The sequence below is a fragment of the Caballeronia temeraria genome (genome assembly GCF_001544795.2).
Lineage (GTDB): Bacteria > Pseudomonadota > Gammaproteobacteria > Burkholderiales > Burkholderiaceae > Caballeronia > Caballeronia temeraria.
The window spans coordinates 113,721-169,630 of the sequence record NZ_FCOI02000015.1; the positions used below are offsets into that span (position 1 = coordinate 113,721).

The following is a 55,910-nucleotide window of genomic DNA, read 5'->3' on the forward strand; positions in this document are numbered from 1 at the left end:
CGCGGGTTGATCGACGACACGTGCCAAGAAGCAAAAAAGGCGGCAAACCTTCACCGGTTGCCGCCTTTCTTCTGTTCGCACGTTGCTGGCTCTAATGCTCCCGCTGCGAACTGCGCGCCGGATTCTGTCTGCCGCGAACCGCGAGATAGCCCCACCAGATATAGCCCGAAAAGCCGTACAGCACGAACAGGCAGAACAGCATGACCGGCGGATCCGACGACACCAGCACGAACGCCATCACAACCAGCAGCACGCCCGCGAACGGCACGCGATATCTCACGTCGAGCGCCTTGCCGCTGTAGAACGGCGCGTTCGACACCATCGTCACGCCCGCGTAGATGGTGAGCGCGAACGCGACCCACGGCAACCACACGAGCTTGAGCGGCACGCGGTTATCGGTCGCGAGCCACACGAAGCCGGCGATCAGCGCCGCCGCAGCCGGCGACGGCAAGCCCTGGAAGTACCGCTTGTCGACTACGCCGACATTCGTATTGAAGCGCGCGAGCCTCAACGCCGCGCCCGAGCAATACACGAACGCCGCGAGCCAGCCCCAGCGCCCGAGGTCCTTCAACACCCATTCGTACATCACGAGCGCCGGCGCCACGCCGAACGACACCATGTCCGAGAGGCTGTCGAACTGCTCGCCGAACGCGCTCTGCGTATGCGTCATGCGCGCGACGCGGCCATCCATGCCGTCGAGCACCATCGCGACGAAAATAGCGATCGCCGCGATCTCGAAGCGCACGTTCATCGCCTGAACGACGGCGAAGAAGCCGCAGAAAAGCGCGGCCGTGGTGAACGCGTTGGGCAACAGATAAATGCCGCGCTTTCTCAGGAATTGCTGCCGCTTCGCGCGCCGCGTCTCCACGGCGCCGACGTCCTGCGCGGCCTTGTTGCGGCGGAACGCGCGCGGAGGCGACGCGTTCGCGCGATTACGGCGCGGTTTGAATGCCGCCATCGGGTCCTCCGCGTTATTCCGCGAATTCGGCGAGGATCGTCGACGAAGCCGAAACCTTCTCGCCGATCGACACACGCGGGCGGCTGCCCACCGGCAAATATACGTCGACGCGCGATCCGAAGCGGATGAAACCATAGCGCTGGCCGCGCGTGAGCGGCTCGCCCACATGCACGTAGCAGAGAATGCGTCGCGCGATGAGACCGGCGATCTGCACCGACGTCACCGTATGCCCGCCCGCCGTCTGCAGCACGACCGCGTTGCGCTCGTTCTCGGTCGACGCTTTATCGACGGCTGCGTTCAGGTACGCGCCCGGAAAGTACTGCACCTTCGTGATGGCGCCGTCCACCGGCGAGCGCTGCGAGTGCACGTTGAACACGTTCATGAACACGCTGATCTTGAGCGCTTCGCGGCCCGCGTACGGATCGTGCGCGGTTTCCACCGCGACAATGCGGCCATCCGCCGGACACAGCACCGCATTGGGCTGAGTCGGAATGGGGCGCGCCGGATCGCGGAAGAACTGGACGACGAAAATCACGATCAGCCAGAAGATCCAGGCGAAGCCGAAGCCGCCCACCGCCTGCACGAGGATGGCGAGAACGGCCGCGATGGCGATGAACGGCCAGCCTTCGCGGGCAATGATCGGATGAGGATAGTTCATGAACGGGTTGTGTGTTTATAAAAACCGTAGGATAGCAAAAGCCGCCCGGCGCACAGGGCATCCGGGCGGCTTTCAATGCAGCAAAAAGCGTGACTAGCGAAAGATTTAGTTCTTCGACTGGTCGACGAGCTTGTTCTTCGCAATCCACGGCATCATCGCGCGCAGCTTCTCGCCGACCTGCTCGATCTGATGCTCGGACGTCAGACGGCGGCGCGATTGCAGCGTCGGCGCACCGGCGCGGTTCTCGATGATGAAGCTCTTCGCGTATTCGCCGGTCTGGATGTCCTTCAGCACGGCCTTCATCGCCTTCTTCGTCTCTTCCGTGACGATGCGCGGACCCGTCACGTACTCGCCATATTCGGCGTTGTTCGAGATCGAGTAGTTCATGTTGGCGATGCCGCCTTCATAGATCAGGTCGACGATCAGCTTCAGCTCGTGCAGGCACTCGAAGTACGCCATTTCCGGCGCGTAGCCCGCTTCCACCAGCGTTTCGAAACCGGCCTTGATCAGGTCGACCGTGCCGCCGCACAAGACGGCTTGCTCGCCGAACAGGTCGGTTTCGGTTTCTTCACGGAAGTTCGTTTCGATGATGCCAGCACGGCCGCCGCCGTTCGCCACGGCATACGACAGCGCCACGTCGCGCGCGGAGCCCGACTTGTCTTGCGCCACGGCGACCAGGTGCGGCACGCCGCCACCCTGAGCGTACGTGTTGCGCACGGTGTGGCCCGGCGCCTTCGGCGCGATCATGATGACGTCCAGATCCGCACGCGGGATCACCTGGCCGTAGTGCACGTTGAAGCCGTGCGCGAAGGCCAGCGCCGCGCCCTGCTTGGCGTTGTCGTGCACTTCGTTCTTGTAGACTTCGGCGATCTGCTCGTCGGGCAGCAGCATCATGACCACATCTGCGCCCTTCACGGCTTCGGCCACTTCCTTCACCTTGAGGCCGGCGTTCTCGGCCTTGCTCCACGATGCGCCGCCCTTACGCAGACCCACCGTCACGTTCACGCCGCTGTCCTTCAGGTTGAGCGCGTGCGCATGGCCTTGCGAGCCATAACCGATGATGGTGACTTGCTTGCCCTTGATGAGGGAGAGGTCGGCGTCCTTGTCGTAGAAAACTTTCATGGTGGTTCCTTGTCCTGATGCGTTGAATTGGTGTGCTACTTGCGCTGCTAGCTTGGTGGTCCGGCGGTGCTCAGACCTTGAGAATCCGCTCGCCCCGGCCGATGCCGGAGCTGCCCGTGCGAACCGTTTCGAGGATCGCGGTGGCGTCGAGCGCCTGGATGAACGCGTCGAGCTTGTCGGAGGCGCCCGTCAGTTCCATCGTGTAGGTTTTCTCGGTCACGTCGATGATGCGGCCGCGGAAAATGTCCGCCATGCGCTTCATCTCTTCGCGTTCCTTGCCGACCGCCCTTACCTTGATGAGCATCAGCTCGCGCTCGATGTGGGCGCCCTCTGTCAGGTCGACCACTTTCACCACCTCGATCAGGCGGTTCAGGTGCTTCGTGATCTGTTCGATCACGTCGTCCGAGCCAATGGAGACGATGGTCAGCCGCGACAGCGAACTGTCTTCGGTCGGCGCCACCGTCAGCGTTTCGATGTTATAGCCGCGTGCCGAAAAGAGCCCGACGACGCGCGATAACGCGCCCGGTTCGTTTTCCAGCAAAACGGAGATGATGTGTTTCATTGTCGTGATTCCCGAATGTGTCCAGAAGAGGCGTTCGTCCGTAAAACCCGCGCGCGTCGCATGTCCTTTGTGAAGACAGGCGCGCGCGAGCCTCGCGTTTTCGAAGCCGTTATAGATCCTCAGACCCGAGCAGCATTTCCGTGATGCCTTTGCCCGCCTGCACCATCGGGAATACGTTTTCGGTCGGATCGGTCTGGAAGTCGAGAAATACGGTGCGGTCCTTCAGACGCAGCGCTTCCTTCAGCGCCGGTTCGACGTCCGCGGTCTTTTCGACACGAATGCCGACATGGCCATACGCTTCAGCCAGCTTCACGAAGTCGGGCAGCGCGTCCATATAGGAACTGGAATAGCGCTTCTTGTATTCGATTTGCTGCCACTGGCGCACCATGCCGAGATAGCGGTTGTTCAGCGAGATGATCTTGACGGGCGTGTTGTACTGCTTGCACGTCGAGAGCTCCTGAATGCACATCTGGATGGAGCCTTCGCCCGTGATGCAGACCACTTCCTCGTCCGGATAGGCCATCTTCACGCCCATCGCCGCGGGCAGGCCGAAGCCCATCGTGCCGAGGCCGCCCGAGTTGATCCAGCGGCGCGGCTTGTTGAACGGATAGAACTGCGCCGCCCACATCTGATGCTGGCCGACGTCCGAGCACACGAAGGCGTTGCCGTCGGTCAGTTCCCAGAGCTTTTCGACCACATACTGCGGCTTGATGATCTCGCTCTTGCGGTCGTAGGACAGGCAGTCCTTCGAGCGCCAGCCTTCGATCTCGTCCCACCACTTCGCGAGCGCCTGCGTGTCGGGGCCGTGCTCGGCGTGCTGAAGCTGCTCGATGAGTTCTTTCAGCACTTCCTTCACGTCGCCGACGATGGGAATATCCACCTTCACGCGCTTGGAAATGGACGAAGGATCGACGTCGATATGGATGATCTTGCGCGGCGACGACGCGAAGTGCTTCGGGTCGCCGATCACGCGGTCGTCGAAGCGCGCGCCGATGGCGATCAGCACGTCGCAGTTCTGCATCGCCATATTGGCTTCGTACGTGCCGTGCATGCCGAGCATGCCGAGGAACTTCTTGTCCGACGCGCGATAGCCGCCGAGGCCCATCAACGTATTGGTGACGGGATAGCCGAGCAGATCGGCGAACTGGTTCAGCTCGCGCGACGCGTCCGCCAGAATGATGCCGCCGCCGGTATAGATATACGGGCGCTTGGCCGACAACAGCAGTTGCACCGCCTTGCGGATCTGGCCCGAATGGCCTTTCGTGACCGGGTTGTACGAACGCAGCGACACGCTCTTGACCGGTTCGTACTTGCACGGCGCCTTCGACACGTCCTTCGGAATGTCGATCAGCACCGGACCGGGACGGCCGGTACGCGCAATGTAGAAAGCCTTCTTGACGGTTTCGGCCAGATCGCGCACGTCCTTCACGAGGAAGTTGTGCTTCACGCACGGACGCGTGATGCCGACGGTGTCGCACTCCTGGAATGCGTCGAGGCCGATGGCCGCGGTGGGCACTTGGCCGCTGATGACGACGAGCGGAATCGAATCCATGTAGGCCGTGGCGATGCCGGTGACGGCATTGGTGACGCCCGGGCCCGAAGTCACGAGACACACGCCCACGTTGCCGGTCGAGCGCGAATACGCGTCGGCGGCGTGCACGGCGGCCTGCTCGTGGCGCACGAGAATGTGCTGAATCTGGTCCTGCTTGTACAGCTCGTCGTAGATGTAGAGTACCGAGCCGCCGGGATAGCCCCAGATGAACTCGACGTTCTCATCGGCCAATGCGCGCATGAGCACGGTGGCGCCGATGGAGTCAGCTTCTGGAGGGGGAGTCGTATCCGACGTGGAGAATTCCGCGCTGGGCATGTTCATTCATCACCTTTCGAATTTTCGGCAAAAAATTGATCGGGTGCTCTCTGCCGGGCTTATGGCTCGGGTTCAAGCGGCGCGTCTAGGTTTGACAGGCGTGCTTCTTGGGCTCGCCTCAAAACAGACATTTCACTGGATGATGCGAGTCAGAAAATGTAACAGCGCCGCGAGCGGACGGTCAAGCAAAAAGTTTCCGAATGCTCCGATGCCGTCATTTTTGCCGCACTTTCGCGCCGGAACGGCCGCAAACCCGCTTGCAGGCACGCGCCGCCGGAAGCGCGCTGATTTGTCTAATGATGTAGCAAGTGGCAACAAACCGCTCATTTCCTCCCGATGCGGCGAAACTTTGCTAGGATTCGCAGGTTTTCCTAGAAACTCCACGATCCCTTTCGACGCAAGTTCGTTGCGCCGGGTCCCCAACGGATGGCATCAGACAAGGAACTCGCCGATTTCCTGGCGGGCGTCGAAAGACGCGCGTTCAAGCAAACCGTGTATACCGTTCGCGACGACGACGCGGCGCTCGACATCGTGCAGGACGCGATGATCAAGCTGGCGGAAAAGTACGGCGACCGGCCCGCGTCCGAGCTACCGCTTTTATTCCAGCGTATCCTCCAGAATGCGACGCACGACTATTTCCGTCGCCAGAAGGTGCGCAACACCTGGGTCAGCCTCTTTTCGTCCTTCGGCAACGCCGACGACGACGAATTCGACCCGCTCGAAACCTTCGAATCCGAGGACGGCGCGGTCGGCAGCGAGAGCAGCGAGAACCGCCTGGAGCGCGAGCAGGTGCTGAACCTGATCGACGCCGAAATCCAGAAACTGCCTGCGCGTCAACGAGAAGCGTTTCTCATGCGTTACTGGGAGGATATGGATGTCGCTGAGACGGCCGCCGCGATGGGATGCTCCGAGGGTAGCGTGAAGACGCATTGTTCACGCGCTACGCACACTCTCGCACAAGCCCTGAAAGCCAAAGGGATCACGCTATGAGTTCCGCTCTTGAAACGAAGGAAAACGAGTTCGCGCTGAAAGTCGTGCGCGCGCTCGATGAAAATACATCGAACATTCCGGCTGCCGCCGTCGACCGGCTGCGCGAGGCGCGCCGTGCCGCGATCGCGCGCAAGAAGCCGGAGAAGGTGGCCGTCGCCATGACGGCCCCCGCGTTCACGCCCGCATTCGCCGGCGCCGCCGGCACGGTCAATACCGGCGACGCCGGCAATGGCCACGGCGCGAAAGGGCTGCTCGCGCGGCTCGGCGGGCTGGGCCTCGCATGGCCGCTCGCGGCGCTCATCATCGGGATTGCGGGCATCGCCTATTGGGAAGATCAGCAGCGCAAGGCGGAACTGGCCGACATCGACGCGGCCATGATGAGCGACAGCCTGCCGATCGACGCCTATCTGGATCACGGTTTCAACGCGTACCTGACGCGCAATCACTAGGCACTGAATACAGCGGGGGAATTTTCGGGTGAGTTACAAGCGCGGTCTCGCGATTGTCTTTGGTTGCGCGATTGCGGGTCTGGTTGCGTTCGCCGCCACCTATCCGCGCTTCTATTCCACCGCCGCCGCGCCTTCGGCCGCCGCCGCGCCGAGCGGCGGTTCGGGCACGAGCGCCGATTCGGGCGCCTCGCCGCTGTCGGCGCTGTCGCCCGAAGGCCCGCTGTCCTGGAGCCATCTCACCGAGGCGCAACACGCTGCGCTCGCGCCCTTCGCCACGCAATGGGATTCGTTCTCCGACGAGCGCAAGCAAAAGTGGCTGAAAATCGCGTCGCGGTTCCATCGGATGTCGCCTGAGGCGCAAAAGCATCTGCATCAGCGCATGGAAGAATGGGTGCGGCTCACGCCCGACCAGCGCAAGGTCGCGCGCGAAAACTATCAGGTTTCGAAATCCGTGCCGCTGGAAAAGCGCGAGAAGGCGTGGGACGCCTATCAGAAGCTCTCAGAAGAGCAAAAGAAGAAGCTCGCCGCGAGCGAGCACGGGCGCCGTCCGACGGTCGTCTCCGCGCCGCCCACCGGCAAGACCGAAGTGAAGGACATCAACCGCCTCGTCGCGGCGCGCGAGCAGGGGCACGTGCCGGGGCACGCGGAAGGCGGATCGGGCGCGGCGGCCGCGCCGGCTGCATCCGTCTCCGGCGCGCCGGCGCAGCCCGCCATCCCGAACGCGGCGAGCATCGTGCCCGCCACGCCGATTCCCGTGTCGCCGCAGCAGGCGCCTTCGATGTACAACGGCTCGTGAGCGCGCAGCCGGCCGTCGTCACCGTCGATCCGATGCGCGCGCCCACGCTGCGCCGCCGCCTCGCGACGATGCTTTACGAAGGCGTCATTCTCTTCGGCGTCGTGTTCATCGCCGGTTATCTGTTCAGCACGCTCACGCAGCAACGCAACGGCCTCACGCATCACAACTGGCTGATGTCGTGGATCGGCATCGTGCTCGCGGCCTACTTCGTCTATTTCTGGACGCACGGCGGCCAGACCCTGCCGATGAAAACCTGGCGCCTCAAGGTCGTCGACATACACGGGCACGCCATCAAACCCGCGCGCGCGCTCGCGCGCTACGCGCTCGCGTGGCTCTGGTTCCTGCCACCGCTCGCGCTGCATCCGCTCTTCTCTCTTGCCGTGCCGCAGACGCTCGCCGTCTTCGCGGCATGGGTCGCGCTGTGGGCCGCCGCCGTGTGGCTCGATCCGGCGCGTCAATTCCTTCACGATCGCCTCGCCGGCACACGCATCGTTGCCGCGCAACCTGCTGTCAAGTAATAAGAACTTCTCGTGACTGTCACGGCTCGGTCACAGCCGCACGGCGTAATGCGCATACCGAAACCCGATGCGCGAGCCAATGGCCTTCACCTCGTCCGCCCGACCGGCAATCGACCCGCCCTCTCCCTTCCGCTTCAGCAATAGCGAACTACGCACCGGTCCTTTCGCACTGCGATCGGAGTCGACCGAATCAACCGAGTCCGCCTCCGCAGGCGTGCCGGGCTTCCCCGATACACGCATCGACACGCCCGGCCATCACGACGACATCGCCGATTCGGCCGATCAGCCGCATCGCTATCGCACGATCTGGCTGTCGGACATCCACCTGGGCTCGGGCGGTTGCCAGGCGCCGTATCTGCTCGATTTCCTGCGGCATCACGAGTCGGAATATCTGTATCTCGTCGGCGACATCATCGACGGATGGCAGCTTCGCAAAGGCTGGTTCTGGCCGCAGGCGCACAACGACGTCGTGCAGAAAATCCTGCGCAAGGCGAGGAAAGGCACGCAGGTCGTCTACATCCCCGGCAATCATGACGAATCCGCGCGCCAGTTCTGCGATCTCGCGTTCGGCGACATCCACGTGCGCGGCGAAGCCTTCCACACGACGCTCGCGGGCAAGCGCCTGTGGATCGTGCACGGCGACCTCTTCGATGGCGTGATCCAGCACGCCAAATGGCTCGCCTATCTCGGCGACACCGCCTACACGATGATCCTGCTGCTCAACCGCTGGTTCAATCGCGTGCGTACGAGGCTCGGTCTCAATTACTGGTCGCTGTCGCAGTACCTGAAGCATCAGGTCAAGAACGCGGTGAACTTCATCTCGCAGTTCGAGCGCGTGATGACCGATGAAGCCCGCCGCCGCGGCTGCGACGGCGTCGTGTGCGGGCACATCCACAAGGCGGAGATCCGCGACATCGACGGGATTCTCTACTGCAACGACGGCGACTGGGTCGAGAGTCTCTCGGCGCTCGTCGAGACCTACGACGGCGAACTCAAAGTCGTCTACTGGACGGTGATGCGCTCACCGGAAGCGCACACGGCGAAAGCCCGCGCGACTGTCTGACCACGAACGAACCAACGGGGCCAAAGCCGATGAAAATCATGATCGTTACCGATGCATGGGAGCCGCAGGTCAACGGCGTCGTGCGCACGCTCACGCAGACGACGAAGGAACTCACCGCCCTCGGACATCGCGTGGAATTGCTCACGCCGCTCGAGTTCAGAACGATTCCGTGCCCGACCTATCCGGAGATTCGCCTGTCGCTGCTGCCGGGACAGCGCGTCGCGCGCCGTATCGACGCATTCGAGCCGGACGCGCTGCATATCGCCACCGAAGGGCCGCTCGGGCTCGCCGCGCGCGCCTATGCGCTGCGTCACAAGCTGCCGTTCACGACCGCGTATCACACGCGCTTTCCGGAGTACGTGAAGGCGCGCTTCGGCATTCCGCTCGCGCTGACGTATCGCTTCCTGCACTGGTTCCACAAGGGTTCGCAGGCGGTGATGGCGCCGACGCCCGTCGTCAGGAGCGATCTCGAGAAGTACGGCTTCACCAACGTCGTGCTGTGGACGCGCGGCGTCGATCTCGACATCTTTCATCCGATGGACTCGAAGGTGCTCAACACCGCGCGGCCGATCTTTCTGTACGTCGGGCGCGTGGCCGTGGAGAAGAACGTCGAGGCGTTTCTGAAGCTCGATCTGCCCGGCTCGAAGTGGGTCGCCGGCGAAGGTCCGGCGCTCGCGGAGCTGAAGTCGCGCTATACGAACGTCAACTATCTCGGCGTGCTGTCGCAGCCGGAACTGGCGAAGGTCTATGCGGCGGCGGATGTCTTCGTGTTCCCGAGCAAGACCGACACCTTCGGCCTCGTGCTGCTCGAAGCGATGGCCTGCGGCACGCCGGTCGCGGCGTATCCGGTGACGGGTCCGATCGACGTGCTCGGCGAACACGGCCCGGGCGCGCTCTACGACGACTTGCACGAAGCCTGTTTGCAGGCGCTGAAGATCGATCGCGCCGATGCCCGCGCGTGGGCCGAACGCTTCTCGTGGCGCGCGGCGTCGGAGCAGTTCGCATCGCATCTGCGCCAGTTCGGGCCGCGCGCCGCGTCCGAGCAGGCGGCGGCATGACGCGACGCGCCGTGGCGCAGGAGCGGGCCGAAGCGAACGCGCGGGCCGCATCGCCGGCGAGCGCCCGCGCGCGCGATCCCTTCGACGACGACCTCGAAGACATCGACGAAACGCCCGCGCAGGCGGCCGAGCCGCTCGGCCCCGACGACCTGCCCTTTAATCCGTACAAGGGCAATCGCGGATTCACGCGCGCGTGGCACGCGATGAAGAATTCGCTCTACGGCTTTCGCGTCGCGATCCGCGAGGAAAGCGCGTTTCGCCAGGAACTCACGCTCGCCGCGATTCTGCTGCCGTGCAGCCTCGTCGTGCCGGTCCTGCCGGTCGAGCGCGCGGCGCTGATCGCATCGGTGCTGCTGGTGCTCATCGTCGAGTTGCTCAATTCGAGCGTCGAGGCGGCCATCGATCGCATCTCGCTCGAACGTCACGAATTGTCAAAGCGGGCGAAGGATTTCGGCAGCGCCGCGGTGATGGTCGCGCTCGGCGTCTGCGTCATCACATGGGGCCTGATTTTGTGGCCGCTTGTCTCCCCGCTTGCATCCGCCTGGCTCGCGCGTATCTTATAAATGAGAAGGCTTGCGCCCCACGCGCGCAGCCGTGCGGGCGAACGACCGGTTTATAATCGTCCGATATTCTCAAAAATAGCAACGGAAGCGGCCGCGCGAACGCTCATCCCGAGTCCTCGCGGCCTGATCCCAAGGTCGGACGACATGGAAGCCAAACCACCCCGCCGCACCCGCGAACGGATACTCGAGCTGTCGCTGAAGTTGTTCAACGATATCGGCGAGCCGAACGTCACCACGACGACGATCGCCGAGGAGATGGAAATCAGTCCAGGCAACCTGTACTACCATTTCCGCAACAAAGACGACATCATCAACAGCATCTTCGCGCAGTTCGAACAGCAGATTCAGAAGCGTCTGCGCTTTCCGGACGATCATCGCCCGACGATCGACGAGATGTGGTCGTATCTGCAATACATGGCGGATTTCCTCTGGGCCTACCGCTTCCTGTATCGCGATCTGAACGACCTGCTCGCGCGCAACCGCACCCTCGAGACGCACTTCAAGCAGATCATCACGCACAAGGTGCACTTCGCGAGCCAGTTGTGCGAGGCGCTCGTGGCCGATCAGGAAATGGTCGCGACGCCCGAGGAAATCAAGGTGATCGCGACGAACATCGGTGTGATCGCCACGTACTGGCTCTCGTATCAGTACGTGATGAATCCGCGCAAATACAACGATCAGGAAGCGATCCGCACGGAACTGCATCAGGCGAGTCTGCACATCATCTCGATCATGGCGCCGTATCTGCGCGGGCGCTCGCGGCAGCTCTTCGACGACCTCGTTTCCGGTAAGCTGCCGAAGCGCGAGTACGCGGATTTCCTGCCGCCGCGCGACGATTCGCAACAACCCGCTGCGAAGAGCGATACACCGAAGGATTCCAGATAAATGAAGGCAGTTTGTGTCTATTGCGGCTCCGCGACCGGAGCCCGTCCCGTCTATGCAGAAGCGGCGCGCGCATTCGGCCGCGCGCTCGTGGAGAACGATCTCTCGCTCGTCTATGGCGGCGGCCGCGTCGGCTTGATGGGCCTCATCGCCGATGAAGTGCTCGCCGCGGGCGGCCGCGCCGTCGGCGTCATTCCGGAGCTGCTGCTCGCGAAGGAAGTGGGCCACACCGATCTCTCGGAACTGCACGTCGTGCCCGACATGCACGAGCGCAAGAAGAAGATGGCCGATCTGTCGGACGCGTTCGTCGCGATGCCCGGCGGCGTCGGCACCTTCGAGGAGTTCTTCGAGGTCTACACGTGGGCGCAGCTCGGCTATCACCAGAAGCCGGTCGGCCTGCTCGATGTGAACGGCTACTACGATCCGCTCATGGCGATGCTGCGTCATACCGTCGAGGAAGGATTCATGCGCGAGGCCTATCTCGATTTCATTCAGGTCGCGGCCGAACCCGGCGAGATGATCGCGAAGCTGAAAAGCTACACGCCGCCCACGCACGACAAGTGGTCCGAAAAACGTAACGCTGTCTGAGGAGCCGGATCGATGTCCAAAGTCATCCTGATTACCGGGGCAAGCCGCGGCATCGGCCGTTCGGCTGCGGTGCTCGCGGGCGCGCGCGGCTGGTCGGTCGGCGTGAACTATGCGTCGAACGCAGCCGCCGCCGATGAAACCGTCGCGGCCGTCATCGCTGCCGGCGGCAAGGCCATCGCGATTGCCGGCGACGTCAGCGACGAAGCCGCGATCATCGCGATGTTCGACGCGACCGAAAAAACCTTCGGCAAGCTCGATGGCGTCGTGAACAACGCGGGCATCGTCGCGCCCGGCTCGGCACTCGCGGACATGGACATCGCGCGCATGAAGCGCATCTTCGACATCAACGTGCTCGGCGCGTATCTGTGCGCGCGCGAGGCGGCGCGTCGCATGTCGACCTCGCGCGGCGGCAAGGGCGGATCGCTCGTGAACGTTTCGTCGGCGGCGGCACGGCTCGGCGGGCCGAACGAGTACGTCGATTACGCCGGCTCCAAGGGCGCGATCGATACGCTCACGCTCGGGCTGTCGAAGGAACTCGGACGCGACGGCGTGCGCGTGAACGCGATTCGCCCCGGACTCATCGACACGGACATCCACGCGAGCGGCGGCAAGCCGGATCGCGCGCACGTGCTGGGCGTGCAGACGCCGATCGGACGCGCGGGTACCGCCGATGAAGTCGGCGAGTCGATCGTGTGGCTGCTATCGGATGCGTCGTCGTATGTGACCGGCGCGATTCTGGATGTGACGGGCGGGCGGTGAATCGAACAGCGCGCCGTGGCTGCCGGGCGGGAAGTCGAGCCGCTTTGCGCGCGGTGCCGGTCTGCTGTCTCTTCGGGTGACGTAGTCAGGTCGACTCTGGCACGAACTCGAGCCGATAGCCGCGTTCCTCGAGCATTCTGATGACCGCCGGCTCGAACGGATGATCATCGGCGAGATAGCTCCGCTTCTCGTTATAGCGCACGATCGGCGGATCGATGCTGACCAACCGGCGCCAGGTCCCATGCATGCCCAGCACGAGCCTGGGGTCGCCGCCCAATTCGCCGAAAGCAGCCTGTTCGAAAGCAAACCGCGACGCGACTTCGAGCGGCGCAAAGCGCATCCCCACGGCCTCCAGTTGCCGGCGCAGCACGCCGGTGAGTTGCACATCCTCATTGGGGGCGTCGTGAAACCAGGTCATGCGGATCGGCCCGGATTCATCGATCTGCGGCGGCGGAATCTCCATGCGAATATGCGGATGATCGATCAGCGCACGAAGCATGCGCCGGCTACGCAGGCTAAAGCCGCCATTCAGCACAGGTATGACAAAGGTGTCCGGCCTTCCTATTTCGGAGTACCAACTGAAGTCCTTCATCCAGTAGGTGCCTTCGGGCTTGTCGACACGTCCAAGCTGCACCGGCGCGCCGACGTAATCGTACTTCAGAAATTCGTCGCTCCAGTTATTGATGTCGATCAACCATCCGTCATCCTGAACGATGAGCACATACTCGGTTTCGATCACTCGCCACAGCGCAAACAACATGAAAAGGCTGTAGTCCTTCTGGCTCATGGGTGCAATGGCCCGATGGCGGATTTCCGGCGGAAGGTTGTCCGGCATGCATGGGCTGAGGAGTATCGCAGAAGCGTCAGGCATCTGGCGGCGGGATAGTTCGAGAGCGAAAGCGGCACCCTCGGCATTGTTCAAACCAGTGACGGAGACCAGAGTGATGTTGCGGAAGTCAGACATGGAAGATGACGCATCTGATGTACACCGACGCATCTTACATCGCCAATGACAGCCTCCATCTCATAATTCGCCCTGCTGTGCAAGCCGCCATTTTTCATCGATCTCGCATATCGATAATTTATTCGCCATCCTTATCGATTAGCAAATAGGTCGTTTCGATGAAGCGCCAGAAAGCGCGCTGCTCGCCTCGGTGCATAGGCCGAAGCCTAGGTATCACCCAGTCCGCGCGGCGAGCATTACACGAATCGCGTGGTCTATTGGCGAGAGCTTGCGGATGCGCTCCAGTCGGCTGCGCCGCCGAACGCCATCTCAAAACCCGCCGTGCTTCGCCAGCCACGCTTCTTCATCGACGGACATCTCGCGTCCGAGAATCCGGTTGCGATGCGGAAAGCGCCCGAAGCGCTCGATCACTTCCGCGTGCTCCACCGCCGATTCGTAAAAACTCGACACACCCGTCTCGTCCTTCAGCTTCGCGAAAAGCCGCAGCGCCTCGCGCTGCCCCTCCAGCGTCTCGTCGTGCTCGAACGGCATGTACGCGAACGCGCGATGGTATGCACTTCCGAGCCGCAGATCACCACCGGTTTCGACCAGCCCGCGAGCCAGCGCAAGCGCTCGCGCATCGCCGGCAAAGGCGCGCGGCGTATTCCGATAGCAATTGCGCGAGAACTGATCGATCAGCACGATCAGCGCGAGCGTGCCGAGCGGCGTGCTTTCCCACCCACGCAAGCCGCCCGCGTGCGCTTCATCGAGCAGCGCGCCGAAACGTTCGGTGAGCATCGAATCGAAGGCGCGCTTCTTCTTCCACCACAATTTGCGATCCTGACCGAATTCCGGGGAGGCGGGCCCGCCGAACCACAGATCGAGCACCGCCTGCGCGCGCGCATCCATGCTCAGGCCAGTTCCAGCACCAGCCGCCGCGTGCGCGCGCTCTTCTTCTCCAGCTTCGCGATGCGCAGCGTGCCGATCTCCTCCGTATTGCGCACGTGCGTGCCGCCGCACGGCTGAAGGTCGACGTTCTCGATGCGCAACAGCCGCACGCGGCCGAGGCCCATCGGCGGCTTTACGCTCATCGTGCGCACGAGTTCGGGACGCGCGGCCATTTCGTCGTCGGTGATCCATTCGGTGTGCACGCCGTGCGCGCCGCCGATCAACGCGTTGAGCTTCGCTTCGACTTCATCGCGCTCGATCGGCTCGACGGTCGCGAGATCGAGACGCGCATATTCGGTCGTGATGCTGCAGCCATCGACGGGATACGGCAGCACCGCGCAGATCAGATGGCTCGCCGTGTGCAGCCGCATGCGCCGGTAACGCTGCGCCCAGTCGATTTCCGCGCTCACGGTGTCGCCCGCTTTCAGCTTCGCCAGCGCGTCTTCCTGCCCTGGCGCGGGCACGTGAACGGCGTCATCGGGCGTCGCGCCTTCGAATTTGGCCTTGCGCGTATCCGCGATCGCGATGACCGTGCCATCCGCGAGCGTCAATGTGCCCGCGTCGCCCGCCTGACCGCCGCCGAGCGGATAAAACACGGTCTGATCGAGGTGAATGCCCAGTTCGTCGATGGCGGTGACGGTCGCGTCGCAACGCGTCAGATAGGCGTCCTCGCGAAAGAGTGCGCGTGTGCTCATGGTCGTGCTTCCTGGCTGTATTGGGGGAGACGGCGCTTTCGAACGCCCTCGACCGGACATGATGCAGCAGTGACGGCCCGGTCGAACCGGTACAAAAGGACGCGAATCAACCGGGACGGTTGCGCATCCAGTCGGCGGTATCGAAAAACGAGGTCAGGAGACGCTCGCGCAGCGTTTCGTCGATGCCGATGTCTTCCATCGCCCAGGCCATGCAGCGCAGCCACTGATCGCGCTCGCTCGACGCGATGGAAAACGGCAGATGCCGCGCCCGCAAACGCGGATGCCCGAAGCGGCTGATGTAGTGATCCGGACCGCCCATCCAGCCGCACAGGAACCAGAAGGTCTTGTCGCGCGAATTGTCGAGCGTCGGCGGATGCAGCGCGCGAATGCCCGCGAACGCGGGCTCCAGGTCCATCAGGTCATAGAAACGGTCGACGAGCGCGCGCACGCGCTCCTCGCCGCCGATCAGCTCGAAAGCGGTCGGCTTTTGCACTTCGTCATCGGGATTGACGTCGGTCATTGCTCTGATTCGGAAAAACTATGCGTCGCGCAGGGATTGCAGCGCGGGACGCGCCAGCACGCGCCGCAGGCTCAGCCAGCCGCCGAGTCCCGCGCACGCGACGCCCGCCACGATGCCCGCCGGCACGAGCCAGGGATTGAAATCGATATGAAACTCGAACACGCGCGCCGCAAGCACATAGCCGATGCCCTGCGCGCCAATCGCCGCCATCAGCCCCGAGAGCGCGCCCACGGCGACGAATTCCGCGACCTGCACCGAACGGATCTGCCTGTGCGACGCCCCGAGCGCGCGCAGCAGCGCGGATTCGCGCAGACGTTCGTCGCGCGTGCCGGCGAGCGCCGCGTAGAGCACGAGCACGCCCGCCGCGAGCGTAAAGAGAAACAGGAACTGCACCGCGCCGATCACCTGCGCGAGGGTGCGGTGAATCTGCGCGAGAATCGGCGCGATATCGATGGCCGTCACGTTCGGATAACGCGCGACAAGACCGTCGATCACGCGCTGCTCCTGCGCCGGCAGATGAAAGCTCGTGATGAAGGTCGCGGGGAGATCGGCGAGCGCGCCGGGCGGCATCAGCACGAAGAAGTTGACCTTGAACGAATTCCAGTCGACCTTGCGCACGCTCGTCACCGGCGCTTCGACCGGCAGCCCGGCGACATCGAAACGCAGCACGTCGCCCATCTTCACGCGGATCGTCTTCGCGATGCCCTCTTCGATCGACACCTGCGGCTTGCCGTCGTTGCCGAACCACGCGCCTTGCGTCACACGGTTGTCGCCCGGCAGCTCGGTCGTGTACGACAGATTGAATTCGCGATCGACGAGGCGCTTCGCGTCGGCCTTGTCGTAATTGTCCGGATTCACCTCTTTGCCGTTGATGGCGACGAGGCGCGCGCGCACCATCGGCGAGAGCGCGGCGTCGGGCTGGCCGTGCGTGTGCAGATAGTCGAGCACGCCCGCGCGCTGGTCCGGCTGAATGTCGATGAGAAACTGATTCGGCGCGTCGGGCGGCGTCGCGTCGCGCCAGCCCTTGATGAGATCGTTGCGCGTCATGCCGATGAGCAGCAGACACATCAGCCCGATGCCGAGCGCGGTGATCTGCAGCGCGCTCGATCCGCTCCTGCGCTCCAGCGACGCCAGCGCATAGCGCCAGCCCACGCCCGCGCCGCTCCGCTCGCGCCGCACGAAGCGCGCCGCCGCCCAGAGCGCCGCGCGCGCGATCGCGCCGAACACGAGCAAGCCCGCCGCGAAACCGCCCGCGACGATGCCGCCCAGCTTCAGTTCGCCCGCCGCGAGGATCAGCAGCGCCGCGAACAGCAGCACGCCGACGCCGTACGCCGCATGCGCGACGCGCTGCGCATCGCCCAGTTCACGCCGGATCACGTGCACCGGCGGCACGCGCGTGATCGGCAGAAGCGGCGGCAGCGCGAAGCCGAGCAGCAGAACGAGGCCCATCGCGACGCCTTGCAGCGCGGGCCAGACGCTCGGCTGCGGCAGTTCGACATCGACGAGCGAGCCGAGCCAGTTCAGCAGCACGAGATGGCCGCCGAAACCAAGCACGACGCCCACCGCGCTGCCGATCAGGCCGATCGCGAGGAATTCGTTCAGAAAGAGCGCGCGCAGCGTGCGCTGGCTGACGCCCAGACAGCGCATCGCGGCGCAGCCGTCGAGATGACGCCGCGCGAATCGATGCGCCGCCATCGCGATCGCGACCGCGGCGAGCAGCGCGGTCAGCAGCGACACGAGCGTGAGGAAATGGCTCGCGCGATCGATCGTCTGGCGCACTTGCGGCTGGCCGTCCGAGAGCGATTCCAGCCCGACGCCGCGCAGCTTGCCGCCATCGACGTTCTCGCGCGCGAACTTCGCGAACTGCTCGACCTGCCTGTCGGACCCGGCGACGAGCAAGCGATACGTCACGCGGCTGCCGTACCCGACGAGCCCCGTGCCCGCGATCTCGTCGGCGCGCATCATCAGACGCGGCGAGAAGTTCACGAAGGAAAAGCCGCGATCCAGCTCGCGCGTGATGACGCCCGCCACCGTGAACGTGCGCGTGCCGACCTTCACCGTGCCGCCAACCTTCGTCTTGAGCGCATCGAGCAAGGCGGCATCGACCCAGACGGTGCCGGGCGCGGGAATGCCGTGCGCGGGGGCATCGGCGGCGTCGACGCCCGGCGCGATGCGCAGCGCGCCGCGCAACGGATAACCCTGCGTCACGCCCTTGATTGCCGCGAGCCTGGAGAGCGGCTGCGCGGACGTAGAACTGATCATGCTGGGGAAGATCGTCGTGCCCGCCGTTTCGAGACCCAGTGATTTCGCTTGCGTCGCGAACATCGGATCGACGGGATGATCGGCGCGCACGACGAAATCGGCGGCGATCATCTGACGGCCGTCGCGCGCGAGCCCCTGACGCATGCGATCCGCGAGAAAGCCGACGCTGGAAAGCGCCGCCACCGCCAGCACCAGCGCGAGCAGCAGCATCGTCAGCTCGCCGGCGCGCCAGTCGCGCCCGGTCATGCGCCACGCCTGGCGCACCGTCTGCATGAAACCGAGCTTGATGCCCGGATGCGAGTGTCCTGCCTTGCCTGCGGCCTGATCGTTCCTGAATGCGGTGCTCAATCGTGCTTGCTCCGCAACCGGTTCATCCGATGATCGGAGCCCGGCAACATGTGCTTGGCCATGCGCGACACGCCGCCGTGCACGCCGCGCGCGAGCCGCGGCAACGCCCAGCCCGCCAGCACGAGGAACGCCAGCAATAGCACGAGAAACAGCAGCGGCACGAAAAGCGCGAGCGTGATGCCCGCGAGTGCGCCGACATCCTCGGTGGCCGACGCCGCCCAGTTCGACACCGGCTCCGGCGACAGATTGATGAGCGCGCGCGTGCCCGCCTTCGCGAAATGCGATGCCCCGGCGAGCGTGCCGCCCGCGAGTGCGGCGATGGTCAGCGTGGCGGGATCGGCGTGGCCGAGCGAGCCGGCCGCGAGCACCGCGCCCGCCGGAATGCGGATGAACGTGTGCACCGCGTCCCACAGGGAATCGAAGGCGGGGATTTTATCGGCGAGAAATTCGACGACCGCGAGCGTGCCCGCGACGCCGATGACCCACGGCGAGCCGAGCACCGCGAGGGAATCCGGCAAATGGACGATGCCCATGCGCTGGAACATGCCGGCGATGAAAACGGTGAGATACAGGCGCAGACCGCTCGCCCACGACAGGCCCGCTGCGAGCGAAAGTGACTCAAGCATTGCCGTCTCCCTTTATGCTGCCTGCCGCCGACGTTCGCCGCCGAGGACGATTTGCCGGCCATGAAAAGCGGTCTTACCGGCAGATATCGACAAAAGCCGCCCGTTTGCGCGACGATGGAACAAAAAAGCGCGAAACGTTGAGCTCAGACAAAAGCGGACGACCTCAAACCATTATATCCACGCAAATAGGCGCGGTGCAGCAAGGGTTGAGCGATTGCCGTTCCCGGCGAATGCGCCGTCAGTGCCCCGACGAGAGCTTGAGTCCGACCAGTCCGGCAACGATCAGCACAGCACTGAGGATACGCGCGGCGGACAGCGCCTCGCCCATGAACACAATACCGAAGATGAACGCGCCGACCGCGCCGATGCCCGTCCACACGGCGTAGGCCGTGCCGAGCGGCAGTTGCTTCATCGCCATCGCGAGCAGGACGAAGCTGCCCAGCGCGGTAATGATGGTGAAGACTGACGGTCCGAGCCGCGTAAAACCTTCGGACGATTTGAGACCGGCGGCCCAGGCGACTTCCAGCAGACCGGCGATGAAGAGAAGAATCCAGGACATCGGGCGACTCCCTTGAAAAATGGGGCCGTCCCCGACGAAACGATGCGCATGCGGCCGTCCGCATGGCTTTGAAGCGAAGCGTCACATTGTACCAAATCGGTGCATGAATGCCCCGCCGCGCCTCGCGTGGCCGCGTTCATGAAAACCGTGTATTAATTGAAGCGAAAAGAGAAACGCCCGCGCGAGGCGTCCCTTCGACACATCCGCTGCAAAAAGCCTGAACAAAGGAGCGTTCATGGATGTCGATTCGGTCCTGCTCTCCCGCTTCCAGTTCGCGTGGGTCGTCGCGTTTCATATTCTGCTGCCGGCCTTCACGGTCGGCCTGTCGTGCTATATCGCGACGCTCGAATTCAACTGGTGGATCACGAAGCGCGATGTCTACCGGCGCCTCTCGGCGTTCTGGCTGAAGATCTTCGCGGTGTCGTTCGGCATGGGCGTCGTGTCGGGCATCGTGATGCCGTTTCAGTTCGGCACCAACTGGAGCCGCTTTTCCGATGCCACCGCGAATGTCGTCGGTCCGCTGATGGGCTACGAAGTGCTGACGGCGTTCTTCCTCGAATCGGCGTTTCTCGGCGTGCTGCTCTTCGGGCGCAAGCTCGTGCCGCAGTGGGCGCACGTGATGTCGGCGATTTTCGTCGCGGCGGGCACCGTGATTTCGTCGTTCTGGATTCTCGCGGTCAATAGCTGGATGCAGACGCCGCAAGGCCACCGGATGCTGCCCGACGGCCGTTTCGAAGTGGTGAGCTTCTTCGACGTGATCTTCACGCCGTCGTTTCCGTACCGGCTCGGGCACACCGTGAGCGCGTTTCTCGTGACGGCGGGCTTCGTGATTCTCGGCGTCGGCGCCCTGTATCTGCGCCAGCGCCGCGCGCTCGAGGAAAGCCGCGTGATGGTGAAGATGTCACTGATCTTCCTCATCATCATGGTGCCGATCCAGATGGTGATCGGTGACGCGCACGGCCTCAACACGCTCAAACATCAACCGGCCAAGCTCGCGGCGATGGAAGCCTTGTGGGAATCCGGCACGCGCGTTCCGGCCAATCTCTTTTCGATTCCCGATCAGGACGAAGAACGCAATCGCTTCGAAGTCTCGATTCCGGTGCTCGGCAGCATCTATCTGACGCACGATCCGAACGGCTTCGTGCGCGGCCTGAAGGACTTTCCGCGCGAAGACCGGCCGCCCGTCGCCGTCGTGTTCTTCGCGTTTCACATCATGGTCGGCGTCGCGCTCGTGATGTTCGTGCTCGTGCTGTGGGGCATCGTGCAGTTCGCGCGCGGGCGGATCGAGACGAGCACGGGCTGGCTGCGCGCGGCCACTTGGGCGATGCCGCTCGGCTTCATCGCCGTCGTCGCCGGCTGGACGACCACCGAGGCCGGCCGCCAGCCGTGGACTGTCTATGGCATCCTGCGCACGAAGGATTCGGTGACGCCTTCGCTCACCGCCGCCGATGTCGGTCTCTCGTGGCTGCTCTACGTGCTCGCCTATCTGGTGATCTTCGGCGCTGGACTTTTCCTGTTGCGGCGGCTGGTGCGCATCGGGCCGGCCGAAGTCGCGCATGCGCACGAAAAGGACGAACTGGATGCGAAGACGCGCGCGGCCCGTCCGCTCTCGGCGGTATCGGCGGGCGCGAATCGCGCGGCGCGGCCCGTGAGCGACGACGACATCGTGCCGCCAGGCCGCGGGCGCAACTAGGCATAGAAAGCACAAAACCGGAGAACGCGATGCTCGATCTCGTGCCGCTGTGGGCCGCCATTCTCGCGCTGGCGGTATTCATGTACGTGCTGCTCGACGGCTTCGATCTCGGCGTCGGCATGATGTTTCTGCTGCGCCGCGACGCTGAATCGCGCAATCTGATGATCAACTCCGTCGCGCCGGTCTGGGACTTCAACGAGACCTGGCTGATCCTCGGCGGCGGCGGATTGTTCGCGGTGTTTCCGCTCGCGTTCGCGATCATCGTCCCGGCCGTCTATTTTCCGATTCTCTTCATGCTGCTCGGGCTGATCTTTCGCGGCGTCGCGTTCGAATTCCGCGAAGTGACCGGCGCGCGCAAAAGGCTGTGGGACGGTGCGTTCGGCTGCGGCTCGCTCGTCGCGACGTTCTCGCAGGGCGTCGTGCTCGGCATGTTCATTCAGGGCTTTCCGATCGAAGGCCGCGTCTATGTCGGCACGAGCTGGAACTGGGTTGCGCCGTTTCCGTTGCTCGTCGGCGTGGGGCTGATCTTCGGCTATGCGCTGCAAGGCACGACCTGGCTCGTGCTCAAGACCGAAGGCGAATTGCAGGAATGGAGCCGCAGGATGGCGCGCTATGCGCTCATCGGCGTGATCGCGTTTATTCTGCTGATCAGCCTGTGGACGCCGCTCAAGGATGCGCGCATCGCCGCGCGCTGGTTCGGCTTTCCCGACAGCTTCGCGTTCGCGCCGGTGCCCGTGCTGACCGTGCTGCTCGCGTGGACGCTGTGGTCGAGCCTCGCGAAACGCCGCGAAGTGCTGCCGTTCCTGTGCTCGATCGGCCTGTTCTTTCTCGCGTTCACAGGGCTCGTGATCAGCCTGTGGCCGTTCATCGCGCCGCCGTCGGTCACGCTCTGGGATGCATCCGCCGCACCGCTATCGCATCAGTTCCTGCTGATCGGGACGATGTTCCTTCTGCCCGTGCTGATGATCTACGTGATCTGGTCGTACTGGGTGTTTCGCGGCAAGGTGCGCGGCGACATGGGTTATCACGCGGAGTAGTCAGAGCTTCTGCTGCGTCGCGAGCGACAGGATGCGCGCCCACTTGTGCGCCTCGCCGCGATCGCGCATCGGCAGCGTCCATGCGCCGTGCTTCGCGTCCTGCACGTCGAGCACGACCTGCCACGCGCCGTTCGCGCCGCCCGGTTCCTGCATGCGCGCGCCGCGCAGGTCCGCGAAGATGTAGCTGCCGCGCTCGTCGCCGATGCGCACATCGCACAGACGCTTGCCCGCCGCGACCCGCACGCCGCCCCAGTCGGTCTTGAGCTCGTGCGTCCAGTCGCCGTGTTCGCCTTTGTGCAGATTCGGCGCGATCTCGCGGCGGCTCGCGAGCCAGCGCATCACGCCCGCGGCGATGATCGCCAGCACGACGACCGCCGCGCCCACCGCCACGCCCAGCCCGAAGTGCGCGTGGATCGCGTCGAACGACCATATCGCGCCATAAATCAGCAATCCTAAGACGATCAGTCCGACGACGATGGGCATGGCGCCTCCCGGACGCTCAAAAGAAGAAGGCGAAGCGTATCACTGCGTCTTGTGCTTCGCGTTCCAGTCGCGCAGCGCCTGCAGCGTGTTCGCGACATGCTGGTCCGGCGACAGGCTCGTGTATTCGTAGATCACCTTCCCGTCGGGCGCGATCACGTATGAGACGCGATTGGCCATCGAGCTTTTCATCGGCATGGAGGCGTCGTAGGAATGGATGATCTTCGAGTCCGCATCCGCCGCGACCGGGAACTTGCTGCGGCACTCGCTCACCGAGAACTTCTTGAGCGTGTCGATGTTGTCATGCGACACGCCGATGACCGTCGCGCCTTCGGCCTTGTACTCATCGACCGCTTCGGCGAATTCGTGCGCCTCGATCGTGCAGCCCTTCGTGAACGCCGCCGGATAGAAGTACAGCACGACGGGGCCTTTCTTGAGGGCATCGGCGAGCGAGTAGTCGTACACGTTGCCGCCGAGCGAGGCCTGCGCGGTGAAATCGGGCGCGGCATCGCCGGGTTTGAGCGTCGCGCCCGCCGTGAGCGGATACGCCGCCGCGGCCATCGTCAGAACAACACCCGCCGTCCAACCGGAAAACGTCTTCATGCCCGCTCCTTTCGATGATCCCGTTCATGCGAAGACGCCGCGTTACGCGTCGTCCTCGTCCTGATCCATGCGATGTTGCGCGAACCACGCCGCCGCTTCGAACTGCAGTTTCGCGAGCACAGCGGGCGTGAGTGCATCGAGCGATGGCTGCGCGTGCCGGCTCGCGTCGATGGCGGGCGCATCGCCCTGCTCCGCCGCCCGCGCGATGCCGAGCAGCGCGCCGAGCGGTCCTTCGCCCGCGAGTATGGCCGCGCGGATCTCCGCCGACAGATGGAGCTTATCGAGAATTTCCGTGGGCTGCATGTCCAGCACGACATGCACGAGCGAGAAGATGCCGGTCATGAACGCGGCGTCGGAGAAGGCTTCGTCGGCGGGACGCAGCGCTTCGGCCGCGAGTTCCAGAAAGCGCGCGCGCGTGCCGACGAGTTGCAGGAGCGGGTCCGAGCGCCACGGCAAGCCGCTGCCGTCCGCGTAGAGCAGCAGTTGCGCCCAGTGCATGAGCTGGCGCGTGCCGGTCGCGGCGATCGCATCGCGCAGCGAGGACACACGCCGCCTGCGCGCCTGCGCGCTCGAATTCGCGAGACGCATCAACTGCACGACGATATCCGGATTGCGCTTGAGCTCCGCTTCCAGCTCGCGCATGCCCGGCTCGCCGGCGAGCACGGCCATGAGACGCAGGAGCGAACCGCGCGCCGGGCTTTCGCGCCGCGCCGAAAGCACCTGCGGACGCGCGAAGAAATAGCCCTGGAACAAGTCGAAACCGAGATGTCTCGCGCGCAGCAGGTCGTGGTGCGTCTCGACCTTCTCCGCCACGAGCAGTTTGCCGCGCCGTTTCACCGCCGCCGCGAGCGCCGGCAACTGGCCGTGATCCGCCGCCAGAAAGTCGACCTTGACGATATCGACGGTCGGCAGCGCGGCGAGGAGCGCATCGTCGAGCTTCACGACATCGTCGAGGGCGAAGCGAAAGCCCGCGTTGCGCAACTGCGCGCAGCGTTTGAAGAGCGACTCATCGAAGGTGATGTTCTCGAGCAACTCCAGCACGAAGCGCTGCGGCTGCATGATATGGACGATGTCGTCGAACAGCAGCTCGCGGCTCATGTTCACGAAGCCCTGATGCGGCCCGAGCACCGCCGGCACGCCGATCTCGCCGATCGTGCGCGCGACGACATGCGCGGTCGCCTGCACGTCGTCGTGAATGCGCGCGCGATTGTCCGGGCTGTCGCGAAAGAGCAGTTCGTAGGCGACGAGCGCGCCGTCGCCGTCGAGGATCGGCTGACGCCCGACGTAGACGCTCTGTCCATGCTTCGCCGGCGCCGCACGCTTCAGGGATGAATGGGGCATGACTCGGACCGGTCGGAAGTGCGCGATGGCGCGGTGCAGCGCTGCATGAAGGCCGGCCCGACGTCCCTGGCTGTGGTGCAGGCTGGCCGCTTGGTGGATTCGATCATGGGGCGAACGATTCGAACGGAATTCTGGTGGTCATCGGCGCGGCAAGGCCTTCGGATCGGTCGACACTGACGAGGGCGCCGTGCCCACCTGCAAACGCGCCACTGTAACCGAATTCGCCTGATCAGATAATATGAAAAGACATATCGACATTTCCTCGACAATCTTGATACCGGCGCGGGACGCTCGCATCCGCATGACCGGTTAAAGAAATCCCCGCTTACGCCGATAACTCGCCTGATAGAGCGTGCCGCGCCCGTTGCGGTACGTCCCGGCCGGAGCCCGTGAATTGCGGTGCTCCGCGCGCCGCCGCTTGCCCACGAAGGCAGGTGCTGCCGCCAGAAACCAACGAGACCATGCAAGCGAACCGGATCAACGTCTCCCGCCGCGCACCGTGGCGCATCGCACTCGATGCGCTCGCCCGCGCATGGGGAAGCGCCGCGCGCGAGCCGCATCCCGAGAGCGCCGGGGAGCCGCCCGCGCTCGCGGCATCGCCCGAAGCCGCCGTGCCGAATGCGCCTGATGCGCCAAACGCGCCGGACGCGCCGGACGCGCCGTCCGCCGTCGCCCACGCGCTGGCCGGCGCGCCGGAAGCCTCGCTCGGCGCGATCGACTTCCTCGCGCAGCTCGACGACGCGCTGCGCTTCCAGTATGTCTCGGATGCGAGCATCGAGTTCATCGGCTATCACCGCGACTATCTGAGCATGCTGACGCTGCATGATCTCGTCGCGTCCGAAGAAGCCGACGAACTGCATGCGCTCGTCGCACGGGCGCGGGCGAGCGGCAAGCTCGAATCGGCGACGCTGACGGTCGTGAAGTCGCTCACCTATCCGATCTGCGTCGAGCTGCGGCTCGTGTCGACGGCCGCGCGCGGCACGCCCGGCTTCGCGCTCGCCGCGTTCGACGTGACGCACTGGCGCGAGCGCGAGGCGGCGCTCATCCACACGCTCAACCACGACGCGCTCACGGGCCTCGACAATCTCGTCGCGCTGAAGGCCGCGATCAGCGCCGCGCAGGACGAAGCCGAACTCACGCGCACGCACGCGGGGCTCGTGCTGCTCGACATCGACGATTATCAGCGCATCAACCGCGCGCTCGGCTACGACGCCGGCGACGAGCTGCTGCGCGAAACCGCGCGCCGCATCCAGCATACGGCCGCGAACGGCGAGCGCGTGGCGCGCGTGGCCGGCGACGAATTCGCCGTGCTGCTGCCCGCCGGCACCACGCCCGAACTGGCCGAAAGTCTCGGGCGGCGCCTGCTCACCGCGATCGCGCAGCCGTACCGGCATCGCGGGCAGCACACGCACTTGTCGGCGAGCGTGGGCGTCGCGCTGTATCCGGATCAGGCGGGCAAGCACACGCGCAGCGGCGCGCAGACGAGCCTTCTGCGCATGGCCGACAACGCGCTCGCGAAAGCGAAGGAATCGGGCGGCAACGCGCTCGTCTTCCACACGGTCGACGACAATCCCGCCGACGCCGAACGCCTGAAGCTCGAAGCAGATCTCTACGAAGCCGTGCGCAACGGCGAGTTCTCGCTTTACTTCCAGCCGATCACGAAGATCCGTACGGGCGCGGTGGTCGGCGTGGAGGCGCTGATGCGCTGGAATCATCCGGTGCACGGGCTCGTGCCGCCGTCGACGTTCATTCCGCTCGCGGAGTCCATCGGTCTCATCAACTATCTGGGCAACTGGGTGCTGAAGGCCGCGTGCATGCAGATCACGCAGTGGGATGCGATCGGCATCCGGCTCGATTACGTGTCCGTGAACGTGTCGCCGCAGCAGTTCCGCGACAAGCGTTTCACCGCGGCCGTGAAGGAAGCGCTCGCGCTCACCGGCATCGACGCGCGGCGGCTCGTGTTCGAGATCACCGAAAGCCTGCTGATGCACGATCCCGAGGAAGCGACGCGGCTTCTGGAAGCGCTGAGGTCGATCGGCATTCGCTTTGCCGTCGACGATTTCGGCACCGGCTATTCGAGTCTCGCCTATTTACAACGTTTTCCGCTTTCGAAGCTCAAGATCGACCGCAGCTTTGTCGAGAACCTGATTACATCCCGGAACAATCGCGCGATCGTGAGCGCGGTGGTCGGGCTGGCGCAATCGCTCGGGCTGGAGCTGGTGGCCGAAGGCGTCGAAACCGAAGCGCAGCGAGACTTGCTCGCGGACCTCGGATGCGATCATATTCAGGGCTGGCTCATCAGCCATGCATTGCCGTCGGACGAGCTGGCGCGCTCGTTCCAGTCGAATTCGCTGGTGTTGCACGAGACATTATGAACGCGCGATTGTTCGTGTTCTAATCGAACGACGCGCCGTAACTCCCTAATAACGTGTACATTTCGTTGTTGGGTGCTGGATTGCTGGACCGCCTCGGGTTAGCCGTCGCGTAACGAACGAGTTCTTATTTTTAGCAATGGCACGCACCAAGGCCGAACTACTGGACAAGTTGTGGTCGCGCATGAGCGAGCGCGGGGATTTCCCCATGCTGTCTCAGGCGCTGCGCTCGACCGTGTCCGCGATGAGCGATGACGACCTCGACTTCACGTCCCTCGTGCAAGTCGTGCTGTCGGACGTCGGTCTCACGCAGAAGGTGCTGCGCCTCGCCAATTCGGCGATGTACATCGCGTTCGGCGGCAACATCACCACCGTCACGCGCGCGTTGATGGTGCTCGGCATGGACGCGGTCGGCCATCTCGTCGTCGGTCTGAAGCTTGTCGATCACTTTCATCAGAGCGCGCCGCGCCGTATCGACGCCAAGCTCGAACTGAACCGCACCCTGCTCTCGGGCGCGGTCGCGCGCCAACTCACCGAACACAAGGATCTGCGCTCGGCCGAAGAAGCAGTCGTCTGCACGCTGATGCGGCAGATCGGCAAGCTGCTCGTCGCGTTCTATCTGGAACACGAATGGGATCAGTTGCGCCGCAAGGCCGCGTCGGAAAATATCCCCGACAGCGCCGCCTGCGCCGCGCTGCTCGGCGTGACCTTCGACGAAATCGGCCTCGAAGCGGCGGACCGCTGGCGTCTGCCCGAGACGATCCGCGAAGGCATGCGCGCGACCGACCCGAACGCGCCCGTCGATGAAACCGTGCCGAAGCACGTGCGCTGGCTGCGCGCCATCTCCAACTATTCGACCGAAGTCGCCGACGCGCTCACCGCGCAGAACATGGCCGTGGAAGGCCGCGAATCGGTGCTCTTCGACATCGCGAACCGTTACAGCGGCCCGCTCAAGACCGACGCGGAAACGCTCACGTCCATGAGTCTCGCGCTCGCGAACGAAGAAGCGAGCGACGGCGTGATGCGCGAAATCTCCGAGTTGCAGGCCAACGCCGATGCCATGGCGCGCGCGAACGTGTCGGCGGAGGCGCGCATCGGCGCGAGCGTCGCGGATTTGCGCTCGCTGCCGTCGAAAAATGCGCTTGCGCCGGCGCTCGCGCTTGCATCCGAATCGATACTCGGCAGCCTGCATCTGTCGCGCACCGTGGTGCTTGTGCGCCAGGCCAACAACGAGTTTCACGCGCGGCTCGGCCTCGGCGCGGGCGTCGAGCCGATGCTGCCGCAACTGCGCTTCTCGGCGGAGTTCCGGCCCGACGTGTTTCATCTCGCGATCAGCAATCCGGTCGGCATCTTCATCGAGAACGCGCACGACGCGCGCATCGACGCCCGCCTGCCGCGCTGGTACAAGGACACGCTCGGCGAAGCGCAGGCTTTCGTGCTGCTGCCGGTGAAATCGAACGATACGACCGTCGCGCTGATTTACGGCGACTGGACCTCGCCGCAACACGTCCGAAAGATCTCGCCGCTCGAAATGAGCGCACTGAACGAGCTCACGAAGGAATTGAGCCGTTTTTTCTTTAGCGCGAACTGGAAGGAAGTCGAGCTGATCTGACCGGCTTCCTTCCTGCGCGCATCGACTGTTATCCCTTCTTCAGAATCGCCACGGCCTGTTCGCCGTATCGCACGATATAGCCGCCGTGCGCGCGCTGCCATTCGCGTGCTTCCGGTTCGTTCGCAAACCAGTTCTTCTCGAAATCGTTGAACGCGCCGGCGTCGAGCCGATAGCGGTCGATCGCCGCGTCCGGCTGCCGGTCGATGTCGGATTTGCACGCGTCCCAGCTCGCGTAGCCGAGTTCGGCGGCGAGCATGGAGAGCACGAGCTTCAGTTGCAGATCGTCGCGGATCGCGTGCAGGTCGGCGAGACGCTCCGCGCGCGTGACTTTCGACGCGATCAGGCGGCGCAGAACGGGCATCGACGCGCTCGTGTCGCCGTCGCGGGCTTGACGAAGCAGACGCCGCGCGTGTTCGCGCAAATAGTCGCTATTGGAAACGGATGACTGGATTGGACAGGATGTAGACCACATGACGTTGTTCCTTTGTTGCGCCGTTCTCGCTGCGGCTATAAAGGTTCGACGTTGCGGTTCGATCCAGAGTTGATGTACTGCGCGGCAGGTGCGTAAGACTTTCGCGAGACCGGGCGCCCTGCCGCGCCCGTCCGCGATTCTATCCCGATGTCCTGCGTCAGGCCAATTGGAATTTTCCGACGAGCGACTTCAGCGCGCGCGCCTGATCGTCGAGCGATTGCGCCGCCGCGGCCGCCTCTTCGACGAGCGCGGCGTTCTGCTGCGTGTTCGCGTCCATCTTCGTGACGGCGTCGCCGATCGACTCGATGCCCGTCTTCTGCTCCGCCGACGCCGCCGAGATCTCGCCCATGATGTCGGTCACGCGGCGCACGGCCTTCACGACTTCCTCCATCGTCGCTCCCGCTTCCTGCGCGTAGGTCGAGCCGTCCGACACGCGCGACACCGACGTATCGATCAGCCCTTTGATCTCCTTCGCCGCCGACGACGAGCGCTGCGCGAGACTGCGCACCTCGCCCGCGACGACCGCGAAGCCGCGCCCTTGTTCGCCCGCGCGCGCCGCCTCGACCGCCGCATTGAGCGCGAGGATATTGGTCTGGAACGCGATGCCTTCGATCACGCCGATGATGTCGCCGATACTCTTCGCGCTCGCATCGATACGCTGCATCGTCTCGACGACGCGGCTCACCACCGCGCCGCCCTTCTCCGCGATCTGCGACGCATTCGCCGCGAGCGTGCTCGCCTGCTTCGCGTTGTCGGCGTTCTGGCGGACCGTCGACGTGAGCTGCTCCATGCTGGCCGCGGTTTTTTCCAGCGCGACGGCCTGCTCTTCGGTGCGGCGCGACAAGTCGACGTTGCCCGTCGAAATTTCGCTCGATGCCGACGCGATCGCCTCCGCGCTCGCCGCGATATCGCCGACGGTCGACGAAAGGCCCGCCTGCATTTCGGACAACGCGTGGAGCATCGAGGCGTCGTCGCGGCGCTTGAGCCTGATCGGGTACGCGAGATCGCCCGACGCGATGCGGCGCGCGATGTCCTTCGCGTAGCCCGGTTCGCCGCCGAGCTGGCCGGCGAGACGCCGCACGACCCATTCGGAGACGACGATCGCGAGCGCGAACAACGCGAGCGTCAGCGCCGACACCATCACGAACGACGAGTGGAAGATGAACGCGGCGGAATCGATCGTCGCCTTGGCTGCGGCGCCGCGGCGCGCGACGAGTTCATCGACCCTCTTTTCGAGCTTGCCCGTTTCGACGAGCAGCGATACGTCCTGCGTGCCGACTTGCCAGTTCATCTGCGAAAGATCGAGCGGCTGCTCCTTCACGAGCTTGACGAACGTGCGCAGGTTGTCGCTCCATGTGCCGAGCGCAGTCGAAAAGGCTTTTTGCTGCGCGAGCGCGTCCTTGTCTGCGTGATCGATGTATTGCGCGAGCTGCGCCTGTTCACGGCCGATGTCCGCGAGCGATTGTTCGATCTGCGCGCCGAGCTCGTCGCGCTCTTTCGCCGTGCTCGCGGTGAGCAGCATCTTCTGCGAACGGCTCGCGCGCAGCAGGTAGCCACGCGTTTCCTCGGCCGCGCGGCTCGCGACATAGCCCTGCGTATAGATCGATTCAGTCGCGCCGTTCAGGCGGCTGATCTGCGTGAGAGAAATTGCGCCGATCCCGAGCGTCCCGGCGAGCACGAGCCCGAACGCCAGTCTCAGCGATGACTTGACGGACAGCGCGCGCTGCGGTTCGGCATGCGCCACGAAGCTCGCGTCTTTTGCGCCGCGTAGCGAAAACAGTTTCATCGATCGAATCCCCGAATAGTTCAGTGGACGTGGCCGTTGTGCGGCGTGTCCTGGTCTGGTCCCCGCCGGGAGTACGGCAGGTTTGCCGGCTTTCTTGAGCCTTTTTTCTGGGGGAACGAACATACGTTCGTTCGCCGTCGCCTCTTATAACCGGCCAAAAATCCTTGCGTCAGACGAATCGACCCACAGATTCGGCACCTACCCTGTCCGATTCGCCACAAAGCTTGGCAGGACAACGTTACGAGGACAGCCTACACTTGTCAGAAATTCAGTCTGCGCATAAATGCCGCACTGAAAAGAACACATTCCGAGACGCTTTTCCGCTTACATCCGCCATTCAATATGCAAACGAGCATCGACAAGGGCGCTTTGTCGCCTTCCGGCGCATCGGCCGGCGCTTCCACCGCGGCTCCCGCAAGCACGGGCACTCAACGCACCGTGTATTCCGTTCTGGGCGCGATCAGTTTTTCGCATCTTCTGAACGACATGATCCAGTCGCTGATTCTGGCGATCTACCCGATGTTCAAAAGCGAGTTCGCGCTCAGCTTCGGACAGATCGGTCTGATTACGCTGGTGTATCAGGTGACGGCTTCGCTGCTGCAACCGCTCGTCGGGTTGTACACGGACAAACATCCGAAGCCTTATTCGCTGCCGGTCGGCATGGGCTTCACGCTCTCGGGTCTGCTGCTGATGTCGATCGCGGGCAACTTCGGCACGCTGCTGATCGCGGCGGCGCTCGTCGGCTGCGGATCGTCGGTGTTTCATCCGGAGTCGTCGCGGGTTGCGCGCATGGCGTCGGGCGGCAAGCATGGTCTCGCGCAGTCGCTCTTTCAGGTGGGCGGCAATGCCGGCTCGTCGCTCGGGCCGCTGCTCGCCGCGCTGATCGTCATTCCGCACGGGCAGAAGAGCATCGCGTGGTTCTCGGCGGCGGCGCTCGTCGCGATGTTCGTGCTGGCGAACATCGGCCGCTGGTACAAGCGTCATCCGGCGACGAAGAAAGGCCGCGCGCAGACCGCGCACGCCACGCTGCCGCGCAACAAGGTCATGATGGCGATGAGCGTGCTCGTGCTGCTCGTGTTCTCGAAGTACTTCTATCTCGCGAGCATCACGAGCTACTTCACGTTCTATCTGATCAGCAAGTTCGGCATTTCAGTGCAGGCCGCGCAGATCCATCTGTTCGTGTTCCTCGCGGCGGTGGCGGCGGGCACGATCATCGGCGGTCCGGTCGGCGACAAGGTCGGACGCAAGGCGGTGATCTGGGTGTCGATTCTCGGCGTCGCGCCGTTCACGCTGCTGATGCCCTATGCGAACCTGTTCTGGACGAGCGTGCTGTCGGTGATCATCGGGCTCGTGCTGGCGTCGGCGTTCTCGGCGATTCTTGTCTATGCGCAGGAGCTGATTCCGGGCAAGGTCGGGATGGTCGCGGGCCTGTTCTTCGGCTTCGCGTTCGGCATGGGCGGCGTGGGCGCGGCGGTGCTCGGGCATCTCGCGGATGCGACCAGCATCGATTACGTCTACAAGGTTTGCGCGTTCCTGCCGTTGCTCGGCGTGCTGACGGTGCTGTTGCCGAAGACGCATGACGCGAAGGCCAGGGCCTGAGAGCAGCAGATGATCGATCGCGGCGGGCGCGCCGGTTCCTCAGCGGACCGCGCGCCCGTCGCGTTTCGGGCGCTCAGTTTCCCAGCGCCTCGCGAACCTGCATCAACGCGCCCGGATCTTCGATTGTCGGCAGCTCGCCCGGATCGCGCCCTTCCGCCAGCGCCGCGATCGCGCGACGCAGCAACTTGCCCGAGCGCGTCTTCGGCAGCATCGACACGAAATGCACGCGCGCCGGACGCGCGATCGCGCCGAGCTGCGAATCCACCGCGTGGCACAGCTCCGCCTCCATGCCCTCGCGCGCGCCCGGCGCGTTGATGCGATCCGCATCGCGCAGCACGACGAACGCCGCCGCGGCCTGCCCTTTCACGGAATCGGCGATGCCGACGACCGCCACTTCGGCGACAGCCGGATGCGCCGACAACGCCTCTTCGATCTCGCGCGTGCCGAGCCGATGCCCCGCGACATTGATCACGTCATCGGTGCGGCCGAGAATCGACACGTAGCCGTCTTCGTCCTGCACGCCCCAGTCGAAGGTCGAATAGACCATCTGGTTCGGCACGCTCTTCCAGTAGGTATCGACGAAACGCTGATCGTCGCGCCATACGGTCTGCATGCAGCCCGGCGGCAACGGATACGCGAGTGTGACGACGCCCTTCTCGCCCGGCGCACAGGCATCGCCCGTTGCCTCGTTGCGCAGCGTGAGATTGAAGCCCATCGACGGCACGCCGGGCGAGCCGAGCTTCGACGGCAATTCCTCGATGCCGCGCGGAATCGCGATCATCGGCCAGCCGGTTTCCGTCTGCCAGTAATTGTCGATGACGGGCTTCTTCAACGCGCTCTGGATCCACTGCGCGGTCGGTTCGTCGAGCGGCTCGCCCGCCAGAAACAGGGTGCGCAGGCTCGACAGATCGTATTTCTCCATCAACGCCGGGTCCTGTTTCTTCAGCACGCGGATCGCGGTCGGCGCGGTGAACATCAGGTTGATCTTGTACTGCTGCACGAGCCGCCACCAGATGCCGCCATCGGGGCGAATCGGCGTGCCTTCGTACATCACGGTCGTCAGTCCGGCGATCAACGGCGCATAGATGATGTAGCTGTGCCCGACGACCCAGCCGATGTCCGATGCGGTGAACATCGTGTCGCCCGGCGCGCCCTGAAAGACGTGCTCCATCGATGCGGCGAGCGCCACCGCATAACCGCCGACATCGCGTTGCACGCCTTTCGGCCTGCCCGTCGTGCCGGACGTGTAGAGAATGTACGAAGGCTCGTTCGATTCGAGCCATTCGCACGGCACGTGGGCATCGAAGAATTGCTCGCGCAGCGGCTCGTACGCGACGAGATAGCTCGCCTGCAGGCGCTCGGGCGCAAGCTGCCGGTCGATCAGCAGCACTTGCGGCACCTTGTATTCGGCGCGCGACAGCGCTTCGTCGACGAGCGGCGTGTAGTCGATCACCTTGCCGCCGCGCGCACCGGCATCGGCGGTGACGATGAGCGCGGGCTCGGCGTCGTCGATACGCGCCGCGAGATTCGGCGCCGCGAATCCGCCGAACACGACCGAATGAATCGCCCCGATGCGCGCGCACGCGAGCATCGCGAAGAGCGCTTCGGGAATCATCGGCAGATAGATCAGCACGCGATCGCCTTTTTTCACGTGCAGCGAGCGCATGACGGCCGCCATGCGGTTCACTTCCGCATGCAGCTCGGCGTAGGTGTAATGGCGCTCGATGCCCGTTTCCGTCGACACATAGATGAGCGCGTCCTGCTGCGCCCGCGACGCGAGATGCCGGTCCACCGCGTTATGGCACAGATTGGTCTTGCCGCCGGCGAACCAGCGCGCGAACGGCGGCTTGCTCGCGTCGAGCACCTGGTCGAAAGGCGTCTGCCAGTGAATGCGCCGGGCCTGTTCGGCCCAGAACGCTTCGGGCTCGTCGATCGACCGTCGATACGCTTCTCGGTAAGTCGGCATGCGCGTCCTCTGCAAAGCGGCGTTGGCTGGTCCCTGAGCATAGAGCAGCCGTCCGACCCGCGCCAGACAGGGCGCGCCCTGATCGGTCCGACGGGTCAGATCGCGCGGGTGCGCGCAGCGGTCCGGTCTGCCGATGCGGCGTGCTTGAGCAGCACCGGCGTCAGTTCGCCCGCGACGCGCATGCTCGATACGACGACCGTGCGCACGCCGATGCCTTCGGTCATCGCGCGCAGCGTTTCGCGCGTGCTCGCGCGCGCCTCGATGCGCGGTTCGATCACGATCAGGCCGCGGCAGTGCGAGGCGAACATCGCGCGATGCGTGCGCATCCACGCGGCGCGCAGACGGGCGTCGTCGGCGGTTTCGGTTTCGTCGTGCCCGGCGATCAGCACGAAAGGCGTCGCGAGTGTCAGGAGCCGGCGCATCTGCGCGCTCCATGCGAACGCATAGCCGGGCTTCACTGCGCGCGCACGCAGACGCACGAGCGGAAAACGGCTCGCGTCGAAGAGACGATCGTCGAGTTCGAGGGATGTCGGTGCAAGGTCGGCGGCGTTCACAGCGGTTTCGGGCTCCAGTAGTTCAGCGCGGCGACGAGCGACGGCCAGCGCGAACGCCGCGGCACCACGCGCTTCTTCGGCTGCGTGGCGCGCGGCGGACGGGGGGCCGACTTCTTCGGCGCGTCGGCTGTCGCCTCGCGCCAGGCGCGGCGCGTCGTTTCGAGCACTTTCGCTGCGGATTCGCTGATCATCGGTCGACCTCCGTTCGTCGAGTCGATTGTATTGAGAATCATTCTCAATTGCAAGCGTTCGGTCGGACGGGTCGCCTGGCGATTGCGTTTCGTTTTTTAATCCCGATAAAAACACGCCGCGACAATTTCAATTCCACCTTTCGGAAATGCCGATTTACACCCGCTTATTTGCGGTTCGCGTCAATATCGTAATTCGATCTCAATCCGATAATTACGCCCAATTCTCGAAAATAAGCTTCATGATGAATTAAGTTTCATAAAACCGACGCGTGCAAATCGCAAATTTGAATAGTGTTTTCGAGGAAATTTGTTAATTTCATAGAGTCATTCGTCGCCTATAGATCGGATTCCGGGGTCGGCCATGAAAACGATGTGTCTTCGCAAAGCAAAATGGGCGCTTGCCGGCGCAATCGTGATTTCGGCGGCCGTTTATGCCGCATATCCGGCATGGACCGAAGGGACGAAGTACACCGCCGGCTCGTTCGTCAGCTACAACGGGCACGACTATCAGGCACTTCAGACGCACACGGCGCTGCCGGGCGCGGGATGGACGCCATCGGCATCGCCGACGCTGTGGAAAGATCTGGGCGCATCGTCGGGCGGATCGCCCGCGCCCGCGCCTGCTCCGACGCCGATACCGACGCCCGCTCCGGCGCCGGCCGGCTGCTATGCGGCGTGGTCGGCCACCGCGACCTACAGCAACGCCGGAATGCGCGTGACCTATAACGGCCGGAACTACGAGAGCAAATGGTGGACGCAGGGCGAGGACCCGAGCCAAAGCGGCCCTTACGGCGCGTGGAAGGATCTGGGTACATGCAACGCATCGCCGACTCCGGCGCCGACTCCAACGCCCGCCCCGGCACCCACGCCAACACCAACCCCAGCACCAACTCCCACGCCCACGCCAGCCCCGGCGCCCACGCCGACACCGACTCCAGCGCCCTCGCCCGGCTCGGTGACGACGACGGGCAAGATCAATTTCCACTTGCTGCTCGGCGCAGGCAGCCCGCAAGACAGCATGACGCTCGACGGCGACAATTACACCGACCTCATCATGTCGAACATCATCGCCGGAGTGATGTACGGCTATCTCGTGCAGCAATACTTCCCCGGCATGCAGTTCGAGAAAGATTATTTATACGGCTCGGTGCTGGGCCAGTTGCTGCAGGAAAATCTGGAAACGCAGCTATATCAGGCGAGCGGCAATCTGATTGCGCCATCGAAGGATCAGCAGGCCGTGATGGGCGGCGGCCAGGGCGGTCCGTATTAGATCAACAATTACGCCGCCGATATGGTGGCCGGCACGTATGCGCCCGCCGGTCATTCGCTGATCAACTACATCGCGTTGCAGAAGAACATCGGCTTCAGCATGGCCGATGCCGCCAAGCAGAACACCAAGGTCACGCCGCCCTCGTTCAACGACAAGTACTACGGGCCGATGCTGACCGCGTACTTCCACTACAACGACATGGTGGCGCTGGTCGAAACCGGCAAGGGCACGGGCGGCTGGACGACGCCGTGGCAGCCTGCGTTCGATCAGTCGATGACCACGTTCAAGAATCTGCCGAACAACTTCTTCGACATTCTCCTGAACGTGGCCTACAACCAGGGCTTCTACGGCACGTTGATGTCGAGCTACAGCAAGCTGGGCGCGACGGCCACGGCCTCGACGGTGACGCAGGTGAACGACTGGAGCCGCGTGTGGGGCAAGACGGACTCGTACGAGCAGTATCCGTATCAGGTGCGCTATTACCTGAACCAGTTCTATGGCCGGCCGATCCCGACGACCTCCGCGACCACGTTCATGACGCCGCAAAATCACGTCGCCTTCAACATGACGACGCTCGGCAAGGTCTTCTCCAACGTGTTCACGACGCTTTCGTATGTGAATCCGGCCACCGGTCAGGGCGAGTTCATCCCGGCGGCGAAAGCGCAGAGCGCGTATAGCATCGCGCTTTCACAGCATGGCGTATCGGAGACGAGCACGCTGGATTTGTCCAACACCAACGATCGCGCGACGATCTTCGCCGTGCTCGAAGACGCGATCAAGTATCTGGAGAAGAGCCTGGGCGTGCAGTTCAACGCGACGACCAATTCGCAGATCTGATCAGCGGACCGTGCGCAGAAAGCGCGACAGGATGCCCGACGAGTAAGTCGCCGCGATCGATGTCAGAAATTCGGTGAACGACAAGGGCGCGGCGGCGTCCGCCGAATCGGAAATGGTCCGCACGACGGCGCACGGCACGCCATGCTCGTAGCAGACCTGCGCGATGGCCGCGCCTTCCATCTCGACGGCGAGCGCGTCCGGCAACGCATCGCGCAGGCCGAAGAGTGCGTCGTGGCTCGCGATGAACCGGTCGCCGCTCACGATCATCCCGCGATGCACGCGCGGCTGCGCAACCGCGAAACGCTCCGCCAGCACCGCGCTTTCTTCGGCGATGAACGCATCGGCGGCGGCGGCGAGCGCGTCGGACAGCGCACGGTCGGCGTCGAAGCGCGCGCGGTCGAGCAGCGGCACTTCATAGCGCGGAAAGAGCGGCGATGCATCGAGATCGTGCTGCATCAACGCATCCGCGACGACGATATCGCCCACTTGCACATCCGCCCGCACGCCGCCGGCGACGCCGGTGAAGACGATCGCATCGGCGTCGAACACATGGATCAGCGTGCTCGCGGTCGCGGCCGCCGCCACCTTGCCGATGCGCGCGAGCGTGACGGCGACGGGCAATCCGTGCGCATCGCCGATGTAGTACTCGCGCTGGCCGAGCGTGACGGTGCGCACTCCGCCCGCCGCGTTCATTTGCGCGATGAGATCGCCGAGTTCCTGCGGCAGCGCCGCCATGATGCCGAGCCGCTTCATGCTCATTCGACGGCCTGAAGTTTCGCGACCGCCAGCGCGAGCCATTTCTCGCCGTGGCGCTTGAAGCGCACTTGCGCGCGCGCATCGCCGCCGGAGCCTTCCAGCGCGGTCACGGTGCCTTCGCCGAACTTCGTGTGGAACACGGCCTGTCCGACCTTGAAGCCCGACTCCGCCGCGCGCTGCTCGTTCGCGAACGAGGGCAAGCGCTCCGGCGTCTGGCCGCCGCCGTACGACGAACCGCCGCGCTCCTGTCCCGGACGCGCGAACCAGTCTCGTCCCCAGCCGGCATTATCGGCACGGCCGCCCCAGCGCGCGCCCGCCTCGATCTTCGGCGTGAGCCACTTGAGCGAGCCTTCGGGCAGTTCATCGAAGAAGCGCGACCGGATGTTGTAGCGCGTCTGGCCATGCAGCATGCGGCTCTGCGCGAACGACAGATACAGCCGCTCCTTCGCGCGCGTGATCGCCACGTACATGAGACGCCGCTCTTCTTCCAGCCCGTCCGATTCCTGCGCGCTGTTCTCGTGCGGGAACAAGCCCTCTTCCAGCCCGGTGATGAACACCGCCGTGAATTCGAGCCCCTTCGCCGCGTGCACGGTCATCAACTGCACGGCGTCCTGGCCGGCCTGCGCCTGGTTGTCGCCGGCTTCGAGCGATGCGTGCGACAGGAAACCGGCGAGCGGCGTCATCGTGTCGGGATTCTGCGCGGGATCGGCGATGCCGGGCGCCTCGAGCACTTCGATCTCGCCGTCCTCGCTCACCGCCGCGATCTCCGGCGCCGATGTCGCGCCCGGGCGCAGCGGAATCGAGCGCGCGGGGGTATCGAGTCCGTAGCCTTCCTCGCTGACGAACGCCGCCGCGGCATTCACGAGTTCCTGCAAGTTTTCCAGCCGGTCCTGACCTTCGCGCTCGCCTTCGTAGAACGTGGCGAGACCGCTCGCGCGCACGACGTATTCGACCGTTTCCGGCAAGCTCATCTGCTGCGTTTCGGCGCGCATCTTCGCGATGAGCGTCGCGAACGCGCCGAGACTCGAGCCGGCCTTGCCGGTCACGTACGGCACGGCGGCGGCCATCGAGCAGTTGTAGAGACGCGCCGCGTCGGCCACTTGCTCGATGGAACGCGCCCCGATGCCGCGCGTCGGAAAATTGACGACCCGCGCGAACGCGGTGTCGTCGTTCGGATTGTCGATGAGACGCAGATACGCGAGCGCGTGCTTCACTTCCTGGCGCTCGAAGAAGCGCAGGCCGCCATACACGCGATACGGAATGCCCGCGTTCACGAGCGTATGTTCGATGGTCCGCGACTGCGCGTTGCTGCGATAAAGCACCGCGACCTCGCCGCGCGACACGCCCGTATTGATGAGCGCCTTGATTTCCTCGACGATCCAGCCCGCTTCCTGCGAATCCGTCGCGGCCTCGTAGACGCGCACCGGCTCGCCGTGGCCCGCGTCGGTGCGCAGGTTCTTGCCCAACCGGTTGGCGTTGTTGGCGATCAGGAAGTTCGCGGTGTCGAGAATATGGCCGTGCGAGCGATAGTTCTGCTCCAGCTTGATGAGATTGCGCACGCGGAACTCGCGCTCGAAATCGTGCATGTTGCCGACGTTCGCGCCGCGAAACGCGTAGATCGACTGATCGTCGTCGCCGACCGCGAAGATCGCGTTGTGCTCGCCCGCCAGCAGCTTGAGCCACGCGTATTGAAGCTTGTTCGTGTCCTGAAACTCGTCGACGAGAATGTTGCGAAAACGCGCCTGATAGTGCGCACGCAGCGGCGGATTGTGCGCGAGCAGTTCGTAGCAGCGCAGCAGCAGTTCCGGAAAATCGACGACGCCTTCGCGCTGGCATTGCTGATCGTAGGCGTCGTACAGCTCGACGAACTTGCGATTGAACGCGTCGGTGGCGTCGACGTCCTTCGGACGCAGGCCCTGCTCCTTCGCGTTGTTGATGAAGTACTGGAGGTTCTTCGCCGGATATTTCTCGTCGTCGACGTTCAGGCCCTTCATCAGCCGCTTGATGGCGGAAAGTTGATCGGCCGTGTCGAGGATCTGGAACGTCTGCGGCAGGCCGGCGTCGCGGTAATGCGCGCGCAGCATGCGATTGCACAGGCCGTGAAAGGTGCCGATCCACATGCCGCGCGTGTCGATGGGCATCATGGCGGACAGGCGCGCCATCATCTCGCGCGCGGCCTTGTTCGTGAAGGTGACGGCGAGCACGGTCGGCGGCGACGCGTAGCCATGCTGGATCAGCCACGCGATGCGCGTGATGAGCACGCGCGTCTTGCCGCTGCCGGCGCCCGCGAGAATGAGCGCGGGCTCGTCGGGGAGCGTCACGGCGGCGAGTTGTTCGGGATTCAGATTCGCGAGCAGGTCGGGCATGGGAAAGAGCAGCGGCAGAAAAGCGGGCCAGAAAACTTTGGCGGCGGGCCGACCATTATAAGACCGCGCCGATGGAGCCGCCGGCCGCGAGAAGGCACGCGCCCGCGGGCCGAATTCGTCCGAGCCAGTGCGCGGAACCTTATAATTGGGGATTCCCCCGCATTTTTTCACGCATTTTTCGGCAGATTCCACAAATGAGCGACAACACGCTTGCGAAGAGCTTCGAGCCTCAAAACATCGAGTCCCAATGGGGCCCGGAATGGGAAAAACGCGGGTACGCCGCGCCCACGTTCAAAGAGGGCGCGAAGAATTTCTCCATCCAGTTGCCGCCGCCGAACGTCACCGGCACGCTGCACATGGGGCACGCGTTCAACCAGACGATCATGGATGGCCTCACGCGCTATCACCGCATGCTCGGCGAAAACACGCTGTGGGTGCCGGGCACGGACCACGCGGGCATCGCGACGCAGATCGTCGTCGAACGCCAACTGGATGCGCAAGGCATCTCGCGCCATGACCTCGGCCGCGAGGAGTTTCTGAAGCGCGTCTGGGCGTGGAAGCAGCAATCCGGCTCGACCATCACGAATCAGGTGCGGCGCCTCGGCGCGTCGATCGACTGGTCGCGCGAATATTTCACGATGGACGACAAGATGTCGGCCGCCGTGCGCGACGTATTCGTCACGCTGTACAAGCAAGGCCTGATCTATCGCGGCAAGCGGCTCGTGAACTGGGACCCGGTGCTCGGCACGGCCGTGTCGGATCTCGAAGTGGTGAGCGAGGAAGAGAACGGCAGCCTGTGGCACATCCAGTATCCTTTGCCCGATGGCTCGGGTCATCTGACGGTCGCGACCACGCGCCCCGAAACCATGCTCGGCGACGTCGCCGTGATGGTGCATCCGGAAGACGAGCGTTATCAGCACCTGATCGGCAAGACGGTCGTGCTGCCGCTGTGCGATCGCGAAATCCCCGTCATCGCCGATGACTACGTCGATCGCGAATTCGGCACCGGCGTCGTGAAAGTCACGCCCGCGCACGACTTCAACGACTACGCCGTCGGCCAGCGCCACAAGCTGCCGCAGATCGAAATCCTCACGCTCGACGCGAAGATCAATGGCAATGCGCCCGAGAAGTATCGCGGCATGGATCGTTTCGATGCGCGCAAGGCAGTCGTGAAGGACCTCGAAGCGCTCGGCCTGCTCGAATCCGTCAAGCCGCACAAGCTGATGGTGCCGCGCGGCGACCGCACGAACGTGGTCATCGAGCCGATGCTGACCGACCAGTGGTTCGTCGCGATGAGCAAGCCCGCGCCCGAAGGCACGTTCAATCCGGGCAAGTCGATCACGGACACGTCGCTCGATGTCGTGCGCAGCGGCCAGATCAAGTTCGTGCCGGAGAACTGGACCACGACCTACTATCAGTGGCTCGAGAACATCCAGGACTGGTGCATTTCGCGTCAGTTGTGGTGGGGCCATCAGATTCCCGCGTGGTATGGCGAGAACGGCGAGATCTTCGTCGCGAAGACGGAAGACGAAGCCCGCGCCGAAGCCGACGCGCAAGGCTACAAGGGCGCACTCAAGCGCGACGAAGACGTGCTCGACACGTGGTTCTCGTCCGCGCTCGTGCCGTTCTCGTCGCTCGGCTGGCCGAACGAGACGCGGGAACTGAAGGCATTCCTGCCGTCGTCGGTGCTCGTGACGGGCTTCGACATCATCTTCTTCTGGGTCGCCAGAATGGTGATGATGACCACGCATTTCACCGGCAAGGTGCCTTTCGACACCGTCTATGTGCACGGCCTCGTGCGCGACGCCGAAGGCCAGAAGATGTCGAAGAGCAAGGGCAATACGCTCGATCCGATCGATATCGTCGATGGCATCGACCTCGAATCGCTCGTCGCCAAGCGCACGACGGGGCTCATGAACCCGAAGGCCGCCGCGCAGATCGAGAAGAAGACGCGCAAGGAATTCCCCGAAGGCATTCCGTCGTTCGGCACGGATGCACTGCGCTTCACGATGGCGTCGATGGCCACGCTCGGCCGCAACGTCAACTTCGACCTCGCGCGTTGCGAGGGCTATCGCAATTTCTGCAACAAGCTGTGGAACGCCACGCGTTTCGTGTTGATGAACTGCGAAGGCCACGATTGCGGTTTCGCGAATCCGGGCGCATGCAAGCCGGGCGATTGCGGCCCGGGCGGCTACACCGACTACTCGCAGGCGGACCGCTGGATCGTGTCGCTGCTTCAGCGCGTGGAAGCCGAAGTGGAGAAAGGCTTCGCGGATTATCGTTTCGACAACGTCGCGAGCGCGATCTACAAGTTCGTGTGGGACGAGTACTGCGACTGGTATCTGGAACTCGCGAAGGTGCAAATCCAGACCGGCACGCCGGCGCAGCAGACCGCGACGCGCCGCACGCTGTTGCGCGTGCTGGAAACGGTGCTGCGCCTCGCGCATCCGGTCATCCCGTTCATCACGGAAGCGTTGTGGCAGAAAGTCGCGCCCATGACCGATGCGTTCCCGCAAGGCGCGAGCGAAGGCGACGTGTCGATAATGACGCAGCCTTATCCGCGCGCCGAGCAGAAAAAGATCGATGAATCGTCAGAACAGTGGGCGGCCGAACTGAAGGCTGTCATCGATGCATGTCGTAATCTGCGTGGCGAAATGAATCTGTCGCCCGCGGTGAAGGTGCCGCTGCTCGCACACGGCGACGCGGCCCGCCTCTCCGCCTTCGCACCGTATATCGCCGCCCTCGCGCGTCTCTCCGAAGTGAAGATCATCGACGACGAAGCCGATCTCGACAAGGAAGCGCATGGCGCGCCGTTCGCGATCGTCGGCACGAGCAAGCTCGTGTTGAAGGTCGAGATCGATGTCGCCGCCGAACGCGAGCGTCTGAGCAAGGAAGTGGACCGTTTGATTGCCGAAGTCGCAAAATGTAACGCGAAACTCGGCAATGAAAGCTTTGTTGCAAAAGCACCGGCCGCTGTCGTTGAACAGGAGCGCAAAAGGCTGGCAGAATACGGAACCACCATCGAGAAGCTTCAGGCCCAATTATTGCGTCTGCCGGCTTGATTTTGAGGGTTCGAATCATTTATCGATCCGCTCCGTCTGTCTCGACGTTTCATTGATTAAGAGGAACAGGGTCATCACATGCTAAAAGTTACCAAAGCGGTTTTTCCGGTCGCAGGTCTGGGCACGCGGTTCCTTCCCGCGACCAAGGCCAGCCCGAAGGAAATGCTGCCCGTCGTGGACAAACCGCTGATTCAGTACGCGGTCGAAGAAGCAATGGCGGCCGGCATCACTGAGATGATCTTCGTGACTGGCCGCAGCAAGCGCGCCATCGAAGATCATTTCGACAAGTCCTACGAGATCGAAGCGGAACTCGAGGCGCGCGGTAAGGACAAGCTGCTCGAGCTCGTGCGCAGCATCAAGCCGAGCCATGTCGACTGCTTCTACGTGCGTCAGGCCGAAGCGCTCGGTCTCGGCCACGCCGTGCTGTGCGCGGAGAAGCTGGTCGGCGACAATCCGTTCGCCGTGATCCTCGCGGACGACTTGCTGTACGGCAAGCCGCCCGTGATGTCGCAGATGATCGAAGTCTTCGACCACTATCACAGCTCGGTGATCGGCGTCGAAGAGATCCCGCCGGAAGATTCGAAGTCCTACGGCATCATCGACGGCAAGGAGTGGGAAGACAACATCTTCAAGCTGTCGGGCATCGTCGAGAAGCCGGAACCGGCCGTGGCGCCGTCGAGCCTGGGCGTGGTCGGCCGTTACGTGCTGAAGCCGCGCATTTTCGATCACATCCGCGCGCTGAAGCCGGGCGCGGGCGGCGAACTGCAACTGACGGACGCGATTCAGTCGCTGCTGTCGGATGAGCAAGTGCTCGCGTACAAGTATCACGGCACGCGCTTCGACTGCGGCAGCAAGCTCGGCTACCTCAAGGCGACGGTCGAGTTCGCGCTGCGTCACCCGGAAGTGAAGCAGGAATTCGAGGAATATCTGCGTAATCGCGCGCCGATTCTCGAAGGCTGAATTTCCGGCTGCATCGGCTGAAAAAAATGCCCGTCACGCGAGTGACGGGCATTTTTGCTTTTGGGCGCCTGCGAAGCTCTTTCAGCGTCGGCGCATCAGGAAGATGAACGTCTTGTCCTGCGCCGTCGATTCGACGATTTCGTTGCCGGTCTGCTTGGCGAATGCCGCGAAATCGCGCTGCGATCCCGGATCGGTCGCGAGCACTTTCAGAATCTGACCGCTCGTCATGTCGGCGAGCGCCTTCTTTGCCCGCAGGATCGGCAACGGGCAGTTGAGCCCGCGCGCGTCGACTTCCTTGTGAACTTCCATCGCGATTGAACCTTTGATTGCCAGTGAGATTTGCGCTCGTGAAGGTTCGATTTTAACGCAGAGGTCACAAGTTCACTGGAGTGCCGCTCTCATACGCCTGCCGCATCGCGATTCCGATGCGCGTCGCTTCCCTCGCATCGTCGAGCGTGAGCCCCGTCGGCTTGCCATCGCGCAGCAACGCGACGAACGCCTGCGCCTCGCGCAAAAACGCATCCTCGAAACGTTCGAAGAACGTCGGCGTGCAGGCATTGCGCACGCCATGCGCATCCGCGATCTCCACGCGATTTGCACGCGGATTGCGCCCCACCGACAGCGCGCCCGCCGTGCCGATCACTTCCGTCTGCGTGTCGTGCCCGTGCGCCATCGTGCGCGATGCGTACAGCACCGCCAGCCGGCCGTCATCGAACTCGATGGTGCCCACGCCATTGTCGATGTCATTGCACTCGCGCAAACCCTCGTGGATCGCGATGGTCCCGCTCGCGTACACACGCCGCGCGCGCGGATTGCCGAGCAGCCAGCGCGCGAGATCGATGTCGTGCACGCTGCAATCGAGAAAGAGCCCGCCCGAGGTCGGCGCGAATCGCACGAAGAAGCCATCGGGATCGTTCTTGTCGCAGGTCTGCGAGCGCACCATGAAGGGCCGGCCGATCGCGCCGTTTGCAACGCTATCGAACGCATCGCGATAGCTCGCGTCGAAGCGTCGCACGAAGCCGATCATCACGTGCAGATGCGGATGACGCGCGTGCTCGTCGATCACGGCGTCGCACTCGGCGAGATCGAGCGACAGCGGCTTCTCGCAGAACACATGCTTGCCCGCGCGCAACGCGGCGATGATCTGCCGCGCATGCAGCGACGTGGGCGTGACGAGCCACACGGCGTCGATGGACGCGTCGGTGAGCAGCGCGTCGTAATCGGCGTAGAGCGACAACTCAGGAAGATTCGATGACGCCCACGCGCGCTCATCCGCAACCGGACTGCACGCCGCGACGAGCATCGCGCCCGGCACGCGCCACGCGAGATTTTCCGCATGCCGCCGCCCGAGCCTTCCCAATCCGACGATACCGAAGCGCACCGCGTTCATGCGACGCTCTCCCCGAGCTTGACGATGCGCGCCTCGCGCCACGACAAGGTCGCGGCTTCGGCGAGTTCGAGCGCTTTCAGGCCATCGGCGACGGTCGTTCGCACCGGCTTGCCGTTGTTGACCGCATCGAAGAAATGCGCGATTTCCGCCGCGTACGCCGCGCGATAGCGTTCGAGAAAGAACGCCTCGGGCTTGTCGCTCGAAACGGCGGTCGACGTGTAGGCCGTGACTTCGGTCGGCCGCACATTGCCCGCCTGCAACATGCCCGCGCTGCCGAGCAACTCGAAGCGCTGATCGTAGCCGTACGCCGCGCGCCGCGCCGTGTTGATCTGGCACAGGCGCCCGCGCTTCGTGCGAATCGTCACCGCGGTCGAATCGATATCGCCCGCTTCCGCGATGGCCGGATCGGAGAGACAACTGCCCGTCGCGTGCAGCGTGTCGGCTTCGTCGTCGAGAATCCAGCGGAAGATGTCGAAGTCGTGGATCAGCATGTCCTTGAAGATGCCGCCCGAATGCTTGATGTACTCGACCGGCGGCGCGCCCGGATCGCGGCTCGTCACGATGAGCATCTCCGGATCGCCGATCTCGCCCGCATCGATGCGCGCCTTCAACGCCGAGAAAGTCGGATCGAAGCGGCGCTGAAAGCCGATCATGCAGACGACGCCCGCCTTCGCGACGGCATCGGCGCATGCGCGCGCACGCTCGGTCGTGAGATCGACGGGCTTCTCGCAAAACACATGCTTCTTCTGCGCCGCCGACGCCAGAATCAGGTCCGCGTGCGTGTCCGTGCTCGAACACACGACAGTCGCGCCGACGGAGGCATCGCCCATTGCGCCGTCGACATCGGCGACGGTCGCGCCGTGCTCTTTCGCGAGCGCGGCGGCTGCGTCGCGATTCACATCGACGACATATTTCAACCGCACGCCCGGCTGCCGCGCGAGATTGGCCGCGTGAATCTTGCCGATGCGCCCTGCTCCAAACACCGCCACATCAATCGTCATAGCCACCTGTCTCCTTGGATTCCTCAACGTTCAACTCGAGCCGGTACGCGAGCGCGATGAACAACGCCTGGCACAGGCAAATGGTGCTCGTGAGCGAACGGAACGCGAACGCGCTGCCTTCCTTCACGAACAGACTCGCGCTCGCGTGACGCGCGAGCGGCGAAAGCTGGCTATCGGTGATGACGAGGGTCGCCGCGCCGCGATGCTGCGCGGCGCGCACGCAATATTGCGTCTCCTTGCCGTAGGGCGCGAAGCTGATCGCGATCACCACGTCCTCTTTCCGCACGCTGCGCATCTGCTCGCGAAACATGCCGCCGATGCCCGAAATCAGATGCACGCGTTTCTTCGTGTGCTGCAATGCATAGACGATGTAGCTCGCCACCGCGAACGACCGGCGCACGCCGATCACGTAAATGTTCTCGGCCTGCGAAAGCATTTCGACGGCGGCTTCGAACTGCGCGTCGTCGAGACCGGCTTCGAGCTCGTCGAGACCCGTGCGGCTCGCCGCGATGAACTCGCGCGCGACCGACACGCCCGAGGCCTCGCCCGCCTTCTCGTCGATGAGCTTGCGAATGCGCTGCTGATACGTCTGCTGCGAGCCGCCCGCGCCCGTGTACGCCTGGCGGAACACGGCCTGCAAGTCGGAGAAGCCGGAAAAGCCGAAGCGCTGCGCGAACCGCACGACCGCCGACGCATGCACGCCGCACGCGCTCGCGATATCGCTCGTGCGATCCATCATCACGCTCTGCCGATGCTGCTCGATATACGTCGCGACGCTCTTCAACTGACGCGGCAGCGAATCGAAGGCGTCGGTGATCCGTTGCATCAGTTCGTCGACGCTCTGCACGTCGGTGCTGGTCTCATCCATCACAGGCTCTTTCGATGTTCGTCTTGCAACCGATTATAGGAACGCGGCAAGCAAATTGGAATGTATTTTCCATTTGCCGCATCAATAAAATTTCCATTGCAGACCGCCGAAAACTGACCTACTCTTGGTCCTGAGCACGGCACATCGAACGGCCGGCTCGCGGAAACATCACACCAAACAACAACCGAGATAGGTGGAGACGATGACCATTTGCAACGGTCGGGCCGCGCTGCGCGCGCTGGTGGCTGCTGCTGCGTTGTGCAGCGCAACGATGATGGCGACGAGTTCCGCACACGCGGCGCCCGATGCGAAGTTCGTGCTGATCAGCCACGCGCCGGACTCCGATTCCTGGTGGAACACCATCAAGAACGCGATCAAGCAGGCCGATGAAGACTTCAACGTGCAGACGGACTACCGCAATCCGCCGAACGGCGATATCGCGGACATGTCGCGCCTGATCGAGCAGGCCGCCGCGCGCAACTACGACGGCGTCATCACCACCATCGCGGACTTCGACGTGCTGAAAAGCTCGATCAACAAGGTCACCGCGAAGAAGATCCCGCTCGTGACGATCAACTCCGGCACCGAAGAGCAGAGCGCGCAACTGGGCGCGATCATGCACGTCGGCCAGCCTGAATATGTCGCCGGCAAGGCGGCGGGCGAAAAGGCCAAGGCCGCGGGCATCAAGTCGTTTCTGTGCGTGAACCATATCGCGACCAATACGGTGTCGTTCGATCGTTGCCGCGGTTTCGCCGATGCCCTCGGCGTCGACTACAAGGCCGCGACGCTCGACTCGGGCCAGGACCCGACCGAGATTCAGTCGAAGGTCTCGGCGTTCCTGCGCAACCATCCGGACACGCAGGCGATCCTCACGCTCGGACCGACGCCCGCTTCGGCGACGCTCAAGGCCGTCGCGCAAATGGGCCTGCAAAACAAGGTCTATTTCGTGACTTTCGACTTTTCCGATGACATCGCGAAGGCGATCAAGGACGGCACGATCAAGTTCGCGATCGATCAGCAGCCGTACCTGCAAGGCTATATTCCCGTGGCCGTGCTCGCGATCGTCCACAAGGATCACACGACCGATCCGGCGAAGATCCGTCAGATTCTCGAAGCGAATCCGAAGTTCAAGGCGCGCCTCGAAACCTATGGATTGCAGCCGTCGTATGGGCCGAAGAACATCCGTTCGGGCCCGGGTTTCATCACCAAAGAAAATCTCGACAAGGTCGTGAAGTACGCCGGTCAATATCGTTGATCCCGGCATGACCTGTTTCGGGCGGCCCTTCTAGCACCGCCCGCTTTTATCAACGTTCAGCGCGCTTTGCTGCGTCCGTTCGCGGACGCGGCGGGGGCGCGCGCATCGGTACCGCATCGACATCGAGCCTCAAGGAGCCATCATGGGCGTAGCCGGCAAGCATTACCCTCCTCACGTGAACCCTCAGCAGGACAACGCTGAAACACCTGACAAGGCAAAGCCCTCGGATGAGCGCGTACGCCGGACATCGTGGTTCGGTCATTTGTTGAATCGCCCGGAATTCGCGGCAATTTCCGGCACCGTGCTCGTGTTCCTCGTGTTCGGTTTCGCCGCGGGATCGTCGGGCATGTTCAACCTCGACGGCGTGATGAACTGGTCGCAAGTCGCCGCCTATCTCGGCCTGCTCGCGGTCGGCGCGTGCCTGCTGATGATCGCGGGCGAGTTCGACTTGTCCATCGGCTCGATGATCGGCTTCGCGGGCATGATGGTCGCCCTGCCATCGGTCTACTTTCACTGGCCCATATCAGTTTCGATTCTCTTCGCGTTCGTGATGTCGATGCTGCTCGGCGCGCTCAACGGCTATCTCGTGATGCGCACGCGCCTGCCGTCGTTCATCGTCACGCTCGCGTTTCTGTTCATCCTGCGCGGTCTCACGCTCGCGCTCTCGATCATGTTCGCGGACCGCACCATCATCTCGGGCGTCGGTGATCTCGCGCAGGCCGATCCCATCGCCGATACGCTGTTTCATGGCGTCGCGTTGCACGGCCTGTTCACCTGGCTCGCGCACATGGGCATCGGCAAGCTGCTCGACAGCGGCCAGCCGCTCGTGCCGGGCATTCCGAAGGTCATCATCTGGTGGCTCGCACTCGCGGCGGTCGGTGCCTTCGTGCTCGCCAAGACGCGCTACGGCAACTGGATTCTCGCTGTCGGCGGCGATGCGAATGCCGCGAAGAACGTCGGCGTGCCGGTGAAGCGCGTGAAGATTTCGCTCTTCGTGCTGACCGCGTTCTGCTCGTGCCTGTTCGCCGTGCTGCAAGTGTGCGACATCGGATCGGCTGCGGCTGATCGTGGCTTGCAGAAGGAATTCGAAGCGATCATCGCGGCGGTCATCGGCGGCACCTTGCTGACAGGCGGTTACGGTTCGGTCGTCGGCGCATGCTTCGGAGCACTGATCTTCGGCGTCGTGCAGATCGGCATCACTTATACAAACGTGAGCTCGGACTGGTTCCGCGTGTTCCTCGGCGTGATGCTGCTCATCGCCGTGCTCTTCAATCACTACGTGCGCCGCCGCGTTTCGCAGGCTCAATAAGGGAGCGCCGACATGAACGACGAAAACATCCTCGCACTCGAAAACGTCAGCAAGTTCTTCGGCAAGGTGATCGCGCTGAACGGCGTCACCTTGCGGCTCAAACGCGGCGAAGTGCACTGCCTGCTCGGCGATAACGGCGCGGGCAAATCCACCCTCATCAAGACGCTGGCCGGCGTGCATCAGCCCTCTTCCGGCGACTATCTCGTCGACGGCAAGCCCGTGAAATTCGAATCGCCGAAGGAAGCGCTCGATCTCGGCATCGCGACCGTGTATCAGGATCTCGCGCTCGTGCCGCTGCTTTCCGTCGCGCGCAACTTCTTCATGGGACGCGAGCCGCAGAAGAAGCGCTTCGGCATCAGCGTGATGGATCTCGACCTCGCCGCCGAAACCTCGCGCGCGAAGCTCGCGGAAATGGGCATCAACGTGCGCGATCCGCATCAGCCAATCGGCACGATGTCCGGCGGCGAGAAGCAATGTCTCGCGATCGCACGCGCGATTCACTTCGGCGCGCGCGTGCTGATCCTCGACGAACCGACCGCCGCGCTCGGCGTGAAGCAGAGCTTCAACGTGCTGAAGCTGATCCACAAGGCACGCGAGAAAGGCATCTCGGTGATCTTCATCACGCACAACGTGCACCACGCGTATCCGATCGGCGATTCGTTCACGCTGCTCAATCGCGGCCGCTCGATGGGCACCTACACGAAGGACACCATCAGCAAGAACGAAGTGCTCGACATGATGGCGGGCGGCGCCGAAATGCAGCAGATGATGACCGAACTCGAAGGCGCGACGATCTGAGGACATTGAATCCATGCCAACACACACCCCCTCTCGCTTCGCGCCGGATCGCACGCGCGATATCGTCTGCCTCGGGCGTCTCGCCGTCGATCTCTATGCGCAGAACGTCGGCGCGCGCCTCGAAGATGTATCGACGTTCGCGAAGTATCTCGGCGGCTCGTCCGCGAATATCGCGTTCGGATGCGCACGGCTCGGCTTCAATTCGTCGATGCTCGCACGCGTCGGCAACGATCACATGGGGCGCTTTCTCACCGAAACGCTCGAACGCGAAGGCTGCGATGTAAGTCACGTGCGCATCGATCGAGAACGGCTGACTGCGCTCGTGCTGCTCGGCCTCGAAGATCGCGACACGTTTCCGCTCGTGTTCTATCGCGAGAACTGCGCGGACATGGCCGTCGACGAAAGTGACTTCGATGAAGCGTATATCGCGTCGTCGAAGGCGCTGCTCATCACGGGCACGCATTTCTCGACCGAACAGGTGAACCGCACGAGCCGCCGCGCGCTTGAATACGCGCGGCGCAACGACGTGCGCACGATTCTCGACATCGACTATCGGCCGGTGTTGTGGGGCCTCACGGGCAAGGCCGATGGCGAAACGCGCTTCATCGCGAATGAAAGCGTCACCGCGCATTTGCAGCACATTCTGCCCCTGATCGATCTCGTCATCGGCACGGAAGAAGAGTTTCGTATCGCGGGCGGCAAGGACAGCCTGGTCGATGCGCTCGCGATGGTCCGCAAGGTCACGAATGCGACGCTCGTCGTGAAGCGCGGGCCGCTCGGCTGCTCGATTATCGAAGGCGCAGTGCCCGCATCCATCGACGATGCGCCGGTCCACGGCGGCGTCGAAGTGGAAGTGCTCAACGTGCTCGGCGCGGGCGACGCGTTCGCCTCCGGCTTCCTGTCGGGATGGCTGCGCGACGAGCCGCTCGACGCGTGCGCGCGTTCGGCCAACGCGTGCGGCGCGCTCGTCGTATCGCGTCACGGCTGCGCACCCGCGATGCCCACGCCCGCCGAACTGGATTATTTCCTCGCGGCAGCGAAGGAAGATCCTGCGCGCATGCGCCGCCCCGATCGCGATGCGAAACTCGCGCGCCTGCATCGCGTGAGTCCGAAGCGCAAGCAATGGGATGAAGTGCTCGGCTTCGCGTTCGATCATCGCAATCAGTTCTTCGATCTCGCGCAGCAGACAGGCACGGACGAATCGCGCATCGCGACGCTCAAGAACCTGTTCGTGGAAGCCGTCGCGCAGACGGAGAAGGAACTCGGACTCGAAGGACGAATCGGCGTCCTGATCGATGATCGATACGGACAGGATGCGTTGAACGCGGCGACGGGACGTGGCTGGTGGATCGGCCGGCCAGTCGAACTGCCCGGCTCGATGCCGCTCGAATTCGATCACGGCCGCTCGATCGGCACGACGCTCGTGCAATGGCCGCGAGAGCAAGTCGCGAAGTGTCTCGTGCAGTATCACCCCGACCATCCGCATGACGTGCGGCTCGAACAGGAAGCGCAGTTGCGCGCGCTCTACGATGCCGTGCAGGAAAGCGGCAATGAGCTGCTGCTCGAAGTGATCGTGCCGAAGAACGGGCCGCCGGTCGAAGACGACACCGTGTATCGCGCGTTGAAGCGTCTCTACAACCTCGGCATCTATCCGGAATGGTGGAAGCTCGAGCCGATGAGCGCGAAGCAATGGCAGGCCGTCGATGCGCTGATCGCCGAACGCGATCCGTATTGCCGCGGCGTCGTGCTGCTCGGCTTGTCGGCGGGCGTCGATCAGTTGCGCGATGGCTTCAGGGCGGCGGCATCGTCGAATACGTGTAAGGGCTTTACCGTCGGACGCACGATTTTTCATGAGCCAAGTCATGCGTGGCTCGCCAATGAAATCGACGACCGCGAACTGATCGCCCGCGTGCGCCGCACGTTCGAAGCGCTGATCGGTGCATGGCGCGATGCGCGTTCATCGTCCGGCGCAGGGCAAGAACTTCGAGTCACACAGGAGCAAGCCGCATGAATCAGCGTGCAACGCAATCGGAGACTGCCGTGAGTTCGACCATCCGACTGACCGCCGCGCAGGCGCTCGTGCGCTATCTGGCGGCGCTTCGCACCGAGCACGGCGAGCCGCTTTTCGGCGGCGTGTTCGCGATCTTCGGGCATGGCAATGTCGCGGGCATCGGCGAGGCGCTGTATCGACATCGCGATGAATTGCCGACGTATCGCGCGCACAACGAACAGGCGATGGCGCATAGCGCGATCGCGTATGCGAAGGCGCATATGCGGCGTCGGATGATGGCGGTGACGACGTCCATCGGGCCGGGCGCGACCAATCTCGTGACGGCCGCGGCGCTCGCGCATGTGAACCGCTTGCCGGTGTTGTTGCTGCCGGGCGATATCTTCGTCTCGCGCGCGCCGGATCCGGTCTTGCAGCAAGTCGAGGATGGTCACGATGGCGGCGTCTCCGCGAACGATGCGTTGAAGGCGGTGTCGCGCTATTTCGATCGCATCGTGCATCCCGCGCAGTTGTTGAGCGCATTGCCGCGCGCGATTCGCGTGCTCACCGATGCGGCGCAATGCGGCCCCGTCACGCTCGCGCTGCCGCAAGACGTACAGGCGATGGCGTATGACTACCCTGCTTCGTTCTTCGAGCCGCGCGTCGTCGAGTTTCATGCGCCCGCGCCGGTTCCGCGCGAGATCGAGCGCGCCGCCGCGATGCTGCGTGAAGCGCGCGAACCGATGATCGTATCGGGAGGCGGCGTGCTTTACGGTCTCGCATCCGAAGCGTTGCGCAAGTTCGCGCACAAGCACGGCGTGCCTGTTGCGGAGACACAGGCGGGCAAAGGCGCGCTCGCGTGGGACGATGCATTGAACGCGGGCGGCATCGGCGTGACCGGTGGATCGGCGGCGAACGAACTCGCGCACGCGAGCGATTGCGTGCTTGCTGTCGGCACGCGTTTGCAGGACTTCACGACGGGATCGAACACGCTCTTCACGCAGGCGCGGCTGGTCGCGATCAATGCCAATCCGTTCGATGCGCTGAAGCAGAACGCAATCGCCGTGCAGGCGGATGCGGGCGCTGCGCTCGAAGCGTTATCGGCGGCACTTGGCGACTGGCATGCATCGCCTCAATGGACGACGCGCGCGCATCGGCTTGCGAACGAATGGCGCGAGACGGTCGCGCATGTGACGAATGCGCCCGTTGCGGATGGTGCGTTGCCACGCGAGGCCGATGTGATCGGCGCCGTGCAGCGCTCGGACGACGCATCGCCCTTGAAGGATATCGTCGTGTGCGCGGCGGGGACGCTGCCGGCGGATTTGCAGAAGCTGTGGCGCACCGGCGAGCCTGGCGGCTATCACGTTGAATACGGCTATTCGTGCATGGGCTATGAAGTCGCGGGCGGTCTCGGTGTGAAGCTCGCGAAGCCCGAGCGCGAGGTGATCGTGATCGTCGGCGATGGCAGCTATTTAATGATGAATAGCGAGCTTGCTACGTCCGTGATGCTTGGCGCAAAGATCATCGTCGTGTTGCTCGACAATCGCGGGTTTGGATGCATCAATCGATTGCAGCAGGCTTGTGGCGGTGCGCCATTCAACAATCTCATCGATGACTGCAAGCAAGGGGCGCTCGGTGCGCCGGAGATCGATTTCGCTATGCATGCGCGTTCGCTTGGGGCGCTGGCGGAGCATGTTTCCAGCATCGACGAGCTGCTCGTTGCGATGAAACGCGCGCGCGCAGCGGATCGCAGCTATCTGATTTCTATCGATACCGATGCTTCGCGTCCGACCGAGGAAGGTGGATGGTGGTGGGAAGTGGCCGTGCCTCAAGTGTCCGAACGCGCGGCTGTTGTGGTGGCTCGGGAGGCTTATGAGCAGGCTGTTCGGGCTCGAGGCGTTTGACGAGGCTTCTATGGAATCCTGCTTTCGCGTCGAATACAGGACTTCACGAAACAAACCGAAAAGGAACCCACAACCATGCCATTGAACGTCCGTATCGGCATAAACCCATTGTCGTGGATGAACGACGACTTACCTTCCCTCGGCGGGGAGACGCCTCTGTCTACCGCACTGACAGAAGGAAAACAGATCGGCTATGAAGGCTTCGAACTCGGCAACAAGTTCCCACGCGAACCGCAGGCACTAAAAACCTTGCTCGCACAATATGGACTAGCACTCGTATCCGGCTGGTACTCAGGCAGACTCGCGACCCGCAGCGCGGAAGAAGAGATCGAAGCCGTCGGCCCCCATCTCGACTTGCTCGCCAAAAACGGCGCAACCGTAATGGTCTACGGCGAAGTCGCAAACTCGATCCAGGGCGCGCCGCGCCCGCTCTACCAACGTCCGCGCTTCTTCTCCGATGCGCAATGGACCCAGTACGCCGAGCGCCTGAACCGCTTCGCCGAATACACGCTCTCGCGCGGCGTGCGCGTCGCCTATCATCATCACATGGGCGCGTATGTCGAGACACCCGCCGATGTCGATCGCCTGATGGCGCTCACCAACGATGCAGTCGGCCTGCTGTTCGACGCCGGGCACATCACCTTCGCGGGCGGCGATGCCCTGAGCGTGCTGCAAAAACACATTACGCGCGTGTGCCACGTGCACTG

At 63.7% G+C, this 55,910-nt stretch carries 53 protein-coding genes (2 of these 53 cut by a window edge); 26 read left to right on the top strand and 27 right to left on the bottom strand.

Annotated elements, in window-relative coordinates; genetic code table 11:
- Nucleotides 1–10 carry the final stretch of a glycine zipper 2TM domain-containing protein gene (locus AWB76_RS21780; protein WP_061162209.1) on the top strand. 752 nt of this gene lie to the left of the window's left edge, so the window shows 10 of its 762 coding nt (coding positions 753–762); its start codon lies off the left edge, out of view; its stop codon occupies nt 8–10.
- 81 nt (nt 11–91) lie between these two features.
- Here the strand turns inward: AWB76_RS21780 and pssA are convergent, their stop codons facing one another.
- From pssA to AWB76_RS41655, 6 genes are all read right to left on the bottom strand, one after another.
- Entirely contained in the window at nt 92–958 is an 867-nt protein-coding gene (pssA, locus tag AWB76_RS21785) for a CDP-diacylglycerol--serine O-phosphatidyltransferase (RefSeq protein ID WP_061162210.1), read from the bottom strand.
- A gap of 13 nt (nt 959–971) precedes the next feature.
- On the bottom strand, nt 972–1,616 hold the full coding sequence (locus tag AWB76_RS21790; RefSeq protein WP_061162211.1) for a phosphatidylserine decarboxylase: 645 nt from the start codon (nt 1,614–1,616) through the stop codon (nt 972–974).
- 105 nt (nt 1,617–1,721) lie between these two features.
- Nucleotides 1,722–2,738 carry a ketol-acid reductoisomerase gene (ilvC, locus tag AWB76_RS21795; protein WP_061136182.1) on the bottom strand — a complete coding sequence of 339 codons (1,017 nt, stop codon included), beginning with the start codon at nt 2,736–2,738 and terminating at the stop codon, nt 1,722–1,724.
- Nucleotides 2,739–2,808: 70 nt separating this feature from the next.
- On the bottom strand, nt 2,809–3,300 hold the full coding sequence (gene ilvN / locus AWB76_RS21800; RefSeq protein ID WP_008341906.1) for an acetolactate synthase small subunit: 492 nt from the start codon (nt 3,298–3,300) through the stop codon (nt 2,809–2,811).
- 109 nt (nt 3,301–3,409) lie between these two features.
- Nucleotides 3,410–5,173: an acetolactate synthase 3 catalytic subunit gene (locus AWB76_RS21805; RefSeq protein ID WP_061162212.1), complete on the bottom strand. Its 1,764-nt coding sequence runs from the start codon at nt 5,171–5,173 to the stop codon at nt 3,410–3,412.
- Nucleotides 5,174–5,299: 126 nt separating this feature from the next.
- Entirely contained in the window at nt 5,300–5,494 is a 195-nt protein-coding gene (locus AWB76_RS41655; protein ID WP_167357773.1) for a hypothetical protein, read from the bottom strand.
- A 99-nt stretch (nt 5,495–5,593) separates the two neighbouring features.
- On the opposite strand from AWB76_RS41655, the gene AWB76_RS21810 reads away from it, so the two are divergent.
- The 10 genes from AWB76_RS21810 to AWB76_RS21855 all read left to right on the top strand — a co-directional run bounded on the left by AWB76_RS21810 (nt 5,594) and on the right by AWB76_RS21855 (nt 12,833).
- Nucleotides 5,594–6,157 (top strand): RNA polymerase sigma factor, encoded by a 564-nt coding sequence (locus tag AWB76_RS21810; protein ID WP_061162213.1) that lies wholly within the window; start codon nt 5,594–5,596, stop codon nt 6,155–6,157.
- Nucleotides 6,154–6,606, top strand: coding sequence for a DUF3619 family protein (locus tag AWB76_RS21815; RefSeq protein ID WP_061162214.1), 453 nt, complete (start codon nt 6,154–6,156; stop codon nt 6,604–6,606). Before AWB76_RS21810 ends, AWB76_RS21815 begins: the two co-directional genes overlap by 4 nt.
- A gap of 28 nt (nt 6,607–6,634) precedes the next feature.
- Nucleotides 6,635–7,402 (top strand): DUF3106 domain-containing protein, encoded by a 768-nt coding sequence (locus tag AWB76_RS21820; protein ID WP_061162215.1) that lies wholly within the window; start codon nt 6,635–6,637, stop codon nt 7,400–7,402.
- Nucleotides 7,399–7,920 carry an RDD family protein gene (locus tag AWB76_RS21825; RefSeq protein ID WP_082864485.1) on the top strand — a complete coding sequence of 174 codons (522 nt, stop codon included), beginning with the start codon at nt 7,399–7,401 and terminating at the stop codon, nt 7,918–7,920. The genes AWB76_RS21820 and AWB76_RS21825 overlap by 4 nt, the downstream gene beginning before the upstream one ends.
- A 79-nt stretch (nt 7,921–7,999) precedes the next feature.
- The gene (locus AWB76_RS21830; RefSeq protein ID WP_096031341.1) at nt 8,000–8,983 is read left to right on the top strand and encodes a UDP-2,3-diacylglucosamine diphosphatase; all 984 of its coding nucleotides are present in this window, start codon (nt 8,000–8,002) and stop codon (nt 8,981–8,983) included.
- 29 nt (nt 8,984–9,012) lie between these two features.
- Complete coding sequence (locus AWB76_RS21835; RefSeq protein WP_061162216.1) at nt 9,013–10,041, top strand: glycosyltransferase family 4 protein; 1,029 nt, start codon at nt 9,013–9,015, stop codon at nt 10,039–10,041.
- On the top strand, nt 10,038–10,604 hold the full coding sequence (locus AWB76_RS21840) for a diacylglycerol kinase (RefSeq protein WP_061162217.1): 567 nt from the start codon (nt 10,038–10,040) through the stop codon (nt 10,602–10,604). The genes AWB76_RS21835 and AWB76_RS21840 overlap by 4 nt, the downstream gene beginning before the upstream one ends.
- Before the next feature lie 144 nt (nt 10,605–10,748).
- Nucleotides 10,749–11,489 carry a TetR/AcrR family transcriptional regulator gene (locus AWB76_RS21845; protein WP_061162218.1) on the top strand — a complete coding sequence of 247 codons (741 nt, stop codon included), beginning with the start codon at nt 10,749–10,751 and terminating at the stop codon, nt 11,487–11,489.
- Nucleotides 11,490–12,074 (top strand): LOG family protein, encoded by a 585-nt coding sequence (locus AWB76_RS21850; RefSeq protein WP_061162219.1) that lies wholly within the window; start codon nt 11,490–11,492, stop codon nt 12,072–12,074.
- A gap of 12 nt (nt 12,075–12,086) precedes the next feature.
- Nucleotides 12,087–12,833, top strand: a complete 747-nt coding sequence (locus AWB76_RS21855) for an SDR family oxidoreductase (RefSeq protein ID WP_061162220.1) — start codon at nt 12,087–12,089, stop codon at nt 12,831–12,833.
- An 85-nt stretch (nt 12,834–12,918) separates the two neighbouring features.
- Here AWB76_RS21855 and AWB76_RS21860 read toward each other — a convergent pair whose 3' ends face one another.
- The 7 genes from AWB76_RS21860 to sugE form a co-directional block, all read right to left on the bottom strand.
- A complete protein-coding gene (locus tag AWB76_RS21860; RefSeq protein ID WP_061162221.1) occupies nt 12,919–13,797 on the bottom strand; it encodes a DUF5672 family protein in 879 nt (292 codons plus the stop codon).
- Nucleotides 13,798–14,106: 309 nt separating this feature from the next.
- Complete coding sequence (locus tag AWB76_RS21865; RefSeq protein ID WP_061162222.1) at nt 14,107–14,685, bottom strand: DUF924 family protein; 579 nt, start codon at nt 14,683–14,685, stop codon at nt 14,107–14,109.
- Between the two features lie 2 nt (nt 14,686–14,687).
- Nucleotides 14,688–15,419 carry an alanyl-tRNA editing protein gene (locus AWB76_RS21870; RefSeq protein ID WP_061162223.1) on the bottom strand — a complete coding sequence of 244 codons (732 nt, stop codon included), beginning with the start codon at nt 15,417–15,419 and terminating at the stop codon, nt 14,688–14,690.
- A 106-nt stretch (nt 15,420–15,525) separates the two neighbouring features.
- Nucleotides 15,526–15,939, bottom strand: a complete 414-nt coding sequence (locus tag AWB76_RS21875; RefSeq protein WP_061162224.1) for a group II truncated hemoglobin — start codon at nt 15,937–15,939, stop codon at nt 15,526–15,528.
- Nucleotides 15,940–15,957: 18 nt separating this feature from the next.
- Nucleotides 15,958–18,474: an ABC transporter permease gene (locus AWB76_RS21880; protein WP_374729940.1), complete on the bottom strand. Its 2,517-nt coding sequence runs from the start codon at nt 18,472–18,474 to the stop codon at nt 15,958–15,960.
- 71 nt (nt 18,475–18,545) lie between these two features.
- Nucleotides 18,546–19,175: a DUF4126 domain-containing protein gene (locus tag AWB76_RS21885; RefSeq protein ID WP_061162226.1), complete on the bottom strand. Its 630-nt coding sequence runs from the start codon at nt 19,173–19,175 to the stop codon at nt 18,546–18,548.
- Nucleotides 19,176–19,413: 238 nt separating this feature from the next.
- The gene (sugE, locus tag AWB76_RS21890) at nt 19,414–19,734 is read right to left on the bottom strand and encodes a quaternary ammonium compound efflux SMR transporter SugE (protein ID WP_061162227.1); all 321 of its coding nucleotides are present in this window, start codon (nt 19,732–19,734) and stop codon (nt 19,414–19,416) included.
- A 235-nt stretch (nt 19,735–19,969) separates the two neighbouring features.
- Between sugE and AWB76_RS21895 the strand changes: the two genes are divergently transcribed.
- A complete protein-coding gene (locus AWB76_RS21895; protein ID WP_061162228.1) occupies nt 19,970–21,427 on the top strand; it encodes a cytochrome ubiquinol oxidase subunit I in 1,458 nt (485 codons plus the stop codon).
- 29 nt (nt 21,428–21,456) lie between these two features.
- Entirely contained in the window at nt 21,457–22,464 is a 1,008-nt protein-coding gene (cydB, locus tag AWB76_RS21900) for a cytochrome d ubiquinol oxidase subunit II (RefSeq protein ID WP_061162229.1), read from the top strand.
- Here cydB and AWB76_RS21905 read toward each other — a convergent pair whose 3' ends face one another.
- Genes AWB76_RS21905 through AWB76_RS21915 form a run of 3 tightly spaced genes read right to left on the bottom strand, consistent with a single transcriptional unit; the run spans nt 22,465 to nt 24,888 of the window.
- Nucleotides 22,465–22,947 (bottom strand): hypothetical protein, encoded by a 483-nt coding sequence (locus AWB76_RS21905; protein ID WP_061162230.1) that lies wholly within the window; start codon nt 22,945–22,947, stop codon nt 22,465–22,467.
- A 39-nt stretch (nt 22,948–22,986) separates the two neighbouring features.
- Nucleotides 22,987–23,547, bottom strand: coding sequence for a peroxiredoxin (locus AWB76_RS21910; protein WP_061162231.1), 561 nt, complete (start codon nt 23,545–23,547; stop codon nt 22,987–22,989).
- Nucleotides 23,548–23,589: 42 nt separating this feature from the next.
- Nucleotides 23,590–24,888, bottom strand: coding sequence for an EAL and HDOD domain-containing protein (locus AWB76_RS21915; RefSeq protein ID WP_061162232.1), 1,299 nt, complete (start codon nt 24,886–24,888; stop codon nt 23,590–23,592).
- Between the two features lie 461 nt (nt 24,889–25,349).
- Between AWB76_RS21915 and AWB76_RS21925 the strand changes: the two genes are divergently transcribed.
- Both AWB76_RS21925 and AWB76_RS21930 read left to right on the top strand, forming a co-directional pair.
- The gene (locus AWB76_RS21925) at nt 25,350–27,263 is read left to right on the top strand and encodes a putative bifunctional diguanylate cyclase/phosphodiesterase (protein WP_061162234.1); all 1,914 of its coding nucleotides are present in this window, start codon (nt 25,350–25,352) and stop codon (nt 27,261–27,263) included.
- A gap of 136 nt (nt 27,264–27,399) precedes the next feature.
- On the top strand, nt 27,400–28,872 hold the full coding sequence (locus tag AWB76_RS21930) for an HDOD domain-containing protein (protein WP_061162235.1): 1,473 nt from the start codon (nt 27,400–27,402) through the stop codon (nt 28,870–28,872).
- Nucleotides 28,873–28,900: 28 nt separating this feature from the next.
- On the opposite strand, the gene AWB76_RS21935 is transcribed toward AWB76_RS21930, so the two are convergent.
- Together AWB76_RS21935 and AWB76_RS21940 are read right to left on the bottom strand one after the other, a co-directional pair.
- Entirely contained in the window at nt 28,901–29,344 is a 444-nt protein-coding gene (locus AWB76_RS21935) for a hypothetical protein (RefSeq protein ID WP_061162236.1), read from the bottom strand.
- Between the two features lie 157 nt (nt 29,345–29,501).
- On the bottom strand, nt 29,502–31,130 hold the full coding sequence (locus tag AWB76_RS21940) for a methyl-accepting chemotaxis protein (protein WP_082864486.1): 1,629 nt from the start codon (nt 31,128–31,130) through the stop codon (nt 29,502–29,504).
- A gap of 342 nt (nt 31,131–31,472) precedes the next feature.
- Here AWB76_RS21940 and AWB76_RS21945 point away from each other — a divergent pair, with 342 nt between their 5' ends.
- A complete protein-coding gene (locus tag AWB76_RS21945; RefSeq protein WP_061162237.1) occupies nt 31,473–32,729 on the top strand; it encodes an MFS transporter in 1,257 nt (418 codons plus the stop codon).
- A gap of 73 nt (nt 32,730–32,802) precedes the next feature.
- On the opposite strand, the gene AWB76_RS21950 is transcribed toward AWB76_RS21945, so the two are convergent.
- The 3 genes from AWB76_RS21950 to AWB76_RS21960 form a co-directional block, all read right to left on the bottom strand.
- Nucleotides 32,803–34,695, bottom strand: coding sequence for a propionate--CoA ligase (locus AWB76_RS21950; protein ID WP_061162238.1), 1,893 nt, complete (start codon nt 34,693–34,695; stop codon nt 32,803–32,805).
- A 95-nt stretch (nt 34,696–34,790) separates the two neighbouring features.
- Nucleotides 34,791–35,249, bottom strand: coding sequence for a hypothetical protein (locus AWB76_RS21955; protein WP_061162239.1), 459 nt, complete (start codon nt 35,247–35,249; stop codon nt 34,791–34,793).
- Entirely contained in the window at nt 35,246–35,440 is a 195-nt protein-coding gene (locus tag AWB76_RS21960; RefSeq protein WP_061162240.1) for a hypothetical protein, read from the bottom strand. Before AWB76_RS21960 ends, AWB76_RS21955 begins: the two co-directional genes overlap by 4 nt.
- Before the next feature lie 361 nt (nt 35,441–35,801).
- Between AWB76_RS21960 and AWB76_RS41840 the strand changes: the two genes are divergently transcribed.
- Nucleotides 35,802–36,710 (top strand): carbohydrate-binding protein, encoded by a 909-nt coding sequence (locus AWB76_RS41840; RefSeq protein WP_061162241.1) that lies wholly within the window; start codon nt 35,802–35,804, stop codon nt 36,708–36,710.
- Nucleotides 36,711–36,731: 21 nt separating this feature from the next.
- Entirely contained in the window at nt 36,732–37,547 is an 816-nt protein-coding gene (locus AWB76_RS41845) for a hypothetical protein (RefSeq protein WP_061162242.1), read from the top strand.
- Here AWB76_RS41845 and AWB76_RS21975 read toward each other — a convergent pair whose 3' ends face one another.
- Nucleotides 37,548–38,300 (bottom strand): 5'-methylthioadenosine/adenosylhomocysteine nucleosidase, encoded by a 753-nt coding sequence (locus AWB76_RS21975; RefSeq protein ID WP_061162243.1) that lies wholly within the window; start codon nt 38,298–38,300, stop codon nt 37,548–37,550.
- Nucleotides 38,301–38,302: 2 nt separating this feature from the next.
- The gene (locus AWB76_RS21980; protein ID WP_061162244.1) at nt 38,303–40,669 is read right to left on the bottom strand and encodes a UvrD-helicase domain-containing protein; all 2,367 of its coding nucleotides are present in this window, start codon (nt 40,667–40,669) and stop codon (nt 38,303–38,305) included.
- A 194-nt stretch (nt 40,670–40,863) separates the two neighbouring features.
- Between AWB76_RS21980 and AWB76_RS21985 the strand changes: the two genes are divergently transcribed.
- Together AWB76_RS21985 and galU are read left to right on the top strand one after the other, a co-directional pair.
- On the top strand, nt 40,864–43,731 hold the full coding sequence (locus AWB76_RS21985) for a valine--tRNA ligase (protein WP_061162245.1): 2,868 nt from the start codon (nt 40,864–40,866) through the stop codon (nt 43,729–43,731).
- Nucleotides 43,732–43,809: 78 nt separating this feature from the next.
- Nucleotides 43,810–44,691 carry a UTP--glucose-1-phosphate uridylyltransferase GalU gene (gene galU, locus AWB76_RS21990; protein ID WP_061162246.1) on the top strand — a complete coding sequence of 294 codons (882 nt, stop codon included), beginning with the start codon at nt 43,810–43,812 and terminating at the stop codon, nt 44,689–44,691.
- An 81-nt stretch (nt 44,692–44,772) separates the two neighbouring features.
- Here galU and AWB76_RS21995 read toward each other — a convergent pair whose 3' ends face one another.
- The 4 genes from AWB76_RS21995 to AWB76_RS22010 form a co-directional block, all read right to left on the bottom strand.
- On the bottom strand, nt 44,773–45,000 hold the full coding sequence (locus tag AWB76_RS21995; protein ID WP_008341954.1) for a sulfurtransferase TusA family protein: 228 nt from the start codon (nt 44,998–45,000) through the stop codon (nt 44,773–44,775).
- A 64-nt stretch (nt 45,001–45,064) separates the two neighbouring features.
- Nucleotides 45,065–46,081, bottom strand: coding sequence for a Gfo/Idh/MocA family oxidoreductase (locus tag AWB76_RS22000; protein ID WP_061162247.1), 1,017 nt, complete (start codon nt 46,079–46,081; stop codon nt 45,065–45,067).
- On the bottom strand, nt 46,078–47,082 hold the full coding sequence (gene iolG / locus AWB76_RS22005; RefSeq protein WP_061162248.1) for an inositol 2-dehydrogenase: 1,005 nt from the start codon (nt 47,080–47,082) through the stop codon (nt 46,078–46,080). The genes AWB76_RS22000 and iolG overlap by 4 nt, the downstream gene beginning before the upstream one ends.
- A complete protein-coding gene (locus AWB76_RS22010) occupies nt 47,072–47,950 on the bottom strand; it encodes a MurR/RpiR family transcriptional regulator (protein WP_061162249.1) in 879 nt (292 codons plus the stop codon). The genes iolG and AWB76_RS22010 overlap by 11 nt, the downstream gene beginning before the upstream one ends.
- 202 nt (nt 47,951–48,152) lie before the next feature.
- Between AWB76_RS22010 and AWB76_RS22015 the strand changes: the two genes are divergently transcribed.
- The 6 genes from AWB76_RS22015 to iolE form a co-directional block, all read left to right on the top strand.
- Nucleotides 48,153–49,205, top strand: coding sequence for a sugar ABC transporter substrate-binding protein (locus tag AWB76_RS22015; protein ID WP_061162250.1), 1,053 nt, complete (start codon nt 48,153–48,155; stop codon nt 49,203–49,205).
- A gap of 142 nt (nt 49,206–49,347) precedes the next feature.
- Nucleotides 49,348–50,514, top strand: a complete 1,167-nt coding sequence (locus tag AWB76_RS22020; protein WP_061162251.1) for an ABC transporter permease — start codon at nt 49,348–49,350, stop codon at nt 50,512–50,514.
- Nucleotides 50,515–50,526: 12 nt separating this feature from the next.
- Entirely contained in the window at nt 50,527–51,312 is a 786-nt protein-coding gene (locus tag AWB76_RS22025) for an ATP-binding cassette domain-containing protein (protein ID WP_061162252.1), read from the top strand.
- A 13-nt stretch (nt 51,313–51,325) separates the two neighbouring features.
- The gene (locus tag AWB76_RS22030; protein WP_061162253.1) at nt 51,326–53,323 is read left to right on the top strand and encodes a bifunctional 5-dehydro-2-deoxygluconokinase/5-dehydro-2-deoxyphosphogluconate aldolase; all 1,998 of its coding nucleotides are present in this window, start codon (nt 51,326–51,328) and stop codon (nt 53,321–53,323) included.
- A complete protein-coding gene (iolD, locus tag AWB76_RS22035; RefSeq protein ID WP_061162254.1) occupies nt 53,320–55,203 on the top strand; it encodes a 3D-(3,5/4)-trihydroxycyclohexane-1,2-dione acylhydrolase (decyclizing) in 1,884 nt (627 codons plus the stop codon). Before AWB76_RS22030 ends, iolD begins: the two co-directional genes overlap by 4 nt.
- A 75-nt stretch (nt 55,204–55,278) precedes the next feature.
- On the top strand, nt 55,279–55,910 hold the 5' portion of the coding sequence (gene iolE, locus AWB76_RS22040) for a myo-inosose-2 dehydratase (protein WP_061162255.1). Its footprint extends 271 nt past the window's final position; the window shows 632 of its 903 coding nt (coding positions 1–632); it begins with the start codon at nt 55,279–55,281; the stop codon falls past the right edge of the window.

What these genes read in the sequence shown, in the direction of transcription:
- pssA (WP_061162210.1), bottom strand. Translation starts at nt 958, where the DNA reads ATGGCGGCATTCAAACCGCGCCGTAATCGCGCGAACGCGTCGCCTCCG.
- AWB76_RS21790 (WP_061162211.1), bottom strand. Translation starts at nt 1,616, where the DNA reads ATGAACTATCCTCATCCGATCATTGCCCGCGAAGGCTGGCCGTTCATC.
- ilvC (WP_061136182.1), bottom strand. Translation starts at nt 2,738, where the DNA reads ATGAAAGTTTTCTACGACAAGGACGCCGACCTCTCCCTCATCAAGGGC.
- ilvN (WP_008341906.1), bottom strand. Translation starts at nt 3,300, where the DNA reads ATGAAACACATCATCTCCGTTTTGCTGGAAAACGAACCGGGCGCGTTA.
- AWB76_RS21805 (WP_061162212.1), bottom strand. Translation starts at nt 5,173, where the DNA reads ATGAACATGCCCAGCGCGGAATTCTCCACGTCGGATACGACTCCCCCT.
- AWB76_RS41655 (WP_167357773.1), bottom strand. Translation starts at nt 5,494, where the DNA reads ATGAGCGGTTTGTTGCCACTTGCTACATCATTAGACAAATCAGCGCGC.
- AWB76_RS21810 (WP_061162213.1), top strand. Translation starts at nt 5,594, where the DNA reads ATGGCATCAGACAAGGAACTCGCCGATTTCCTGGCGGGCGTCGAAAGA.
- AWB76_RS21815 (WP_061162214.1), top strand. Translation starts at nt 6,154, where the DNA reads ATGAGTTCCGCTCTTGAAACGAAGGAAAACGAGTTCGCGCTGAAAGTC.
- AWB76_RS21830 (WP_096031341.1), top strand. Translation starts at nt 8,000, where the DNA reads ATGGCCTTCACCTCGTCCGCCCGACCGGCAATCGACCCGCCCTCTCCC.
- AWB76_RS21835 (WP_061162216.1), top strand. Translation starts at nt 9,013, where the DNA reads ATGAAAATCATGATCGTTACCGATGCATGGGAGCCGCAGGTCAACGGC.
- AWB76_RS21840 (WP_061162217.1), top strand. Translation starts at nt 10,038, where the DNA reads ATGACGCGACGCGCCGTGGCGCAGGAGCGGGCCGAAGCGAACGCGCGG.
- AWB76_RS21845 (WP_061162218.1), top strand. Translation starts at nt 10,749, where the DNA reads ATGGAAGCCAAACCACCCCGCCGCACCCGCGAACGGATACTCGAGCTG.
- AWB76_RS21850 (WP_061162219.1), top strand. Translation starts at nt 11,490, where the DNA reads ATGAAGGCAGTTTGTGTCTATTGCGGCTCCGCGACCGGAGCCCGTCCC.
- AWB76_RS21855 (WP_061162220.1), top strand. Translation starts at nt 12,087, where the DNA reads ATGTCCAAAGTCATCCTGATTACCGGGGCAAGCCGCGGCATCGGCCGT.
- AWB76_RS21860 (WP_061162221.1), bottom strand. Translation starts at nt 13,797, where the DNA reads ATGTCTGACTTCCGCAACATCACTCTGGTCTCCGTCACTGGTTTGAAC.
- AWB76_RS21865 (WP_061162222.1), bottom strand. Translation starts at nt 14,685, where the DNA reads ATGGATGCGCGCGCGCAGGCGGTGCTCGATCTGTGGTTCGGCGGGCCC.
- AWB76_RS21870 (WP_061162223.1), bottom strand. Translation starts at nt 15,419, where the DNA reads ATGAGCACACGCGCACTCTTTCGCGAGGACGCCTATCTGACGCGTTGC.
- AWB76_RS21875 (WP_061162224.1), bottom strand. Translation starts at nt 15,939, where the DNA reads ATGACCGACGTCAATCCCGATGACGAAGTGCAAAAGCCGACCGCTTTC.
- AWB76_RS21880 (WP_374729940.1), bottom strand. Translation starts at nt 18,474, where the DNA reads ATGCAGACGGTGCGCCAGGCGTGGCGCATGACCGGGCGCGACTGGCGC.
- AWB76_RS21885 (WP_061162226.1), bottom strand. Translation starts at nt 19,175, where the DNA reads ATGCTTGAGTCACTTTCGCTCGCAGCGGGCCTGTCGTGGGCGAGCGGT.
- sugE (WP_061162227.1), bottom strand. Translation starts at nt 19,734, where the DNA reads ATGTCCTGGATTCTTCTCTTCATCGCCGGTCTGCTGGAAGTCGCCTGG.
- AWB76_RS21895 (WP_061162228.1), top strand. Translation starts at nt 19,970, where the DNA reads ATGGATGTCGATTCGGTCCTGCTCTCCCGCTTCCAGTTCGCGTGGGTC.
- cydB (WP_061162229.1), top strand. Translation starts at nt 21,457, where the DNA reads ATGCTCGATCTCGTGCCGCTGTGGGCCGCCATTCTCGCGCTGGCGGTA.
- AWB76_RS21905 (WP_061162230.1), bottom strand. Translation starts at nt 22,947, where the DNA reads ATGCCCATCGTCGTCGGACTGATCGTCTTAGGATTGCTGATTTATGGC.
- AWB76_RS21910 (WP_061162231.1), bottom strand. Translation starts at nt 23,547, where the DNA reads ATGAAGACGTTTTCCGGTTGGACGGCGGGTGTTGTTCTGACGATGGCC.
- AWB76_RS21915 (WP_061162232.1), bottom strand. Translation starts at nt 24,888, where the DNA reads ATGCCCCATTCATCCCTGAAGCGTGCGGCGCCGGCGAAGCATGGACAG.
- AWB76_RS21925 (WP_061162234.1), top strand. Translation starts at nt 25,350, where the DNA reads ATGCAAGCGAACCGGATCAACGTCTCCCGCCGCGCACCGTGGCGCATC.
- AWB76_RS21930 (WP_061162235.1), top strand. Translation starts at nt 27,400, where the DNA reads ATGGCACGCACCAAGGCCGAACTACTGGACAAGTTGTGGTCGCGCATG.
- AWB76_RS21935 (WP_061162236.1), bottom strand. Translation starts at nt 29,344, where the DNA reads ATGTGGTCTACATCCTGTCCAATCCAGTCATCCGTTTCCAATAGCGAC.
- AWB76_RS21940 (WP_082864486.1), bottom strand. Translation starts at nt 31,130, where the DNA reads ATGAAACTGTTTTCGCTACGCGGCGCAAAAGACGCGAGCTTCGTGGCG.
- AWB76_RS21945 (WP_061162237.1), top strand. Translation starts at nt 31,473, where the DNA reads ATGCAAACGAGCATCGACAAGGGCGCTTTGTCGCCTTCCGGCGCATCG.
- AWB76_RS21950 (WP_061162238.1), bottom strand. Translation starts at nt 34,695, where the DNA reads ATGCCGACTTACCGAGAAGCGTATCGACGGTCGATCGACGAGCCCGAA.
- AWB76_RS21960 (WP_061162240.1), bottom strand. Translation starts at nt 35,440, where the DNA reads ATGATCAGCGAATCCGCAGCGAAAGTGCTCGAAACGACGCGCCGCGCC.
- AWB76_RS41840 (WP_061162241.1), top strand. Translation starts at nt 35,802, where the DNA reads ATGAAAACGATGTGTCTTCGCAAAGCAAAATGGGCGCTTGCCGGCGCA.
- AWB76_RS41845 (WP_061162242.1), top strand. Translation starts at nt 36,732, where the DNA reads ATGGTGGCCGGCACGTATGCGCCCGCCGGTCATTCGCTGATCAACTAC.
- AWB76_RS21975 (WP_061162243.1), bottom strand. Translation starts at nt 38,300, where the DNA reads ATGAAGCGGCTCGGCATCATGGCGGCGCTGCCGCAGGAACTCGGCGAT.
- AWB76_RS21980 (WP_061162244.1), bottom strand. Translation starts at nt 40,669, where the DNA reads ATGCCCGACCTGCTCGCGAATCTGAATCCCGAACAACTCGCCGCCGTG.
- AWB76_RS21985 (WP_061162245.1), top strand. Translation starts at nt 40,864, where the DNA reads ATGAGCGACAACACGCTTGCGAAGAGCTTCGAGCCTCAAAACATCGAG.
- galU (WP_061162246.1), top strand. Translation starts at nt 43,810, where the DNA reads ATGCTAAAAGTTACCAAAGCGGTTTTTCCGGTCGCAGGTCTGGGCACG.
- AWB76_RS21995 (WP_008341954.1), bottom strand. Translation starts at nt 45,000, where the DNA reads ATGGAAGTTCACAAGGAAGTCGACGCGCGCGGGCTCAACTGCCCGTTG.
- AWB76_RS22000 (WP_061162247.1), bottom strand. Translation starts at nt 46,081, where the DNA reads ATGAACGCGGTGCGCTTCGGTATCGTCGGATTGGGAAGGCTCGGGCGG.
- iolG (WP_061162248.1), bottom strand. Translation starts at nt 47,082, where the DNA reads ATGACGATTGATGTGGCGGTGTTTGGAGCAGGGCGCATCGGCAAGATT.
- AWB76_RS22010 (WP_061162249.1), bottom strand. Translation starts at nt 47,950, where the DNA reads ATGGATGAGACCAGCACCGACGTGCAGAGCGTCGACGAACTGATGCAA.
- AWB76_RS22015 (WP_061162250.1), top strand. Translation starts at nt 48,153, where the DNA reads ATGACCATTTGCAACGGTCGGGCCGCGCTGCGCGCGCTGGTGGCTGCT.
- AWB76_RS22020 (WP_061162251.1), top strand. Translation starts at nt 49,348, where the DNA reads ATGGGCGTAGCCGGCAAGCATTACCCTCCTCACGTGAACCCTCAGCAG.
- AWB76_RS22025 (WP_061162252.1), top strand. Translation starts at nt 50,527, where the DNA reads ATGAACGACGAAAACATCCTCGCACTCGAAAACGTCAGCAAGTTCTTC.
- AWB76_RS22030 (WP_061162253.1), top strand. Translation starts at nt 51,326, where the DNA reads ATGCCAACACACACCCCCTCTCGCTTCGCGCCGGATCGCACGCGCGAT.
- iolD (WP_061162254.1), top strand. Translation starts at nt 53,320, where the DNA reads ATGAATCAGCGTGCAACGCAATCGGAGACTGCCGTGAGTTCGACCATC.